Origin of the sequence: Pantoea sp. ACRSC (assembly GCF_022346785.1) — a bacterium.
Classification (GTDB): domain Bacteria; phylum Pseudomonadota; class Gammaproteobacteria; order Enterobacterales; family Enterobacteriaceae; genus Pantoea; species Pantoea alvi.
In genome coordinates this window covers 1-56,880 of record NZ_JAKRNN010000021.1, presented here as the reverse complement: position 1 = coordinate 56,880, position 56,880 = coordinate 1, and the positions used below count along the sequence as shown (strand labels likewise).

Below are 56,880 nucleotides of genomic sequence, written 5' to 3'. Positions count from 1 at the left end.
CAGCGGGAAAGGCTTCGCGGCTATATGGCGAAGTTTATTGGCTCCCGTAATGCCGGGAAGATTATGGTGCTGGAAGGCGGGCTGAAATATCAGAACGTCACCATGAATCCCGAGGCGGCACAGATGCTGGAGTCCCGTGCGTTCAGCATTGAGGAAATCTGTCGCTGGTTTCGCGTGCCGCCGTTTATGGTCGGTCACGCGGACAAGCAAAGCAGCTGGGCATCCAGCGTTGAGGGGATGAACCTGCAGTTTCTGACCAATACGCTGCGGCCTCTGTTAGTGAACATTGAGCAGGAGATTTCCCGCTGCCTGCTGGATGGCGACGAAGACCTGTTTGCTGAGTTCTCTGTTGAAGGTCTGCTCCGTGCTGACAGCGCCGGACGTGCTGCATATTACACAACCGCACTGCAGAACGGATGGATGTCGCGCAACGATGTGCGCCGCCTGGAAAATATGCCCCCGATCGAAGGTGGCGATATTTATACCGTGCAGCTCAACCTGACGCCGCTGGAAGATCTGAAGAAAAACAGCCAGGCAGCGCAGGCCGCTAACCTTCTGAAAATCCATAACTACGTTTTCCCTGATATTCCTTTCGAACAATCCCCGCTGAAAAAGGCGGCTTAGGAGCTATTCCATGACACTGAAAAGCCTTCCGGCTGCACCGGCGGGGCGGCCTTCTGCGCTCTCAAAACGGGACTTGCCATCTGCTGCCATGGAGCGCTGGAACGGAGGCATCAAGGCCGCTAACGCTGATGAAAACAGCATTTCAATATTTGATGTGATCGGTGCGGACTACTGGGGCGACGGCGTAACCGCCAGTCGTATCGCCGGGGCGCTCCGCTCCCTGGATGGTGCTGACGTTACGGTCAACATCAACTCCCCTGGCGGCGACATGTTCGAAGGCCTGGCGATTTATAACCTGCTTCGTGAGTACCGGGGCAAGGTTACGGTGAAGGTGCTTGGCCTTGCGGCTTCAGCGGCCTCCATTATCGCCATGGCCGGGGATGATATTCAGATTGGCCGCGGCGCATTCCTGATGATCCACAACTGCTGGGTTTATGCGATGGGTAATCGTCACGATCTGGCTCAGATAGCGGCCGATATGGAGCCGTTTGATAAAGCCATGGGTGACATTTACTCCGTCCGTACCGGTCTCGGCATGGATGAAGTGGCCGCAATGATGGACGGTGAAACCTACATTGGCGGCAGCGACGCGGTCGAAAAAGGTTTTGCTGACCGGCTTCTGTCCGCTGAGGAAATCGCGAATGACGACGACAGCCCGGCGGCCGCACTGCGCAAGCTCGATGCGTTACTGGCCAAAGCCGACACGCCCCGATCTGAACGTCGAAAACTCCTGAAAGCTTTAACCGGCAGCAAGCCAGGCGCTGCTGCCGATCATGATGGTACGCCGGGCGCTACCGAAGAAATCAATCCTGACGATCTTAAACAACTTGAAGACGCCCTGGCGGCGTTCGGCAAATAAGGAAAAACCATGTCTGAAGTTAACGATTTACTGAAAAAAGTCTCTGCGAAGCTGGAAGAAGTTTCCGGTACCTTCAGCCAGAAGGCCGAAGACGCCCTGAAAGAGGCAAAAAACTCCGGTCAGCTGTCGGCTCAGACCAAAGATGCGGTAGATAAAATTGCTACCAAATTTAATGCTCTGAACGAAGCGAACAAAACGCTGAAAGCCTCTCTGGGTGAGCTGGAGCAGCACGTTGCCAATATGCCGCTGAACAACGCGAAAAAGGTTGTTGAGACGGTGGGTCAGGTGGTCATCAGCAACGAAGCACTTAAAACCTTTGCGGCCAGCGTTGAAGGTGGCAAGCGCGTCAGTGTGCCGGTTAATGCAGCGTTGCTGTCAACGGATGTGGCAGAGGGTGTGGTTGAGCCGCAGCGCCTGCCGGGTATCGATACCGCGCCGAAACAGCGCCTTTTCATTCGTGACCTGATTGCCCCGGGCCGTACCTCTTCCCCGGCCATTTTCTGGGTGCAGCAGACCGGCTTTACCAACGCCGCTGCGGTTGTGCCTGAAGGCACCACGAAACCATACAGCAACATTGAGTTCGCTACCAAAATTACTCCGGTCACCACCATCGCGCATATGTTCAAAGCGTCCAAGCAGATTCTGGATGACTTTGCGCAGCTGCAGTCCACAGTGGACGCTGAGATGCGCTACGGCCTGAAGTATGTCGAAGAGCAGGAGATTCTGTTTGGCGACGGCACCGGCGCACACCTGCACGGCATCGTGCCGCAGGCGACCGCGTTCAACGCCGCATTCACCGTCGAGCAGCAGAACGGTATCGACGATCTGCGTCTGGCCATGCTGCAGGCGCAGCTGGCACGCTTCCCGGCGTCCGGCCACGTTCTGCACTTTATCGACTGGGCGAGGATCGAGCTGACCAAGGACACGCTGGGCCGCTACATTCTGGCGAACCCGTCCGCGCTGACCGGTCCGACCCTGTGGGGCCTGCCGGTTGTGGCTACCGAAGCTGCTGCCTTCCAGGGCAAATTCCTGACCGGCGCATTCAACGCTGCAGCTCAGCTGTTCGATCGTGAAGATGCCAACGTGGTGATTTCCACCGAGAACGCCGACGACTTTGAGAAAAACATGATCTCAATCCGTTGCGAAGAGCGTCTGGCTCTGGCGGTGAAGCGTCCGGAAGCGTTTATTTATGGCTCCTTCACTGCGCCTGTCGCTGGTGGTGCGTAATCAATAACGGCGGCCTGCGGGCCGCTCTTTCTTTTGGGAGAACGGCATGAAACTGCGATCCATCAAACCTACGTACCAGAAAGGCGAAGTGCTGACTGAAGGGGTGGTTTTTGAAACTCTGGAGCAGCATGGCCGGGAACTGATTCAGCGTGGTTATGCTGAAGAAGTTAAGGCCCGAGAAGCTGAGCCCGGCAGTGATAAAGATCCAAAGGGCAAGGGCAAGGCTAAGTAAGGAGTTTCTATGCTGACCGTCGAGCAGGTCAAACTGCACTGCCGCATTGATTCCGATTCGACAGAAGAAGATGAGTGGATAGCTGCCCGCATAAAAGCGGCGGTGCGTTATGTCGAAAATTACACCCGCCGCAAGCTCTTCGAATCTTCTGACGATACAGCTTACCTGGCTGAGCCTTATCGGCTGCTTTACACCGAAGATATCGAAACCGCCATGCTGATGTTGATCGCTCACTGGTATGCGAACCGCGAGGCAGTAGTGACCAACGGCAGCTCAACGACTGTCGATCTGGCTGTGGAGTCATTTCTGCAGCCGTATCGCGTCTATGGGCTGTAAGGAGTCGTTATGGCCTGTGCCGGATGTGAACGCCGCCGCGCGTGGTTCAAAAAATGGATGAAGATTGCCCATGAAAGAGTTACAGGAAAGCCTGCTGGCGACAACGCTGGAGAAGCTGGCGGAAAGCTTCCATCAGGTAGCCGAGGGGATGAAAGCCCAGACGGAGGCGATAAACCGCCTGGCTGAATCCAATGAGACGCTTTCGGCACTGATCTACCAGTCGATGGTGGCTGAAGAGAGTGAGGCTGAAATGCCCCACGGCACCTATCTCAGCGGCAAACCAAAGGGGTAGAAACCATGCAGGCCGGAAAACTACGTCACCGCATAACCCTGCAAAAACCGGTAAAGAAGCAGAGCCCGACTACTGGCGCGATCATAAACACCTGGGAGGATGTGGCAAAGCTCTGGGCCGATGTTGTGGATCTGTCGGTGCGGGAATTTGTGGCGGCCCAGGCGGGGCAGAATGAAGTGACATCACGCATCACCATTCGTTACCGGGATGATGTTACGAACAAACACCGCATCCTTTACCGGGGCCGGATTTACAATATTCACGGCGTACTTGCTGACGATAAAAGCGGTTCGGAATATCTGACGCTGCCTTGCTCACAGGGGGTTAACGATGGCTGATGGCGTTGAAATTAACCTTACCGGCCTGGATTCCCTGCTGGGCAAACTGGATGAAATCAGTGATGACCTGCGCCGTAAAGGTGGGCGATCTGCTTTGCGCCGCGCCGGGAATGTCATCGTCAATAAAGCGAAGGCCAACGCTCAGCGTCTTGATGATCCGGTGACCGGGCGCAGCATTGCCGATAACGTGGCCCAGCGCTGGAACGGCCGTCTTTTCAAACAGACCGGCAATCTGGGGTTTCGCATTGGCGTGCTTCATGGCGCTGTGCTGAAAAAGCACCCGGACAAGGAACAGAATGCGCCAACGCCGCACTGGCGCCTGCTGGAGTTTGGCACTGAGAAAATGCGTGCTCAGCCCTTTATGCGCCCCGCAGCCGAAAACAGTATCAGTGAGGTCGTGACAACGTTTTCTGACGAATATGAGAAAGCGATTGATCGGGCTATCAAACGGGCGCGGAAAAAAGGAGTGCCGCCATGATTGCACCCATATTTGCGGTCTGCGCGGCCAGCCAGGCGGTCAACAGCCTTATCGGGGGGGATACGCTCCGGCTTTATCCGTTTGGCCTGCAGGACGACAACGTTATTTATCCCTATGCCGTCTGGCAGAACATCAGCGGCGAGCCGGAAAACTATCTTGCTCAGCGGCCTGACGCTGACACTTTCACGCTTCAGGTTGATGTTTACGCCGATACGCCTGATGAAGTGATCACTGTGGCCGCTGCACTCCGTGACGCAATCGAACCTCATGCCTATATCACTCGCTGGGGCGGGCAGGAAATTGACAGCGAAACAAAGCGCTACCGCTATTCATTCGACGTGGACTGGATAGTCAGACGCTGACCTTACCTATGACCAACCGGCCCTGAGCCGGTTTTTTTATGACCGGAGATAACCCATGTCTGTACTGACTCAAGGCACGCAGCTTTTCGTGCTCACAAAAGGTGTGGTGAGCGAAGTGGAGTGCATCACTGCATTCTCCCCGGGCAGCAACCCTGCCGACCAGATTGAAGACACCTGTCTTTCCGAGCGCACAGACCGTACGTATAAGCGCGGTCTGCGCACGCCGGGGCAGGCGTCCCTGACGCTTAACGCCGACCCGAAAAACAGCAGCCATATCATGCTGTATAACCTGTCCATTTCCGATGATGAAGAGGATCAGGACCTGACCTTTGCGATTGGCTGGTCAGATGGCACCGCTTCGCCAACTGTTGCGGGCGATGATGACACCGATGCTGTGGATGGACTGGTGTTGCCAGACAGCCGCACCTGGTTCGTTTTCAAAGGCTATGTTTCAGATTTTCCTTTCGATTTTTCTGCGAACACGGTCGTGTCTTCCTCAGCTTCTATTCAACGTTCCGGCGCTGCTGTCTGGGTACCTAAAGCCGCTTCCGCCGCGTAATAAACTCGGGGCTTTTGCCCCGATTATCTGAGAAAAAATAATGAAACTGACGCTTGAATCGTTGAAAGCCTCTGGCGCGTTCACCGGGCGCCCGGTAGAGAAAGAAATTACCTGGAAGCAGGGCGACAAGGAATTTACTGCCACGGTCTATGTCCGCCCGATGGGCTATCACACAGCCACCTCGGATGTACTGGCTATGGGCGGTAAGGTAGATGGCGTTGCCGGGCGCATTGCAGCTTCAATCTGTGATGAACACGGTAAAACTGTATTTACTCCGGCTGATATCACCGGCGAAGCCGATCCGGATCGCGGCGCGCTGGATGGTGCCCTTACTGTTGCGCTGCTGGTTGCCATTCAGGAAGTTAACGACCTGGGAAAGAGTACGAGCTCAGCGCCGAAGACGAGTTCTGGTGCGAGCTCGTCCTCAACGGAATCGGCGGACGCACCATCGCCGAAGCGCGGGAAGCGATCAGCCTCAAAGAATACCAGCTATGGGCAAAATACCGGGCCGAATACGGCAGCCTGAACCCAATGATGCGAACTGAGTGGTGCGCGGGCGTTGTGGCCAGTGTGATTGCAAATGCCAACCGCGATCCAAAAAAGCCACCTTTCAGCCCGACTGACTTCACTCAGCATTTTACTAAAGTCACCGCTAATAATGATCCCATCTCGTTAGAGGAAGCAAAAAGCAGTTGGGTATAAAATAATAGAATAAACTCCATCTCACATTTACAATTTTATGTAAACAGGTTTTCCTACATGAAAGAGGGTGTGAGTTTGAAACATAAATTATTGTTTTTGGGTTTATTAGCGTCATCAGTACAAGCTTTTTCAGCGGAAAGCGTTACTTATTTGTCTTGCCCCGGTTTTGACGAGAGAGCTCCCGACTTACAAGTAATATTAGATAAGTCAAACGGAACAGCCTCATTGCAGTCTCCTTCTATGGGGAGTGGGTTGAACTTTACTGTTCCCGCTTCTTTTGGGCCTGACCGGGTTACATGGAAAAAGGATTCAGGTTCCTTTAAAAATACTTATTCTGTAGATAGAGAATCCCTTGTTTTTGAGAGGAAAACTTACAGTGAGAGAACATCTAATACTGATGTCACAAAAGCAAACTGTAAAATGATCCCAAAGAACAAAAAAAATAAATTTTAAATCAACCCGCTCCGGCGGGTTTTTTTATGACCGGAGCAACTGATGGCTAGTAAATCGCTTGGCACATTGACAATCGATCTTATCGCCAAAGTGGGCGGCTTTACTTCAGGAATGGATAAAGCGCAGCGTGCATCTGATAAGTGGGCAAAGCAGGTTCAGAAAGACGCCGCGGCTACGTCAGCCGCGATAATTTCAGTGGGCGGAGCACTACAGGCTGCGGCACTCACCGCCGGCACCGCTGGTTTTGCTTTGCTTAAGTCAACATCTGAGCAGATAAATGCGACGGACCAGTGGGCTAAGTCATTGAAGATGTCCACGCAGGAGTTGCTGGCATGGCAGTTCGCTGCAGAAAAAGCAGGTCTCTCCGGCGACAACATGGCCGATATCTTCAAAGACCTGAGCGATAAAATCGGTGATGCTGTACTGAATAAATCAGGTGAAGCAGTCGATGCGCTCAACGCACTGGGTCTATCCGCAGAGAAGCTGTCAAAAGTCACCCCGGATAAGCAGATGCTGGCCATTGGCGAGGCGCTGGGGAAAATCAGCACCAACGCCGGTAAGGTTAACATTCTTGAAAGCCTGGGTAATGACCTGACTAAGCTGCTTCCGCTTTTCGATAACAACAACGCAAAGCTGAATCAGTTCATTCAGCTTGCAAAAGACTATGGCGTTGCGCCTGACCCGCAGTCTATCGACGACCTGGTAAAGGTAAACGACCTGTTTCAGGATATGGAGGCGCAGGTAAAAGGCCTGAAGATGGAAATTGCGGCTGGCCTGGCGCATGTGGACCTCAGCCCGCTGAATAATTCTCTGTCTGATATTCATAATGTTTTGACCGATCCCGCCGTGCTTCAGGGATTGGCTGATCTGGTAAGTGAAGTTGCCCAACTGGCTGGATGGCTTATCAAGGCAGCTGCCGGGGCGGGACAACTGGCGACATCTTCCGGAAACCGCATGGCCGCCATGGGCAACCGGATTGATATGAATAACCCGGAACAGATTCAGGCCAGAATAGACTGGTTGAATAAAACACAGGAAGGGCGCTCTGGCGGCATGTACGGTGGCAGCCAAACTTTTCTGGGTTGGCTTTCTGGAAAGGATGACAGCGTTAAAGCCGTGTCGGATGAGATCGCCACCCTTAACGGCCGCCTGACCGAGCTGAAAAAGAAATCAAAGGCACTGGACATTCCGGCAAGCGTTAATGCCGGCACCGCATCATCTCTTCTTGGTTTTGGTCTTGCCCCCGGCGAAACCAACGGTAAGCCCACTAAACCTAAAAAAGACACCGAAGCTGCAAAAATTGAATCGGCCTTCAAAGCAACTGAACGCAGTTACATGCGTCAGATTGAGCTTATCGATACGACCGGTAAAAAAGTCACGGTTGTTACCGAACAACAAAAGCTTCAGTTCGATATTGCGGACGGAAAACTGCAGGGCCTGAATGAAACGCAGAAGAAACGTCTTGAACTTCTGGCTCAGGAGGTTGATCGGCTGAACGCAGTTAAAAAGGCCAATGAGGAAAACGCTAAAGTAGTCGCATTCGTTACTAATCTTCAGGCGCAGAACAGCAATGTGAAAGCGTCTTTGGATATCGACGTTCAGGGCGCCGGTCTTGGTGATAAGCAGCGGCAGCGCATGAAAGAGCGGCTGAACATCGAGCGCGAATATCTCGATCAGCAGCGTGATCTGCAGACGCAGTATCAGTCCGGAGACATCACCAAATCTGTTTACGATCGTGAAACCAGCGCGCTAAGCAGCGCCATGTCTGATCGCCTGAAAATTCAGGAGGATTATTACAAGAGCATGGATGCTATGCAGTCCGACTGGATGGGGGGCGTCAGTGATGGTCTGGCTGACTGGCTGGACACGTCCTCTAACTACTCCGCGTCAGCCGCTAGCGTAGTCAGCAGCTCGATGGACAGCGCGCTTGATAATGTCGCCAGCATGCTGATGGGTAATAAAGCCAGCTGGAAGGACTGGGCAACGTCTGTGCTGAGCATGATCGCCAAGGTGGCTCTTCAGATGACCGCGGTTAATCTTATCGGCGGCCTGGTGAGTTCTGTAGGTGGCGCCATTGGCGGCGCGGCAGCGGGCGGTGCTTCGTCGAGTAATGCATTCAGTTCGGGCTCATACAGCAATCTTGCGCTTAACGCGAAAGGCGGCGTTTATGAGTCACACGATCTCAGCAAGTACAGCGGCTCGATCGTCAGCTCTCCAACCCTGTTCGCCTTCGCTAAAGGTGCCGGGCTGATGGGAGAGGCGGGGCCGGAAGCCATCATGCCGCTCACGCGTGCAGCTGATGGCTCTCTGGGCGTCAGGGCATTAGGCGGAGGCAGTGGCGGCGGCGGTACCACTATTTCCGTAAATGCCCCAGTAACCATTGCTGGCAGTGGAACTGGAGAGACCAGCACGGCGAACACTACCGACGCAGCGCGCCAGCTGCAGGGCATGATGACCAAAACAGTTAACGACTGGGCGAAACAGCAAATTTTGCCTGGTGGTTTGCTGTACCAGGGAGGATAACCGATGGCGACAGATGAATTTGGCTGGTGCGTGAGGACGGGCGCAACGGAAGAGCTCGATGTAACCACCATGCAGGCGCAGTTTGGCGATGGTTATAAACAGGTAGCAGCAGCAGGCATCAACAGCGTTCGTGAATCATGGCCCGTAACCTGTAGCGGCAGCAAAGCTGAAATGGCCGGTGTAAGGGCTTTTTTGAAAGCGCATGTCACCACATCATGCTGGTGGGTTAATCCGTGGGGCGAGCGGAAATTGTACCGGATTAAGGCTGATTCAATCCGCCCGAGCTTTATAAACGGTAACTTTGTGGAGATCTCTTTCACATTTGAACAGGCTTTTGCACCGTGACATGTCACAGCTTAACAGGGGCGCTTATGCGCCCTTTTTTATTGGGTGAAATATGAGCTTTTCTCAGGACGTTCAGGCGCTGGAGCCGGGCGGAGTAGTGCAGCTGATTGAAATTGATGGCACTGCATTCGGCCTTGATACCATCTTGCGCTTTCATGCTTATAACCTGCCGACTGACGGCTGGGCTTCATTCGCTGCGGATAATCTTCCCTCTATCATCTGGCAGGGGAATGAGTACGAGCCGTATCCGTATGAGCTCAGTGGGATGGAGATGTCCAGCTCCGGTTCGCAGCCGACGCCGAAACTGTCAGTGGGCAATGTGGGTAACTACGTCACAGCACTCTGCCTCCAGTTCGACGATCTGGTGAAAGCGAAAGTCAGAATCCGCACCACGATGACGAAGTACCTGGACGCGGCAAACTGGACGGCGGGCAACCCGAACGCCAACCCGCAAGAAGAGCGGGTGCAGCTGTTTTACGTCAATGCAAAGACGGCAGAGAACCGCTCTCAGGTGGATTTTGAACTGTGCTCGCCGTTCGATATTCAGAGCCTACAGCTGCCGTCACGTCAGATTACACCGGTTTGTACCTGGTGTATGCGCGGCTGGTATCGGTCTGGTACAGGGTGCGATTACAACGGCACAAATTACTTCACCAAAGACGGCACGACTACAGCTGACCCGTCGAAAGACGTGTGCGGTGGCCGTATGGCGGACTGCAAAGCGCGGTTCGGCGAAGGCCAGCCCTTGTCATTCGGGGGCTTCCCGGCTGCCAATCTTCAGGGGAAATAGTCATGCGCAAAAAAATCATGGCGGCGATACAAAAGCATGTTGCCGACGAGTATCCAAAAGAGGCTTGCGGCCTGGTAGTACAGATTGGCCGGACGCAGGAATATATTCCATGCAGCAACGTGTCAGAGAACCCCACTGAGCAATTTATTATCGCGCCAGCGGAGAAGCGAGCAGCAGAAGCGCAGGGCACAATTCTGATGCTCGTTCACTCTCACCCTGACGTTCCACAACTAATCCCCTCAGAGCGCGACAGGGTGTTGTGTGACTACTCAGGCATAGAGTGGGGGATTATGTCCTGGCCTGACGGTGACTTTTGTACGATCAGCCCGCGAGGCGACCGTGAACTGGTCGGACGGCAGTGGGTGTTGGGTTATGCCGATTGCTGGACACTTATCATGGATTACTACCGGCAGGAGCACGACATCACCCTCAATAACTGGTCGGTTGATTATGAATGGTGGATAGAAGGTAAAGAAAGCCGCTACGACGACAACTGGCAGGCTGAGGGGTTTGTTGAGGTGTCGGCCTCGGACATGCGAGAGGGTGACATGATCATGATGCAGATTCAGGCGCCAGTCACCAATCACGCGGCCATTTACCTTGGCAACAATCAGATCCTTCACCACAACTCAGGCAATCTTTCTACCCGCGTTCCCTATGGGGATTACTGGCGTAACAGGACCGTGCGCGTTGTGCGCAGAAAGGAGCTAATGGATGCTTAAAACAATGCGGCTCAAGGGGCTTTTGGGTAAAAAGTTCGGACGTGTTCACCAGTATCACGTCGCCGATTTACGCGAACTCATCAGAGCGATGTGCTCGCAGGTGCCTGGCTTTAAGAAATACGTTTCGAATGCCCACCTGAATGGCGTCCGCTTCGCGTTTTTCAGCGGTAAAGAGAATATCGGCCTGCAGGAGTTTGATATGTCATCTGCCGCAACAGAGTTCGAAATGGAGCCGGTTCTGGAAGGTTCGAAGCGCGGCGGCGTCCTGCAGATCGTCATCGGGGCTGTTGCGCTGGTAGCAGCTTACTTCACAGCAGGTGCGTCACTTGCTGCAATCGGGTTAAGTGGCACGGTACCAGCCGCCGTAACGACAGCGCTTACTGGCCTCGGACTGAGCATGACGTTGGGCGGCGTCGTCCAGATGCTGACCCCTCAGCCTAAATATAATGTCGGCGCGTCATCGAGCACGGACAATAAGCCTAACTATGCCTTTGGCGCGCCGGTGAACACGGTAGCTATGGGGTATCCCGTTCCACTTCTCTATGGTACGCGCGAAATCGGCGGCGCCATCATCAGCGCAGGCAGCTTTACCAGCGATCAGCAGTAGTTATCATCAGGCAGACAGGCCACCTCCGGGTGGCTTTTTTTATGGGTAAAATATGCGACTTCTCAGCGGCGAAACTATTTTTCACGGAAACAAAGGCGGTGGCGGCAAGGCTCACACGCCGACAGAGCAGGCGGACGATCTTCTCTCTATTGCTAAACTGAAAATGCTGCTGGCTATCTCAGAAGGTGAGATTCAGGGTGATCTCACTGCACAGCAGATTTACCTGAACGATACCAAGCTTGCCAATGATGACGGCACCTATAACTTTACCGGCGTGATCTGGGACTGGCGCAGGGGCACGCAGGACCAGACCTATATTCAGGGCATGCCGGAGGTTGATAACGAGCTGTCTGTAGGCGTGACGGTTACACAGTCTGTGCCCTGGACACGCCAGTACACCAATCTTTCGCTCGATGCTGTGCGCATTAAACTTAGCCTGCCGGCGCAGTATGCCTATAAGGACAACGGCGACATGGTGGGTACGGTCACACAGTATGCTGTCGACCTTTCCACCGATGGCGGCTCGTGGGTGACAGTTGTTGATGGCAGGTTTGACGGTAAAACTACGTCTGAATACCAGCGCGATCACCGAATCGATCTGCCGGACGCGTCCTCTGGTTGGGCAATTCGGGTGCGCCGCATCACTGCCGACTCTTCTTCAGCCAAGCTGGTTAACGCCTTCAAGGTTTTCTCTTTTGCCGAGGTCATCGACAGTAAGCTGCGCTATCCAAATACTGCGCTGTTGTACGTTGAGGTGGATGCCAGCCAGTTTAACGGCAGCGCCCCAAAAATCACCTGTAAGCCGAAGGGGAAACTGGTACGCGTACCAAATACCTATGACCCGGTAAGCCGAACTTACGGCAGTAACTGGCAAGGGGAATTTAAGTTCGCTTATACCGATAACCCGGCCTGGGTTTTCTATGACCTGGTCCTGGATAAAATTTACGGCATGGGGAACCGCGTCGACGCTTCGATGATCGACAAATGGGAGTTGTACTCTATTGCGCAGTATTGCGACGAGATGGTCTCCAATGGCGCGGGCGGCACAGAACCAAGATTTACCTGCAATGTTTTTATTCAAAGCCAGCAGGATGCTTATAACGTCCTCAAGGATATCGCTGCCATATTTCGAGGCATCACGTTCTGGGGTAACAGCCAGATTTTTGTTAATGCTGATGTTCCCCAGACTGACTCCAGCGGCAAAATGGACGTCGATTTCGTCTACCATTCTGCCAATGTCATTGACGGTCTTTTCACGTATGCCGGCGGCAGCTATAAAAACCGTTATTCTTCCTGTCAGGTATCATGGTCGGACCCGGTAAACCATTATTCCGATACGGTTGAGGGTGTTTACGATTCTGACCTGGTGCAGCGTTACGACGTGCGGGAAATGTCTCTGACGGCGATCGGCTGTACCTCGCAGAGTGAGGCGCATCGACGCGGCCGCTGGGCGCTGCTGTCTAACGCCAAAGACGGCACCATTTCTTTTGGCACAGGGCTGGACGGTTACTTACCCGTTCCCGCAGAAATTATCGGCGTGGCCGACCCCTTCAGGGCAGGCAGGCAGAATGGCGGGCGCATCAGCGCTGTTAATGGACTGACGATCAAGCTGGACCGCGCTATTGATTACAGCGCGGGGGATCGTCTGGTGGTCAACCTGCCAGACGGCACGGCGCAGACTCGAACGATTTCCAGCGTCAGCAGCGATAAGCGGTCGGTAACGGTTAACACGCCATTCAGGCAGGCACCGGTAGCGGGAGCAGTATGGGCCATCGACAGCGACAACCTGGCTATTCAGTATTATCGCGTTACCTCGATTGCCAGCAACGATGACGGCACCTTTACCGTTTCTGGCGTTCAGCACGATCCGAACAAATATCGCTACATTGATGACGGCGTACGCATTGAACCCGCGCCCATTACCGTGACGCCGATAAGCGTACTGAAAGCGCCGACCAACATCAAAATCAGTGAAGTCAGCTTTATCGAACAGGGGCTGTCCGTAGCCACTATGCAGGTGACATGGGACAAAGTAGATGGCGCTATCAGCTACGTAGCTCAGTGGCGCAAAGACAAGGGCGACTGGATTAACGTAAGCCAGACCAGCGCGCAGGGCTTCAGCATCAGCGGCATCTACACCGGCGTTTATGACGTACGCGTGCGCGCCGTAAACGCAGCAGAGGTTTCATCTCCATGGGGATATGCAGAATCAACATCATTGAACGGCAAGGTCGGAAAGCCTGGAACGCCGGTAAACTTTACTGCATCGCAGGATGTGGTCTGGCATATCAATGTGACGTGGGGCTTCCCGGAAGGTTCAGGAGATACAGCGTACACCGAAATTCAGCAGTCAACGACTGCCGATGGTCAGAATCCACAGCTACTGGTCAGCGTTCCTTATCCTGGCGCCAGTTATCAGCACGGGCCAATGCCCGCAGGGGTTCGCCGCTGGTATCGGGCGAGACTGGTTGATCGCATAGGAAATATGGGAGACTGGACGGGGTGGGTTGAAGGGAATACAAGCATCGATGCATCGGAAATCCTCGGCAACATTGTCGAAGATGTGCTGAATACAGATGCAGGTAAACAGCTTGTCTCAAAGGTTGACACCAATATAGACGCAATGCTTCAGAACGCCCTGAACCTTGACCAAACTGTCGACCATCAGATTGCAGAGTCTGGCAAAAACAGGGCTGACATTCTGACTATAAGCCAGACAATTGCCACTAATGACCAGGCTTATGCTCAGCAATTTCAGCAAGTACAGGCAAGCGTCGAAACAAATACCGCAGCCGTTCAACAAACCTCTACAGCCTTGGCAGAAACTAATGGGAAGCTGTCAGCCCAATACTCGGTAAAGGTCGCTGTAGACAGTAATGGACGCCAGTATGCAGCAGGCATGGGCATCGGCGTTGAAAACACTCCGGCGGGGATGCAGTCGCAGGTTCTTTTCCTTGCTGACCGGTTTGCAATCATGTCGGCAGCGGGAAATAACTTCTATTCTCCATTTGCAGTTCAGAACGGCCAGGTATTTATTAATCAGGCGTTTATAGCTGACGGAACTATCTCTAATGCGAAGATTGGAAACTTTATTCAGTCAAATAATTACGTTGCAGGAAGTACTGGCTGGAGCATAAATAAAAACGGAAGTGCTGAACTAAGCAACGCTACCGTAAGGGGCGCTATTTATGCAAACACCGGCACGCTAAATAATGTCACCATAAACCAGGACTGCACTATATTAGGAACGCTAAATGCATCCCGGATAAATGGCCCTTTGATGCAGAGCAAAAGCTTCTCATTTGGGCAGACCACAACTAACGCGTCTAATACGGTTTACTGGGATGGCACTTCTGGTAAAGGTGATGTCCCCATGACGCTGACAGGTACCGTATTCCGCGTACGAAACAACAGTCAGGGCGCATCAAAATTAGTTATAGCGGGAAATGAGATTACAGCAGCGACATCCATAACCTCCAATGGCGTAACGTTATCTATTTACACCTACAGTGTGGATATAGGCACGTCCTCAGCAACTATGGTGTTCGCTGCGGGCGCTTTGAACCAGAGTTCATCAGAATACTGCACATGGAGTGCACAATTATTTGCATCCCCTACAGCCAACCAGTTCCATACCTGATATTCATTAACTAAATATACCCGGCCACCGTGCCGGGTTTTTATTGCCCGGAGAAAACTATGCCCGCAGGCACTATCACACTTACTAACAACTCCACTTCCGTGACAGGGTCTGAAACCAGCTTTACGACAGAGCTTAAAGCGAATGACTTCATTGTAGCGGTAGTGGGTGGCGTCACATATACGCTCGGCGTTCAGTCTGTGAATTCAGCTACCAGCGTAACACTGATTAATGCATACGGCGGGCCTACGACTTCCGGCCTTGCATGGAATGCGGTAGCGAACGCCGCACTTGTTGGCATTACGGCACAATTAGCCGCCGATGTAGCCAAATCAATTCGCGGATTAAATCTGGACAAAGCGAACTGGCAGCAGGTTTATAGCGCGTCAGGAAATATTACAGTCACTTTGCCAGATGGCAGCCAATATAGCGGGCCTTCATGGAATAGCGTTGTAAATTCAGTTTCTGGCAAGGTAGATAAGAGTCAGAATCTTGGCGATCTGGCAGACAAGTCCGCTGCGTGGAAAAACCTAATTGATGGCAGGACTGCTGCAACTGCGCGTACAGATTTGGGATTAAAAAGTCTGGCATTGCAGGACCAAATAGACCGAACGGACTTGAATACAGAGACATTCAGAAACTTATTCGCAGCTGGAGCCATAACTGCTAATCTTCAGGGCGCAGGCATCTGGACCTTCAACAATACTCCATTAGGATACAATGAGCAGTACGGAACCTGTATCCAGGTAAACAATCGTACAGACACGTCTGGTGCTGCGGGCTCTGGAATATGGCAGCATTATTTAGCGCTTGGGACCGGTGGTAACGTAATTTACGCAACTAATATTAACGGAACGTACACGGCTCGTAAGCTTTATTCCACATCCAATACCACTACAAATTCTAGCGGCGCGCTTGTTCCCGCATCGCCCATAGTACGCATCGTTAATAGCCGCGACACGTCCAGTCGAAGCGATCTTCTGGGCGTTAACAATGAAGAATACACCTGGACTACTGTTCGAGGTCTGTGCAATGAAGAATCTAAAGGTTGCACGGTATCCAGAACTGATACGGGCACCTACCTGATTAAGGGCGCTATCGGCCTGGCTAAAGACCTGTGGTCTGTGATGGATTGTGGTAATGGTCAGGGTCGAATAATTGCTTTGGCTGAAGCAGAGGAAACAGAAGAAGGTGTGGTAGTTCGTTGCTACAAGCAAAAATACACGCTTACTGAGGATGGAGATTTGACTGTTGGTAAAGGGGCGCTAATTGATATACCGGACGAAACATGGATTGACGTTCGTCTGGAAATGCCGGCTGATTCCGCTTACAACCAACGACAGCAAGAAGTGGCTTCACAGATGAATGAACAACACAATGAAATTGCCACATCATAAAAAAGCCCCGGCGACGGGGCAGAGGTATACCGCGCCAATCTGAGCAGGCTACGGGGTGGGCAACGACAGCCTAGATGAAGCGTGCATGTTTTTCATTCGAAGTGCTGAGACAGATTTGGGACACGCAAAGGTTTGATACCTTTTCCAAGCCTTTGCATGTTTTAACATCATGGGACGTGTGAGCGCGGTAGAGCAGGGTTAAATTACTGTTTTACAGGTAAATTGCCGCTTCAGACATGCGATGTTCGGGATCGATACGGGTAATGGTCATTGTTTCTCCTTACTTTTCCAGCTGATAGCCTGGCACAGTCCAGGGGGCGCTGTCATCAGTTGTGGAGCGGCCGGCGGAATACTGACATAATTACAGTGTTTTTGCCGAAACGGGTGAGGAAGTGTGGCGGACGATTTTGCAGTAGATGGCGCGCTGGCGCAGGCGATTGCCGGCTTTAAGCCGCGCGAGGCGCAGCGTGAAATGGCGCAGGCAGTAGAAGAGGCCGTTAAGGCTGGCGGCGAACTGGTGGTAGAGGCGGGAACGGGAACGGGCAAGACTTATGCCTATCTCGCGCCTGCACTGCGCGCCGGAAAAAAAGTGATTGTATCAACCGGCTCCAAGGCGCTGCAGGATCAGCTTTACGGTCGCGATCTGCCGACCATTGCCAGGGCGCTGAACTTCACCGGCAAAACCGCCTTGCTAAAGGGGCGCTCCAACTACCTCTGTCTGGAGCGGCTGGAACAGCAGTCAATGGCGGGCGGCGATCTTAACGCCGAGACGCTGGGCGATCTGGTTACGCTGCGCGGCTGGTCGTCGCAAACCGTTGATGGTGATATCAGTAGCTGCGGCGGCGTTACCGAAGACAGCCCCATCTGGCCGCTGGTGACCAGCACCAACGACAACTGCCTCGGCAGCGACTGTCCTCTCTACAAAGATTGCTTCGTGGTCAAAGCGCGCAAGCGCGCCATGGACGCCGACGTGGTGGTGGTTAACCACCATCTGTTTCTCGCCGACCTGGTGGTTAAAGAGAGCGGCTTTGCGGAGCTGATCCCCGAAGCGGACGTGATGATCTTCGATGAGGCGCACCAGCTCCCCGATATCGCCAGCCAGTACTTCGGCCAGCAGCTCTCCAGCCGCCAGCTGCTCGATCTGGCGAAAGATATTAATATTGCCTACCGCACCGAAGTGCGTGACGTGCAGCAGCTGCAGAAATCGGCGGACCGCCTTGCGCAGTGCGCGCAGGATTTTCGCCTGATGCTGGGCGATCCAGGCTACCGTGGCAATCTGCGCGAACTCTTCACTGACAACAACGTGCAGCGCATGTTCACCCTGCTCGACGACGCGCTCGAGCTTTGCTACGACGTAATAAAAATGTCGCTGGGACGCTCGGCGCTGCTGGATGCGGCCTTTGAGCGCGCTGCGCTCTATCGCGGGCGGCTTAAGCGGCTGCGCGCCATTAACGAGCCCGGCTACAGCTACTGGTACGAGTGTACTTCGCGCCACTTTACGCTCGCCCTGACGCCGCTCTCCGTCTCAGAGCGCTTCCGCGAAGTTATGGACGCGCGCAAGGCGGCGTGGATTTTCACCTCTGCGACGCTGGCGGTAAATGAAGAGATGCACCATTTCGCCGATCGCCTGGGGGTCAGCAGCGCGAAAACCCTGATCCTTAACAGCCCGTTCGACTTCAGCCGTCAGGCGCTGCTCTGCGTACCGCGCAATCTGCCGGAGCCGAACCGGCCCGGCGGCGCGCGTCAGCTGGCGCGCATGATGAAGCCGCTGATCGACGCTAATAAAGGACGCTGCTTCTTTCTCTGTACCTCGCATCTGATGATGCGCGAGCTGGCGGCGGAGTTTCGCGCCAGCATGACGCTGCCGGTGCTGGTGCAGGGCGAAACCAGCAAAGGCCAGCTGCTGCGGCAGTTTATCGAGGCGGGCAACGCGCTGCTGGTGGCCACCAGCAGCTTCTGGGAGGGAGTCGACGTGCGCGGCGATGCGCTGTCGCTGGTGATTATCGACAAGCTGCCCTTTACTTCGCCGGAAGATCCGCTGCTGAAGGCGCGTATGGAAGATTGCCGCCTGCGCGGCGGCGATCCCTTCAGCGACGTGCAGCTGCCGGACGCGGTGATTACCCTGAAGCAGGGGGTGGGGCGTTTGATCCGCGATACGGACGATCGCGGCGTGCTGGTGATTTGCGACCAGCGGCTGGTGTCGCGTCCCTACGGCGCGCTGTTTCTCAACAGCCTGCCGCCGACGCCGCGCACCCGCGATCTGGCGCGCGCCATCGCCTTCACGCAGCAAGCGAAACAGTAATTTTCCTTTGGCTGTGCTAACATGCGCGCCGTTTTGAATGACCCGAGGTTGTTATGTCTTCCCGAATCCTGGCGCTGGACACTGCGACAGAAGCCTGTTCAGCCGCGCTGCTTAATCAGCAGCAGATCGATGCCCGTTTTGAAATCGCGCCGCGCGACCATACGCAGCGTATTCTGCCGCTAATCGAGGCGCTGCTGCAGGCGCAGCAGCTGGAGCTGACGGCGCTCGACGCGCTGGCGTTCGGCCGCGGCCCCGGCAGCTTTACCGGCGTGCGTATCGGCATCGGTATCGCGCAGGGGCTGGCGCTCGGCGCCATGCTGCCGATGATCGGCGTTTCGACGCTGGCGACGCTGGCGCAGGGCGCCTGGCGCCAGCAGGGCGCGACGCGCGTGCTGGCGGCGATTGACGCGCGCATGGGCGAAGTTTACTGGGCTGAGTATCAGCGCGATGAGCAGGGCGTCTGGCAGGGCGAAGCGAGCGAAAGCGTGCTGTCGCCGGAGGCGGCGCTGGCGCGCATGCAGGCGCTGGAGGGCGAGTGGTTTACCGCCGGCACCGGCTGGCAGGCGTGGCCGCAGCTGCAGCAGGGGCACGCCTTAACCCTCAAAGCGAGCGGCGTTGAACTGCCCGCCGCCGAAGATATGCTGCCGCTGGCCCAACAGGCGTGGCAGCGCGGCGAAACCGTCCAGCCCGAGCACGCCGAACCCACCTATTTACGCAACGAAGTGGCGTGGAAAAAATTGCCGGGCCGTTGAGTCTCTGGAGCGCAACTTATTGCAGGCGCGCCAGTCTAACAAACATCTTTTAGGAGAATGCCTATGTCAGTACGTCATAAAGGAATGTCCGGTGTTTTGTTAGCAGGTGCGCTGCTGCTTAGCGGATGCGTGACGGTGCCGGATACCATTAAAGGAAGTTCCGAGCTTCCGCAGCAGGATCTGGTGCGGGTAATGAACGATCCGTCGCTCTACGTCGGTCAGGAGTCCCGCTTCGGCGGCAAAGTCGTTAAGGTCACCAATCTTAACGGCAAAACGCGGCTGGAGATCGCCACGCAGCCGCTGGACGATAGCGCACGCCCGCGTTTAGGCGCCGCGTCGGTCGGGCGGATTTATGCCGATATTAATAACTTTGTCGATCCCACCGATGTGAATAACCAGTACGTGACGGTGCTGGGCAATATCAAGGGCACGGAGAAGGGCACCATTGGTGACGCCAGCTATAACTTTGTCGTGGTAGATGTGCGCGGCTATCAGCGCTGGCATCTGACGCAGCAGATTAATACCCCGCCGCAGCCTGTCGATCCCTGGATCTGGTACGGCCCGTCGCGTCATCATCCAGGCTACTGGGGGCCTAACCCCTACTGGGGCATGAACAGCGGCCCGGCGCAGGTGGAAACCATCCTGACAGAATAAAGAATTTGCTTAACTTTTCAGGCCTGGCCGCGCCTGCCGCGACCGGGCTTTTTATTGCCGCTGGAATGCGGGACGAAAATTAGTGATGCGCTTCGCAACCTCAGCAGGCCGAATCGGGCAAACTGGTACAATGAGTTAAAATATTGTTAATTAGCTGGGTGTTGAGGGCGCAATGGAAAAACAACATATAAATCGAGGTGAACCCTTGAATAAGGTCTGGCTGAAACGCTATCCGGCAGATGTGCCCGCCGAAATTAACGCGGATCGTTATACCTCTTTGGTTGATTTAGTTGAGCAGGCTACACAGCGCTACGCCGATCAAACCGCCTTTATCAATATGGGGCAGCCGCTGAGCTACCGCCAGCTTGAGCAAAAGAGCCGCGCGTTCGCCGCCTATCTGCAGTCTGAGCTGGGCCTGAAAAAAGGCGACCGCGTGGCGCTGATGATGCCGAATTTGCTGCAGTATCCGGTGGCGCTGTTCGGCGTGCTGCGCGCCGGTATGGTGGTGGTGAACGTTAACCCGCTCTATACGCCGCGCGAACTCAAGCATCAGCTCAACGACAGCGGCGCCAGCGCCATCGTTATCGTTTCGAACTTCGCCCATACGCTGGAGAAAGTGGTGGCGGAGACCAGCGTGCAGCACGTGATCCTGACGCGTCTCGGCGACCAGCTCAGGCCGGTAAAAGGCACCCTGGTGAACTTCTTGGTGAAATATATCAAGAAGATGGTGCCGAAATATCATCTTCCCGGCGCGGTAAGCTTCCGCCATGCGCTGCAGCGGGGCGAGACGCTGAGCTATCAGCGACCCAGCGTCACCAATGACGACCTGGCGTTTTTGCAGTATACCGGCGGCACCACCGGCATCGCCAAAGGGGCGATGCTGACCCACCGCAATATGCAGGCCAATCTCGAACAGACCAGGGCGACCTACGGCAAACTGCTGCGCGACGGCAAAGAGAATGTGGTAACCGCGCTGCCGCTCTATCATATCTTCGCGCTGACGGTGAACTGCCTGCTGTTCCTTGAGCTGGGCGGCCAGAACCTGCTAATCACCAACCCGCGCGATATTCCCGGCTTCGTGAAGTCGCTGTCGAAGTTTCCCTTTACGGCGATTACCGGCGTCAACACGCTGTTTAACGCGCTGCTGAACAACGGCCAGTTCAATAAGCTCGACTTTTCCACGCTGCGGCTCTCGGCGGGCGGTGGCATGGCGGTACAGAAGGCGGTGGCGGAGCGCTGGGAAAAGCTCACCGGCCACTATCTGCTGGAAGGGTACGGCCTGACGGAGTGCTCGCCGCTGGTGTCGGTTAATCCCTATGATATTACCGAGCATACCGGCAGCATCGGCCTGCCGGTACCCTCTACTGACGTGCGCGTGGTGGACGATGAGGGCAACGACGTCGAACCCGGCGCGCCGGGCGAGCTCTGGATCCGCGGGCCGCAGGTGATGGCGGGCTACTGGCAGCGGCCGGATGCCACTGACGAGGTGCTGAAAAATGGCTGGCTCCTCAGCGGCGATATTGTTACCGTTGACCCGCAAGGCTTTATCCGCATTGTGGACCGTAAAAAAGATATGATCCTCGTCTCAGGCTTTAACGTCTATCCCAATGAGATTGAAGATGTCCTGATGCAGCATCCCAAAGTGCGGGAGGCGGCGGCGATCGGCGTACCGAGCGATCTGTCGGGCGAAGCGGTTAAGGTCTGCGTGGTAAAGAAAGAGGCATCGCTGACCAAAGAAGAGCTGCTCGACCACTGTCGGCGTCAGCTGACGGGCTATAAGGTCCCGAAAATTATTGAGTTCCGCGACGAGTTGCCCAAAAGCAACGTAGGGAAAATCCTGCGGCGCGAACTGCGTGATGAGGCCCGACCCAGCGCAAGCTGACGTCAGGCAAGATTTCTGGTTGAACGCCGGCAAAGCCCGGCGTTTTTATTGATGATGAGATGGAGCGCCGCGCGCAGTCTGTCGCGGTGGAAACGAGATTTGAATTATTCCCTGATCGACCAAAATGAGCAGCTGGCCGCCGTGTGCCAGAAAGCCCGCCAGCATGCGGCCGTGGCGCTCGACACCGAGTTCGTCCGCACCCGCACCTACTATCCGCAGCTGGGGCTGATTCAGCTGTTTGACGGCGAACAGCTGGTGCTGATCGATCCGCTGAAGATCGACGACTGGACGCCGTTCATCGCGCTGCTGACCGATACCCAGGTGAAAAAGTTTCTGCACGCGGGCGGGGAAGATCTCGAGGTCTTTCTGCACCGTTTCGGCGTGCTGCCGCAGCCGATGATCGATACGCAGATTCTGGCGGCGTTCAGCGGCCAGCCGCTCTCATGGGGCTTTGCCGCTATGGTGGCGCATTTCACCCAGGTAACCCTGGATAAGAGCGAGTCGCGCACCGACTGGCTGGCGCGCCCGCTGACGCAGCGTCAGTGCGACTATGCCGCAGCGGACGTTCACTATCTGCTGCCCATCGCCCAGCAGCTGATGACCCTGACCGAGGCGGCGGGCAATATGGCCGCGGCGCTCAGCGAGTGCGACCAGCTCTGCCAGCGACGTCTCGACGTTATGCCGCCGCAGGAAGCCTGGCGCGATATCACCAACGCCTGGCAGCTGCGTCCGCGCCAGCTGGCGGCGCTGCGGCTGCTGGCCGCGTGGCGTCTGAACCTGGCGCGCGAAAAAGATATGGCGGTTAATTTCGTGGTGCGCGAAGAGAATCTGTGGAAAGTGGCGCGCTTTATGCCGGGCTCAATGGGCGAGCTGGATCACCTTGGCCTGTCAGGCCATGAAATCCGCTTCCACGGCAAAACCCTGGTGGCGCTGGTTGCTGAAGCGCAGGCGCTGCCGGAAGAGGCGCTGCCGCCGCCGCTGGGCAATCTGGTGGATCATCCGCACTACAAGAATGTGTTTAAGGCGATCAAGGCGCTGGTACAGGAAGTGAGCGAAGAGACCGGCTTTAGCCAGGAACTGCTGGCGTCGCGCCGTCAGATCAATCAGGTATTGAGTCAGTACTGGGGGCTGAAGCCGCAAACGCGCGTGCCGGAGCTGCTGGCAGGCTGGCGCGGCGATCTGTTTAAGACCCGCATTGACGCGATTCTGGCGCAGTTTTGATGCAAACATTCCCCTGCTCAGCAGCGGGGGAACATCAGGAAACCAACACCGTCATTTGGCCGCTTCTTCCGTTTCAGGCAGCGTCACGTTCAGCTCCAGAATCGAGATATCATCTCCTTTCTGATCGAGCTGAACGGTGACCATATCGGGATCGATCTTCACATATTTGCAAATCACTTCCAGAATGTCGCGCTTAAGCTGCGGAAGATAGTGGGGCTCACTGTCGCCCCTTCTGCGTTCTGCCACGATAATCTGCAGCCTTTCCTTGGCTATGTTGGCAGTGTTCTTCTTCCGGGATAAAAAGAAATCGAGTAATGCCATGGTTTATCCCCCGAACAGGCGTTTCAGGAAACCCTTCTTCTCTTCTTCAATAAAGCGGAAGGGACGTTCTTCGCCGAGTAACCGATCTACGGTATCAGCATAGGCTTTGCCGGCGTCGGAATTCGTGTCGAGGATCACTGGTTCGCCCTGGTTAGAGGCGCGCAGCACCGACTGGTCTTCCGGGATGACGCCCACCAGCGGAATGCGCAGGATCTCGAGCACGTCTTCCATGCTCAGCATATCGCCACGATTTACGCGGCCAGGGTTGTAACGGGTCAGCAGCAGGTGCTCTTTAACCGGCTCCTGGCTGTTTTCTGCACGGCGGGACTTAGAGGCGATGATACCGAGAATGCGGTCGGAGTCGCGCACCGACGAGACTTCCGGGTTGGTGGTGATAATCGCTTCATCAGCAAAGTAGAGCGCCATCAGCGCGCCGGTCTCAATGCCTGCCGGAGAGTCGCAGACGATAAAGTCAAAATCCATCGCCGCCAGGTCGTTCAGCACTTTTTCCACGCCTTCGCGGGTCAGCGCGTCTTTATCGCGCGTCTGAGAGGCGGGCAGGATATGCAGCATCTCGGTGCGTTTATCTTTGATCAGCGCCTGGTTCAGCGTGGCGTCGCCCTGAATAACGTTAACGAAGTCGTAAACCACGCGGCGTTCGCAGCCCATGATCAGGTCCAGGTTACGCAGACCAATATCGAAATCGATGACGACCGTTTTTTTGCCTTTTTGCGCTAAACCGGTGGCGATGGCCGCGCTTGACGTGGTCTTGCCAACGCCCCCTTTACCGGATGTAACTACAATAATGCGTGCCATAAATATTGATTTCCTTAACAGAAGAAAAGGGGCCTAATTAAGTGTCTGGATGGTCAGCGCGCCCTCTTCGAGACTCAGGCGCGCGGCTTTACCAAAAAATTCCGCCGGGATTTGATCCATGATCCAATACTCACCGGCGATGGAGACCAACTCTGCTGCCAGGTTGGTGCAGAAAATCTGGCTGTTGCGATCGCCACCGGCGCCCGCCAGCGCGCGTCCTCGCATCATGCCGTAAATATGAATGTTGCCGTCGGCAACCAGTTCGGCACCGGCGCTGACGCTGTTTGTCACGATAAGATCGGCGTTGCGCGCGTAAATCTGCTGCCCGGAGCGCACCGGCGTCGTGATAATGCGCGTTTTGCTCGCCAGCGGCTCGGCGGGCGCGGCGGGCGCGGCGGGCGCAGGTGGCGCCGCAGGCGCTGACGCTTCGCTGCGCCGCACGCTCTCTTTGCCTTCCGCCAGAACCGGCAGGCCAGCGCGGGCGATCATGCGTTTCAGCGCTTCGTCTTTACAGCCGCTGACGCCGACGATGCGCAATCCAGTGGCGGCGATCGCCTGCTGCAGCTGTTTCCAGTTGACGTTGCCGTTCAGCGCCGCCACGTTAAGTACCACCGGCGCGTTTTTTAAGAAATCCGGCGCCTGATCGATTTTGTCCTGAAGCGCCTTGCGAATCACTTCAGGTTCGGGATGGTGCAGATGAACAACAGACAGGGTAAAACTGCTACCTTTGAATTCGATTGGCGTTTGTGACATCTGTCCCACTCAGTCCTGTTTTCTCGCCCGGCGAACAAACGTCGATAAAATCATCATTTCAGTCCATCCGGTGAATATTCGAAGTTCTGCAAGCATGTTATAGTTACTGTTATTTCCAGGCAAGCCACCATCCAGGTTTATTCGAGTAAAAAATATGTTTTGTGTGATCTACAGAAGCCCGACCCGCGACCAGACTTATCTTTATGTTGAAAAAAAGGACGATTTCTCCCGCGTGCCTGACGAGCTGCTGCGCGGCTTCGGCAAGCCGCAGCTGGCAATGGTGCTGAAGCTGGACGGACGCGATCGTCTGGCCAACGCTGACATCAATAAAGTTAAACAGGCGCTTATCGATCAAGGCTATTATTTACAGATCCCGCCGCCGGTCGAAAGTTTGCTGAAAGTTCATCTTGAGTCGACAAAAAAAGATTAATTCAGATTCATCTGTAAATATAATCAGTGCTTCCTGCTTCTTCAGCATAATTATATATAACGATTTGCAGCAAAATAATGGCGCGATTACCGCGCCATTTACTGTTCATTATTCTTTATTGCCCGCGCGCTGGCGATAAAATCACCGCCCCGGCAGCATATATTCACGCATTTTTGACAATTTACGCACACTAATCTTTGCTAAAGCATCTTATTATGGCCGTCACGGCGGGCGCAGGATCCGCTGAACCGCAAACATCAACGTGCCGGCGTCGCTGGCAACACATAAACAGAGCAGGGGATTAGCATGTATCAGCATCGTAACTGGCAGGGCGCCTTGTTGGATTTTCCGGTGAACAAGGTGGTCTGCGTCGGCAGCAACTATGCGAAACACATTAAGGAAATGGGCAGCGCCACGCCAGCTGAGCCGGTCGTGTTTATCAAGCCGGAAACCGCGATTTGCGATCTGCGCCAGCCGCTCTCTCTTCCCTCCGCCTTTGGTGAAGTGCATCACGAGGTCGAACTGGCGGTGCTGATCGGCGCCACCCTTAAGCAGGCCGGCGAAGAGCACGTGGCGCAAGCGATCGCCGGTTACGGCGTGGCGCTGGATTTAACGCTGCGCGATCTGCAGGCGGGGTTTAAAAAGGCGGGGCAGCCGTGGGAAAAATCAAAGGGCTTCGATAATGCCTGCCCGCTCTCCGGCTTTATCCCCTCAGCGGAGTTCCCGGGCGATCCTCAGGATACCGAGCTCAAGCTGGTGGTGAACGGCGAGGTGCGTCAGCTCGGCAGAACCTCCGATATGATCCATAAAATTCTGCCGCTTATCGCCCATATGAGCCACTATTTCACCCTGCGCGCGGGCGATGTGGTGCTGACCGGCACGCCGGAAGGGGTCGGTCCGCTGCGCTCAGGCGATAAGCTGGAAGTGTCGCTGGCCGGTCACGGCATCAGCACGCGCGTGCTGTAAAACTTGCAACGCCGCGCCTGACCCGATATAAGGTGCGGTTTTGTGATTAACCCGGACGCAGCCATCATGAGTGAACTTCCTTTCTGGCAGACTAAACGCCTCGATCAAATGAACGACGACGAGTGGGAATCCTTGTGCGATGGGTGCGGCCAGTGCTGCCTGAATAAGCTGCAGGATGCCGACACCGATGAGATTTACTTTACCAACGTCGCCTGCAACCAGCTCAATATCAAAACCTGCCAGTGCCGCAACTATGAGCGCCGCTTCGAATATGAAGAGGACTGCATCAAGCTGACGCGTGAGAACCTGACGCAGTTTAACTGGCTGCCGCGCACCTGCGCCTATCGCCTGCTGGGCGAGGGGAAAGGATTGCCGGCGTGGCATCCGCTGCTGAGCGGATCAAAGTCGGCAATGCATGCGCAGCGTATTTCGGTGCGCTATATCGCGGTGCGGGAAAGCGAAGTGCGCGACTGGGAAGATCATATTATCGATCGTCCCGACCGCAACGGCTAAGCGTTAAACAGACTGCCGGTGAGGGTGTGATGCGGGCGATAAGGCCCGGAGGCAAAGAGGCGTATCACGTCATCCCTGACGCTCGTTCCACACCGTCATCTTATCCCTGAGGTGCGCCGGGTAACGCGCTGCATGATGCAACATGCTCCCGGCATTGTGTTCTGGGGCGGGATGCCAGGCTCCTGGCGCTGCGTCACCCGCCTTCCAGCCTGTTAGCGAGACCTGTTAGCGAGAAAAGATATCGCGGCGTTTGGGTTTAAACGGCTGCGCAATCAGCACCGCAATCGCCACGATCAGGTAGGCGGCGAACACCACAATCATCCACTGCGGCATGCTCAGCGTCAGAAAGGTCCAGCTGCGCTCGGCGCAGTCGCCGCTGGCTAAAAACACCGACGGCAGCCACTTATCCAGCGGCAGCCACGCAGGAAAACGCGCGGCGAAATCGCAGGTGGTAAAGGGATTGGGATGAAGCTGGATCATTGTATGTTCATACGACAGGCGCAATCCTTCCCAGGCGCTGTAGATCCAGAGAGCCAGCCCGGCCCAGCGCAGCGGCGATTGCGGCGCGATAGCGCCAACGAGGCCCGCGCCCATCACGCCAAACAGCGCGCAGCGCTCATAGATGCACATCACGCAAGGTTTCAGGCCCATCACATGCTGGAACCATAATGCCGCCAGCTCCAGCACCAGCGCCGTTAACGCCAGCAGCAGCCAGGCGGCGCGACCGCGTGAAGATTGATTGAGATATCGCAACATCTTGCTTTCCCTGTAAACGGTAGTGCCACGAGTGTAAACCAAAAGCGCGGCGGTGCCAGCCAGGCATCAAGGTAAAATCGTGCTGAAATCGGACTTACCCTGATCCAGGCCAGCAATTTACAGGGCTGGCGCGGTGAGCCAGCCCCACTGAAGCAGCATTTCGGTGCAGGGCACCAGCAACCAGCGGATGCAAAAAAAGCCCACCAGCGACATCACCAGCGTAAAGGGCAGCGCCATCCAGACCATGCGCCCATAAGAGAGGCGGATCAGCGGCGCCAGCGCCGAGGTAAGCAGGAAGAGAAACGCCGCCTGGCCGTTAGGGGTCGCAACCGAGGGCAAATTGGTGCCGGTGTTAGTGGCGACCGCCAGCAGCTCAAACTGTGGCAGGTCGATCGCTCCCTGCAGAAAGGCCTGTTTCGCCTCGTTGATAAACACCGAGCCAACAAAGACGTTGTCCGATATCGAGGAGAGCAGGCCGTTAAAGATGTAATACCAGCTGAGCTGCGCGTGCGGTTCCGCCTGCAGCACAAAGGCGATCAGCGGGCTGAAAAGCTGCTGCTCGACGATCACCGCGACGATGGCGAAAAACACCGTCAGCAGGGCGGTAAAGGGCAGCGCCTCGGTAAAGGCCTGGCCGATAGTATGCTCATCGGTAACGCCGCACAGCGAGGTGGCAAGTACAATCACCGAAAGGCCAATCAACCCGACCTCCGCCAGATGCAGCGCCAGCGCGACAATAAGCCACAGGCCGATAGCCGCCTGAATCCACAGCGCTAACCGCGCCTGGCGCGTGCGCTGCGCCGATGCCTCGCGGTCGCTCTGCAGCAGAATGGCGCGCACCGCATCCGGCAGCGTTGCACCGTAGCCGAACAGGCGAAAGCGCTCCACCAGCAGGCTGGTGAGAATACCGCACAGCAGCACCGGCACCGTGACCGGCGCCATACGCAGGAAAAAGCCAGCGAAATCCCAGCCCGCCGCATGGGCGATAATCAGGTTCTGCGGCTCACCCACCATGGTCATCACGCCACCCAGCGCGGTGCCTACGCCCGCCTGCATCATCAGGCTGCGCAGAAAGGCGCGGAACTGATCGAGAGTGGCGCGCTGACCGGGATCCGCTGCGGCGTAGTCGGGATCAGAGGAGACGCGATGGTAGATCTGATAGAAGCCGACGGCGACGCTGATCACCACGGCGACCACGGTCAGGGCGTCCAGGAAAGCGGAGAGAAACGCGGCGGCGAGGCAGAAGGTGAGGCTGAGCAGCACCTTTGAGCGCAGCGACAGCAGCAGCCGGGTAAACATAAACAGCAGCAGCTGTTTCATAAAGAAGATGCCGGCGACCATAAAGATCAGCAGCAGCAGCACCTCCAGATTGCCCGCCAGCTGTTGCTTAACCTGGTCGGCGCTGGCCATACCGATGGCGATCGCTTCCAGCGTCAGCAGCCCGCCGGGCAGCAGCGGATGACACTTCAGCGCCATACCGAGCGTAAAGATAAATTCGGCAATCAGTAGCCAGCCGGCAAGAAATGGACTGACGAAGAAAAAGAGCAGCGGATTAACGACCAGAAACGCCAGCAGCAGCATTTTATACCAGTTGGGCGACTGCCCAAGAAAGTTGCGATGCAGCGCCTGGCCCCAGGTGATTTCCATGGCAAACGTCCTGTGTGCAAAAAAGAGAGTGGGCAAAGGGTAATCAGCGAATTCGTGCGGCGCAATCTTCCCCTGAGAATTGCGCGCGAGGCTGCTGATTTTTGCGCCAGCGCGCGCTTTTAATCCCCGCTCAGTCTATACACGACCAGGGTGTCTGGTATGATGAGTCCCATTTCGACAAAGAAAGCAACGAGAACATATCGCTATGGTCATTAAGGCGCAGAGCCCTGCGGGATTTGCTGAAGAGTATATTATTGAAAGCATCTGGAACAGCCGCTTTCCTCCTGGGTCAATCCTTCCTGCTGAACGTGAGCTTTCTGAACTTATCGGCGTAACCCGCACCACGCTGCGCGAAGTATTGCAGCGCCTGGCGCGAGACGGGTGGCTAACGATTCAGCACGGCAAGCCGACCCGCGTAAATGACTTCTGGGAAACCTCCGGGCTGAATATTCTTGAGACGCTGGCGCGTCTGGATCACGACAGCGTGCCGGTGCTGATCGATAACCTGCTGTCGGTGCGCACCAATATCGCCTCGATCTTTATCAGCCGCGCGCTGCGCCATCATCCCGACAAGGCGCGCGCGGTGCTGGAGAGCGTCGCCGGTATCGACGATCAGGCCGATGCCTATACCGAGCTTGACTATCGCGTGTTCCGCGGTCTGGCATTCGCCTCAGGCAATCCTATTTACGGTTTGATCCTGAATGGCCTGAAAGGACTCTATACCCGTGTGGGCCGCTACTATTTCTCTAATCCTGAGGCTCGCGAGCTGGCGCGCAACTTCTACGCGCGGCTCGAAGGGCTGTGCGTTAAAGAGCCGTCGCAGGATCAGATTGTCGATGCGGTGCGCGAGTATGGCCGTCGCAGCGGCGAGATCTGGCACAGCATGCAGAAAAGCATGCCGGAGGATCTCGGTAGCAAACGCTAAAAGCGGAAAACCGGACATTGTCCGGTTTTTTTATGCCTGTGAGCCAGGCGCGTTCGCAGGTAGCATAAACAGATCGCAAAGTCGCTTAAGGCATCCCTGCGCGCTCGGCCCACGGCATCCCTGCCGCGGGACGCTTTGCTCTTCTGTTTATGCTACCCGCTCCCTGAATAGACGTGCGGCCTGAAAAAAACCGGACAGAGTCCGGTTTTTTTATGGCTATTCCTTACAGCGCGTTGCCGCGCGTCGGACAGCGATCCAGCAGCTCGACGCTGCCATCTTCGTTCTGCTGTTCCAGGATCACATCGAACCCCCACAGCCGGTGGACATGCTTCATCACCTCGCGACGGCTCTTGTCGAGCGGCGTGCGGCTTTGCGGCACGTAGCGCAGCGTCAGCGAACGATCGCCGCGCAGGTCGACATTATAAACCTGAATATTTGGCTCCAGATTGCTCAGGTTGTACTGCGCTGAAAGCTGCTGGCGAATGGCGCGATAGCCCGCTTCATCATGAATGGCGGCGATCTCAAGATAATTATTGCGGTCGTCATCCAGCACGGTAAACAGGCGGAAATCGCGCATCACCTTCGGCGACAGGAACTGGCTGATAAAGCTCTCGTCCTTGAACTCGCGCATGGCAAAGTGCAGGGTCTCCAGCCAGTCGGAGCCGGCGATATCCGGGAACCAGTAGCGATCCTCCTCGGTCGGCGACTGACAGATGCGCTTGATATCCTGGAACATGGCGAAGCCCAGCGCATAGGGGTTAATACCGTTATACCAGGGACTGTTATAAGGCGGCTGGAACACCACGTTGGTATGGCTGTGCAGAAACTCGATCATAAAGCGCTCTGAGACTTTACCCTCATCATAGAGATGATTGAGGATGGTGTAGTGCCAGAAGGTCGCCCAGCCTTCGTTCATCACCTGCGTCTGCTTCTGCGGATAGAAATACTGGCTCACCTTACGCACGATGCGCAGGATCTCGCGCTGCCACGGCTCCAGCAGTGGCGCATTCTTCTCCATAAAGTAGAGCAGGTTCTCCTGCGGCTCCGACGGATAGCGCGCCGCCTCGACCTGCACCGCCTCTTTCTCGCGGCGCGGCAGGGTGCGCCACAGGGTATTCACCTGGCTTTGCAGATACTCTTCGCGGCTCTTCTGCCGCGCTTTCTCTTCCTGCAGGGAGATCTTCTGCGGACGCTTATAGCGATCGACGCCGTAGTTCATCAGCGCATGGCAGGAGTCAAGCAGCCGCTCTACCTCTTCAACGCCAAAACGCTCTTCGCAGTCAGAGATATATTTCTTCGCAAACAGCAGATAGTCGACAATCGAGCTGGCGTCGGTCCAGCTGCGGAACAGATAGTTATTTTTGAAAAAGGAGTTATGGCCGTAGCAGGCGTGCGCCATGACCAGCGCCTGCATGGTCATGGTGTTCTCTTCCATCAGATAGGCGATACAGGGATTGGAGTTGATCACAATCTCATACGCCAGCCCTTGCTGTCCGTGCTTATAACGCTGCTCGGTTTCAATGAACTTTTTGCCAAACGACCAGTGCGCGTAGTTAATGGGCATGCCGACGCTGGAGTAGGCGTCCATCATCTGCTCGGAGGTAATCACTTCGATCTGATGGGGATAGGTGTCGAGTCGGTAGAGTTTGGCTACGCGGTCAATTTCCGCAAGATAGACATCGAGCAGCTCGAATGTCCAGTCCGGTCCATCACTGAGTCGTTTGCTGTCCTTAATCGGATCGTCAAAGATTGTCGTCATAGCGCACCTCTGTTTTGCAAACAGGCCTGCCCGCTGCGAGCAGCCGGTTTCGGTAATTTCAAGGCTCATCCCTAAGAAAGAGAACCCCAAAAACGGAGCGAACACTTCAATGATAGTCCACTGTCACCTATCTGATCGCGGAACTCAACTGAATTATTCGGCACAAAATCATCTGAAAAAAGACGCGGAAGCATTTGATGAACAGATGTCGGCCCGAAGGGCGAAAAGTCGGGATAAAATGCTGTTTATAAGTGGATTGTATGGCGTCCGCTTATTCTCCTGAAATAAGTGGATATTGCCGCATACGCTATTATTAACTGCTGAGAAGCGGTTAAAAGACGCATAACTCACTGATTTTCACTCTGACCAACGATTTTAGTGTTCGAAAAAATAAAAAACATGTGAAATAAGTTAATAAGGAACGGGCTGTTACCGGCAGGTGGGAATGCGCTGGTATTACCCTGTACTCTAGTGAATTATGCTTTTGAATTTGCCGGTGGGGGCGATATGCACGTAGTGATTCTCGGTAGTGGTGTGGTTGGCGTAGCGAGCGCCTGGTATCTGGCGCGCGCGGGTCATCAGGTAACGGTGCTGGATCGCCAGCCCGACGCAGCGCTGGAGACCAGCGCAGGCAATGCGGGCCAGATATCGCCCGGCTACGCGGCGCCCTGGGCTGCGCCGGGGGTACCGCTGAAGGCGGTGAAGTGGATGTTCCAGCGCCACGCGCCGCTGGCTATCCGCCTGGACGGCAGCAGCTTTCAGCTGGAGTGGATGTGGAACATGCTGCGTAACTGCGATATGCAGCACTATCAGCAGAATAAAAGCCGTATGGTGCGCATCGCCGAGTACAGCCGCGACTGCCTGAAGGCGCTGCGCGAAGAGACCGGCATCGCCTATGAAGGTCGACAGGGCGGCACGCTGCAACTGTTCCGCACCCAGCAGCAGTTCGACAGCGCCAGCAAAGATATCGAGGTGCTGCGCGAGGCGGGCGTACCTTACGAACTGCTGCACGCCCATGAGCTGGCGCGCGTCGAACCGGCGCTGGCGGCCACGCAGCACAAGCTGACCGGCGGACTGCGCCTGCCCAACGATGAAACCGGCGACTGTCAGCTCTTTACGCAAAAGCTGGCGAAAATGGCGCAGGAGGCGGGGGTGGTATTCCGCTTCAATACCCCGGTCGATCAGCTGCTGCGTGAAGGCAACCGCATTTACGGTGTGAAGTGTGGCGACGAGGTGATTAAAGGCGACAGCTATGTCGTGGCCTTCGGCTCATACTCCACCGGGCTGCTGAAGCATATCCTCGATATTCCGGTCTATCCGCTGAAGGGCTACTCCCTGACTATCCCGGTAAAAAACCCGGATGCCGCGCCGGTTTCCACTATCCTCGACGAAAGCTATAAAGTGGCGGTTACCCGCTTCGACAACCGTATCCGCGTCGGCGGCATGGCGGAAATCGTTGGTTTTAACAACAAACTCTTGCCTGCGCGGCGGGAAACGCTGGAGATGGTGGTGCGGGATCTCTATCCTGAAGGCGGTCATATCGAACAGGCCAGCTTCTGGAGCGGCCTGCGTCCTATGACGCCAGACGGAACGCCGATTGTCGGACCGACGCCGCTCAGCAATCTCTATCTGAATACCGGACACGGCACGCTCGGCTGGACGATGGCCTGCGGCTCCGGTCAGCTGCTGGCCGACCTTATCAGCGGCAAAACCCCGGCGATCGCCGCCGACGATCTGTCCGTGTTCCGCTATCTGCCGGGTTTTGCCCCGTCATCGACACCATTACGCAACGCGAACGCCGTGCGTTAACATTCAGGGAGAGTGAGTATGTCACGTCCAGTTTTTGCCACTATCGATCGGCAGGCGCTGCGGCATAATCTGACGATAGCGCGCCAGGCGGCGCCCGATGCGCGCGTCTGGTCGGTGGTAAAAGCCAATGCTTACGGCCACGGTCTGGCCCGCGTCTGGGAAAGCCTGGCGCAGACTGACGGCTTTGCCCTGTTAAATATGGAAGAGGCGATACTGCTGCGCGACGGCGGCTGGCGCAAACCGATTCTGCTGCTGGAGGGTTTTTTCCATGCCGAGGATCTGCAGCTAATCGATCGCTACCGCCTGACCACCAGCGTACACAGCAACTGGCAGATCAAAGCGCTGGCGGAGACCCGGCTCTCCGCGCCGGTGGATATCTATCTCAAGGTCAACAGCGGCATGAACCGCCTCGGCTTCCGCCCTGAGCAGGTGCACGGCGCCTTTCAAAAGCTGCGCGCGCTGGAAAACGTCGGCGACATTACGCTGATGGCGCACTTTGCCGATGCGGAAAACCCGGAAGGGCTGATCGCGCCGATGCAGCGCATTGAACGCGCCGCCGAAGGGCTCGCCATTCCCCGTTCGCTCTCCAATTCCGCCTGTACGCTCTGGCATCCAGAAGCGCACTACGACTGGGTGCGCCCCGGTATTATTCTCTACGGCGCCTCGCCGAGCGGCGACTGGCAGGATATCGCCAGCACCGGCCTGAAGCCGGCGATGACGCTCAGCAGCGAAATCATCGGCATCCAGCAGCTGAGCCGCGGCGACGGCGTCGGCTACGGCTATCGCTACCATGCGCAGCAGGAGCAGCGTATCGGCGTGGTGGCATGCGGCTATGCCGACGGCTATCCGCGCCATGCGCCCAGCGGCACGCCGGTGTGCGTTGACGGCGTGATGACCCAGGTGGTCGGCGCGGTATCAATGGATATGATCACCGTCGACCTGACGCCCTGTCCGCAGGCGGGCATCGGTTCAAGGGTCGAGCTGTGGGGCGAGCAGGTGAAAATCGATCAGGTGGCGAAAGCGGCCGGCACGGTCGGCTATGAGCTGATGTGCGCGCTGGCGCCGCGCGTGCCGGTTAAGGTTATTTAAGCGCGGTCAGCGAGCCGTGCATCTTCTTACTGCAGCGCCAGGCGATCAGCGCCAGCGCTGCACCCGCCAGCATCATTAGCGCCAGCGCGCTCTTTTCCGCCACGGGCAGCATGACAATCAGCAGGCTGCCCGCCGCACCGCCCGCCATCTGAATTAATCCCTGCAGCGCCGCTGCTACGCCAGCCTGCTGCTGATAAGGCTCCAGCGCATAGCTGGTGGCGGGGCCAACGGTAAAGGCCAGGCCCGCTACCGCAACGGCCACCGGCAGCATATAGAGCGCCCAGTGGGTCTGCGCGCCCTGCGGCAGCAGATGCATGCCGGCGACCAGCAGCAGCGCGCCCGCCAGCATCGTCACAAAGCCCATCGCCAGACAGAACGGCCGTCCCGCCTTGCGGATCGCTTTATTAACAAAAGCGCTTACCAGCATGATCCAGAAGCCGTTGGCGCCGAAGGCGAACGAAAACTGAATCGGCGTCAGGCCGCCTTCCGTCATCAGCACGTGCGGCGCCAGTGATACATAGGTCAGCACCATGCCGAGCGCGCCCGCGTTGGCAAAGGCGAAGGCGAGAAAGCGCGGCTGACGCAGGATGGCGCCATACTGCGCCAGCGGCAGTCCCTTTACCCGCAGCGTATCGGCGGGGCGCGTCTCCGGCAGCCAGATCAGCACGATAACCGCAATAAGCAGGCCGTAGGCGCACAGAAACCAGAAGGGCGCGCGCCAGTCGAAGACGCTGGCAAGCAGGCCACCCAGCAAGGGCGCCAGCGCCGGCACGATATTCAGCGCGCCGTTCAGAAAGCCGTAGGCGCGCGCCGCTTCGTCGCCGCTCAGGCGATCGCGCACGCCGCTAAAGGCGACAACAGCGCTACAGCAGACCGCGCAGCCCTGGATGAGACGCGCCGACAGAAACATCGGCCAGCTGGTGGCGGTTGCCGCCACCACGCTGCCCGCCACATAGAGCGCCAGGCCCAGCAGTGCGATCGGCTTGCGGCCGTAGTTGTCCACCAGCGGACCGGTCACCAGCTGTCCCAGGCCCATTACCAGCAGAAAGATGGGAATAGTGGTCTGGATCAGGCTGACCGGCGTATTCAGGCCAAGGGCGATTTCAGGCAGAGTAGGCAGATAGAGATCGATGCCCAGCGGCGCCAGCAGCACCAGGCTCAACAGCATCAGGGTAAATTTTTGCATAAAAACCAGAGGGTGAACGTCCTGTTAAAACGAGCGGGAAGGGTAATGAGTTGAGGGCGAAAAGAAAAGCGGAAAATGCGATGCCCGCCGTCAGGCGGGCATCCTGAGCGAGCTTAGTAGGCGCCGTCACGGCGCAGCACTACGCCGGCGGTTTTGAACAGAATAGCGATATCGGTCCACAGCGCCCAGTTCTTCACGTACCAGGAGTCGAAGTAGACGCGCGTATCGTAGTCGATATCGTTGCGCCCGCTGACCTGCCACAGGCCGGTCATGCCCGGTTTCGCCATCAGGTAGTAGTCGACGTCGCCCGCATAGCGCTCCAGTTCAGCCTCGATAACCGGACGTGGACCCACCAGGCTCATCTCGCCGCGGATAACGTTCCACAGCTGCGGCAGCTCATCCAGGCTGGTTTTGCGCAGGAAGCCGCCAATACGGGTAATGCGCGGGTCCTTTTTCAGCTTAAAGTCTTTATCCCATTCGGCGCGCGCCTCGGCGCTGGTGGCCAGCAGCTGCTCCAGCACCTCTTTCGAGTTGGTCACCATTGAACGGAACTTCAGGCATTTAAACTTCTCGCCGTTCTGGCCGATACGCTCGTGACCGTAGATGGCGTTGCCGCCGTCGCGTTTCACCATATAGCAGAGCAGACCGAACACGGGCGCAAGGAACAGCAGCAGCAGCGAGGCGACAACAATGTCGAAGCAGCGTTTCAGGAAGCGCGAAGAGCGCTTGGCGAGGCTGTTGCTGACGCGCAGGATCATCACTTCATGGCTGAAGATAAATGACATGTCGGTGCCGTAAAGCGGCACGCCGCGCAGGGTAGGGATCACGGAGATCGATCGGCAGTTCATTTTCGACAGGAATTTCAGCCAGGTGTCGCGCACGGACTGCTGCTCAAACTCGGTGGCGACGATAAACTGCACGTTGTCGCGGTCAATGGTCTGCCAGTTAATGTCCTGCTGTTTAATAACGGGCACGCCGTTAACGGACGGCGGATTATTTTCGTCGTCGGTGCTGATAAACGCCTGCACGTTATAGCCGAGGATCTCCTCGCTCTGCAGCGCCGCGTAAGCCTCCATGGCATTTTTGCCCGACCCGATGATAATGGTCTCTTTTTGCCACTGTCCGGCGCGGTTAATGGCGCGTTTCACGGCAGCGCGCATCAGCGGCAGCAGCAGCAGCGCATAGCTCCAGCTAAACAGCCATACCATGCGCGAAAAGTCCCACTTGGAAAAGGCGATCAGCGCTAAATCCAGCAGCGAAAAAACAAACAGGGTTTTCACTACTTCTTTTAGTTCAAACCAAAAGGGTTTGCGGTAGGTGTAGTGACGCATGCGCATCCAGAAATAAGCGGTGCACAAAACAGAAAGCGCAAACTGCGCAATAAAACGGTATTCAATTTGATGAGGCGGAATAAACCCATCGAGGTCGCCCCAGATCCCCTGAATAGTGGCGGCGGATAAAAACAGCGCCAGATTGAGGGCGATCAGATCGGAAAAGCTTAACGCAAGCTTTGCGATGATATTTTTGCGCGTTCCGCTCCATGAGCGGCTCGCATCATTCATTACCAGTGTACTTGCCATAACACCTGCTCTCTTTTTTCTTAAGTAAAAGATGGCCTGACCAGAATCAAGTACGCGCTCAGGAGTGGACAACTGAAAAAGCAGAACACTTGTTTTCAGTTCATTACAGTCGTTAGAGCCATACAGGCTGCAGTGAAGAGATAAAACAATTACGTGATTCTTATCACGAAAATCTGCAGCAGCGATTAAGAGTATGCAGGAGATATTTGACAGAGTTAATACGGAACAAATCCTAAAAGCTTTTTTTTGCCTAAAGTTTTCTATAGATAACTCTTTGAATCAAAAGCTTAAAATGGCGTGAGGGTGGGAAATAACCAAATATTTCAGACAACTTTTTCGGAATTACCGCCAGGACAAGCCGCTGGCGGCGAAAAGGGGGATCAGGCAGGTTTTTTTAATACCCACTGGTCTTGCTGTTTATCGTAATGCCCAATTTGTAAATCTACCGGTTCACCATCAATCCAGGCGGGCACGCTGGTATCCTGATCCCAGCCGTCAAGCTGATAGCTCAGGCCGGGATTGGTTTGACAGGGAATGCTGACGGTCTGCAGATTATCGCTATCCAGTTCGGCATCAACAATTTCATAGCGACCAATTTTAACGACGTGTCCCATAACTCTCTCCCGTTTGCTGGACCAAATACTGAGCATAGCCGTTTCCGCTGGAATATCGAGCCGCAGCCCCTCAGATTATTCTCTCTCTTCAGCGACGCGCACCCCAATTTTAACAATACGGTTATCTTCTTTTTCCGCTACGGTCCAGGTCAGATGATTCCACTCAATGTGGTCACCGACTACCGGCGTGCCGCCGAGCATGCTCATTACCAGCTGGCCGAGAGACTGCTGATCGTTGGCCTCTTCGTCCAGCTCCAGTCCGTAAATCTGCGCCACATCGCGCAGGCGCGCGTCGGCGTCGAGAATAAAGTCGCCGAAAAAGCGCTGATCCAGCGAGACGGGCGGCGACTGGCTGAACATTTTACCCAGCGCCGGCAGATCGCGTTCGCGGCCGATGACGCAGATAACGTCACCCTCCTTTAGCCGGGTGTTACTGTTGGGATGCATAAGCGCGTTATCGCGGAACAGCGCGGCGATACGGGTTTCGCGCGGCATCTGCAGGTCGCGCAGCGCCGCCCCGACGCACCATTTGTCGGCGCTGAGCTGATAGACGAACTGCTCCCAGGGATTTTCCGGGTGGATATCCAGGCCAACGCGGCTGACAGGCGACGCCGTCGGCGGCACCACGACCCGCGCTTTTTTCGCCGCAAAGCCGAGCGAGGTGCCCTGCAGCATCAGCGATACCAGCACCACAAAGAAGGCGATATTAAAGTAGAGCGATGCGTTTTCCAGTCCCGCCATCATCGGAAAGACCGCAAGAATAATTGGCACCGCGCCGCGCAGGCCGACCCAGCTGATAAAGATGCGCTCGCGGCCGGTAAAGCCGCGGAACGGCAGCAGCCCGACCAGAATCGACAGCGGACGCGCCACCAGAATCAGCCACAGCGACAGGAGCATCGCCGGCACCGCGATATGCCACAGATCGGATGGCGTCACCAGCAGGCCAAGCACGATAAACATGCCGATCTGGCTCAGCCAGGCCATGCCGTCAAAGGTCTGCAAAATGCCGTGGCGGTTGCGGATCGGCCGGTTGCCGAGCAGAAAGCCGCAGAGATAGACCGCCAGAATGCCGCTGCCCTCCAGCATGGTGGTCAGGGCGAACACCAGAATGCCGCCGCTCAGCGCCAGCAGCGGATAGAGTCCAGGAGCCAGGCTGATGCGATTGATCAGCTGCTGCAGCGCCCAGCCGCCGCCCAGCCCCAGCACGATGCCCAGGCCAAACTGCTGCACCAGATGCACCAGGAACATCCAGTCGAGGCCGGTTTCGCCTTTCTGGATCATCTCAATCAGGGTGATAGTTAAAAACACCGCCATCGGGTCATTGCTGCCCGACTCAATCTCCAGCGTAGAGCTGACGCGCTCGTTCAGGCCTTTGTCACCCAGCAGCGAAAAGACCGCCGCGGCGTCGGTAGAGCCGATAATGGCGCCGATAAGGAAGCCCTGCATTAAATCGAGGCGGAACAGCCAGGCGGCAGCCAGGCCGGTCAGTCCGGCGGTGATCATCACGCCGACCGTTGCCAGCGAGAGCGCCGGCCCCAGCGCGACCTTAAAAGAGCTGGCTTTGGTGCGCATGCCGCCGTCGAGCAGGATCACCGCCAGCGCCAGGTTGGAAATCAGGTAGGCGGCGGGGTAGTTATCAAAGGCGATACCGCCAATGCCGTCGACGCCGGTGAGCATGCCCAATGCCAGAAAGATCACCAGGATAGGGATGCCGAGCCGCGAAGAGAAAGAACTGAGTAAGATGCTTGACGCAACCAGCACAGAACCGATGATAAAAAGGCTATAGACGATGTTGTGGTTCAATGTGTTCTCCTGCGGTTACGACAATCATAAGAAGGCTGGCGCGGGGAATAGCCGTGCATCTGAAAAAGAACATGCGTAATCAGTAAGTTGTCATAGCCTAAACTCTAATTATAAGATTTGATTTGTCTGTTTAAGCTAAGGCTTAATGTGCAAAAAAAAGCCCTTGTTCGTCAAGAGGATTAATGGCGGGTATTTTAGCAGGTATTTGCGGGATTAAATAAAAAAGCCGGTCAGCGACCGGCTCAGAGCATCAGGCTTCCGCTGCCTGTTTGTGAAACAGCTCGCGAAACACCGGATAGATATCTTCCGGCTCGCGGATATGCTGGATGGCGAAATTATCAAAAACCGCCTGCAGATGTTCATATTCACGCCACAGCGTCTGGTGCGCGCGTCGGGTAATTTCGATATAGCTGTAGTAGCGCACCACCGGTAAAATATTCTTCGCCAGTATCTCGTGGCACAGCGGCGAATCGTCCGCCCAGTTATCGCCGTCCGACGCCTGCGCCGCATAGATATTCCACTGCGCCGGGTCGTAACGCTCTTTCACCACCTCATCCATCAGCTTCAGGGCGCTGGAGACGATAGTGCCGCCGGTTTCCTGCGAATAGAAGAACTCCTGCTCATCCACTTCTTTCGCCTGGGTATGGTGGCGAATATAGACCACGTCCACGTTTTTATAGGTCCGGCTCAGGAACAGGTAGAGCAGAATATAGAAACGCTTCGCCATATCCTTCGTCGCCTGATCCATTGAGCCTGAGACGTCCATCAGGCAGAACATTACCGCCTGACTGGAGGGTTCAGGCCGTTTTTCAAAGTTTTTGTAGCGCAGGTCGAAGGTGTCGATAAAGGGCACTCGCTCGATACGCGCGCGCAGTTCGGCGATCTCTTTGCGCAGGCGCTCCTCTTCCAGCAGCTGCGCCGGCTCCGCTTTCTCAATCGCCGTCAGCGCCTCTTCCAGCTCATGCATCATACGGCGCTTGCCTGCGGTCATCGCGGTGCGTCTCGCCAGCGAGTTTTGCAGCGACCGTACCACGCTGATATTGGCGGGTACGCCGTTGGAGGTAAAACCGGCGCGATGGGTTTTATATTCGTTAAGCTGGCGATGCTGGTTTTTACGCAGATTCGGCAGCGCCAGATCTTCAAACAGCAGATCAAGATACTCATCTTTGGAAATCTGGAAAACGAACTCATCCTGGCCCTCGCCATCCTGGCTGGCGTTGCCCTGACCGCTGCCGCCACCGCCACCGCCGCCCTGAGGCCGCTCGATACGGTCGTTCTGCACGAAGTGATCGTTGCCGGGATGGACGCGATGACGACTGCCGCCGCGGCCCTGATGGAAAATCGGTTCGTTAATATCGTCCACTGGAATCGAAACGGATTCGCCACTTTCAACGTCGGTTACCGAACGCTTATTGATGGCCTCCGAGATGGACTGTTTGATTTGCGACTTATAACGGCGCAAAAAGCGCTGTCTGTTGACTGCGCTTTTATTTTTGCCGTTGAGTCGCCGATCGATGAAGTAGGCCATAAAACTCCCCCAAACGTTGTAAGCAGGTCGGGCAGCAGCCCGACCTTATGGGTATTAATGCCAGCGCATCAACGTGCTTACGCGTTGTGATTAGGACGATTTACGCACGCGCAGATACCATTCGCACAGCAGACGCACCTGCTTGCGGGTATAGCCTTTCTCCATCATGCGCTCGACGAAATCGTCATGTTTTTTCTGTTCATCCGTGGAGGTTTTGGTATTGAACGAGATAACCGGCAGCAGCTCCTCAGTATTTGAGAACATTTTCTTCTCAATCACGGTGCGCAGCTTCTCGTAACTGGTCCAGTTAGGATTGCGGCCGTTGTTCTGCGCGCGGGCGCGCAGCACGAAGTTCACAATCTCATTGCGGAAATCTTTCGGGTTGCTGATCCCGGCCGGCTTCTCGATTTTTTCCAGTTCCGCATTCAGCGACTCGCGGTCGAACAGCTGTCCGGTATCGGGATCGCGGTACTCCTGATCCTGAATCCAGAAATCGGCGTAGGTCACATAGCGGTCAAAAATGTTTTGGCCATATTCAGAGTAGGACTCCAGATAGGCGGTCTGGATCTCCTTGCCGATAAACTCAGCGTATTTGGGGATCAGATAGCCTTTCAGGTGCTCCAGATACTTCTCTGCCTGCTCCTGCGGGAACTGCTCGCGCTCAATCTGCTGCTCCAGCACATAGAAGAGATGCACCGGGTTCGCCGCCACTTCGTTGTGGTCGAAGTTAAACACGCGCGACAGGATCTTAAACGCAAAGCGGGTGGAGAGGCCGTTCATGCCCTCATCCACGCCGGAGTAGTCGTGATACTCCTGCCAGGATTTCGCTTTCGGATCGGTGTCCTTCAGGCTTTCCCCGTCATAGACGCGCATCTTCGAGTAGATGCTGGAGTTTTCCGGCTCTTTCAGGCGCGACAGAATCGAGAAGCGGGCCAGCGTTTCCAGCGTACCGGGCGCGCAGGGCGCGGTGGCCAGTTCACTGTGGTTAAGCAGTTTCTCGTAGATTTTGATCTCTTCGGAAACGCGCAGGCAGTAAGGCACCTTGACGATATAGACACGGTCAAGAAACGCCTCATTGTTTTTGTTGTTGCGGAAGGTTACCCATTCCGATTCGTTGGAGTGCGCCAGGATGATGCCGTTAAACGGCAGCGCCGAAATCCCCTCTGTACCATTGTAGTTGCCTTCCTGCGTCGCGGTCAGCAGCGGGTGCAGCACCTTGATTGGCGCTTTGAACATCTCAACGAATTCCATAATCCCCTGGTTAGCGCGGCAGAGCGCACCAGAGTAGCCGTAGGCGTCGGGATCGTTCTGCGCGTGGTTCTCCAGCTTGCGGATATCCACTTTACCCACCAGCGCGGAGATATCCTGGTTGTTCTCGTCGCCAGGCTCGGTTTTGGCGATGGCCAGCTGTTCAAGAATCGATGGCCAGACCTTCACCACCTTGAAGCGGGTGATATCGCCGCCGAACTCATGCAGCCGTTTCGCCGCCCAGGGCGACATAATGGTGCCGAGATAGCGACGCGGCACGTTGTACTCTTTTTCAAGAATGTTGGCGTCTTCCTGCGGGTTAAACAGGCAGAGCGGATGATCGTTGACCGGGCTGCGTTCGCCGTCGGCGCTCAGCACATAGATAGGCACGCGCTGCATCAGCGCTTTCAGACGCTCCGCCAGCGAGGACTTACCGCCGCCGACCGGCCCCAGCAGGTAAAGGATCTGTTTTCTCTCCTCCAGACCCTGAGCGGCATGTTTCAGATAGGAAACGATCTGCTCTATAGCCTCTTCCATGCCATAGAACTCTTCAAAGGCCGGATAGCGGCCAATCACACGGTTGGAGAATATTCTGGAAAGGCGTGGCTCCTGGGCAGTATCGACCATTACTGGCTCACCTATAGCCATTAAGAGTCGCTCTGCGGCGTTGGCGTATGCACTGCGATCCTGCTTACAGATTGCAAGAAATTCCTGCAGTGTGAACTCTTCGTCCTTGGCAGCTTCATAACGCTGACGATAGTGATCGAATATATTCATAGCGATGCCCGTCCTTTCGTTTTTAGCACAGGTAAAGGAGCGTAATTAAAGGCTCATGCAGCTCCCGGAAGATATTCTCATTTGAGTACAGCAACCCTTATGCCAACCTGATGTATTGTTATCGGGGTACACACTTCTTATGGTTACTCTGCTCGTACTAAGACTCACGGCTTACTTTTAACTGTAGAAGGCATTTAGGAAATTTCCTCCGCATAATTTTACTATCTGGCGATATATCAATAACAAAGTCAGATTGTTGCAAAGCGAGCTTTGCGTCAACCTACGGGAAAAGAGAGTAGAATCCGGCAGATGTGCCGCTTTTAGTCGCTCTGTCAGAGCGCACCTCAGATAATGGTTAAACCGGCGAGCAAAAATCGTTAAACTTCGTACTGATTTTTATATTTATGGAAGAAATAAATTGTGAACCAATTCAAACTTAACGCGCCTGCCGCGATTATTTGTGCTCTTTTTTTTGCTCACACCGCCGCTGCGGAATCCTTGTCGCTGGGTGCATCAGTGCTCTACGCGCAGTCTCCCTATCGTGGCGGACAGGACCGCTATATCCCGGTTCCGGTTATTAATTACGAGGGCGATAACTTCTGGTTTCATTCTCTGCAGGGGGGCTACTACCTGTGGAAAGATCCGCAAAATCAGCTCTCTCTGACGCTGCTCGGTTCACCGCAGCAGTACGATCCGGGCGATAACGACCTCGGCGATATGAAGGGTCTTGATAAGCGTCGCATGACGCTGATGGGCGGTGCCACCTACACCCATATGGCGGAGTGGGGCATCCTGCGCACGGCGCTGCTGGGTGATGTGCTGAACAACAGCAACGGCATTATCTGGGATATAACCTACCTTTATCGCTTTAACTTTGGCGATTTCAGCCTGACGCCGGGCATCGGGGCGATGTGGAACAGCGCCAATCAGAACCGCTACTACTATGGCGTCTCCAGCCATGAGTCCGCGCGTACCGGCATCAACCGTTATCAGCCAGACGACAGCTGGTCTCCTTACGTCGAACTGAGCGCCAGCTATCAGATCTCGCCGCAGTGGAACGCCAGCCTGGTGGGACGCTACACCCGTTTTGACAGCGAGATCAAAGACAGCCCGACGATCGACAAGAGCGGGCAGACCACCCTCTGGACCGGTATCAGCTATACCTTCTGATCGGCACCGTTACGAGGCAATTCCTTAACCAGGCTCCAAAAGGGTGCCCTGATGTGATGCAGGAGCATGGGATGGACAAAGCAATCGCTTTTGATGACCACATACGACTACCCGCGATAGGTCAGGGCACCTGGTATATGGGCGAGGAGGCCGCGCGCCGCCGTGAAGAGGTCGCTGCGCTGCAGGCGGGCCTTGATGCGGGGCTAACGCTGATTGATACCGCCGAGATGTATGCGGACGGCGGTGCGGAAGAGGTGGTGGGCGAGGCGCTGCGCGGACGACGCGACGAGGCGTTTCTCGTCTCTAAGGTTTACCCCTGGAACGCCGGCGAAACAGACGCCGTTGACGCCTGCGAGCGCAGCCTGCGGCGGCTCGGCACCGATCGGCTGGATCTCTATTTGCTGCACTGGCGCGGCAACGTGCCGCTTGAAGAGACGATTCGAGCGATGGAGAGGCTGCAGCAGCAGGGCAAAATTCTGCGCTGGGGTGTCTCTAATTTTGACGTCGACGACCTGCAGGAGCTGCTGGAGGAGCCGGGCGGCCCACGCTGCGCCACCAATCAGGTGCTGTATCATCTCGCATCGCGCGGCATTGAGTTCGATCTGCTTCCTGCGTGCCAGCAGCATCAGATGCCGGTAATGGCCTATTGTCCGCTGGCGCAGGCGGGAAGGCTGCGTCAGGCGCTCTTTTCGGACGGGACGCTGGTGGATATTGCACAACAGAAGGGCATTAGCGTAGCGCAGCTGCTGCTGGCGTGGGTGATCCGCAAAGAGGGCGTTATGGCGATCCCGAAGGCGAGTTCGCAGGCGCATGTGAAAGAGAATGCCGCTGCGCTGCACGTCAGGCTAAGCGACGAGGAGCTGGCGCGGATTAATAAAGCGTTTCCGCCGCCGCAGCACAAGATGCCGCTGGATGTCGTCTGACGCTGAAGCAACAGGCGCCTTACTCAGGTAAGGCGCCGTGCTGAGTGACGCCGACCCCTGGCGCATTCAGGCGCGGAAGGCGTCGCAATCTGCATCACCCACTTTTCATTCAGGCCATCGCCTGAGCTGTTTTAAACTTTCTGCCGCAGACGGAAGGTGGTTGCCAGCCGTGCCGGTTTTTCGCCCGCGCTGCGCATCGGTTTCGAAATGCGGGCCGTCTCTACGCAAACCATGGTCTTATAACCGTCATTGGGCATGTCCGCCATGCTGCAGGAGAGCTCGACGCCAGGGTTCCAGGTCACCACGTCGCTGTGATGATGGTGATAGACCTCAATCACGCGCTGCCCCTGCTTGTCCTGAATCAGCGAGCAATCTTCCGGCTGGGTGAAGATACGGTCGATGCGGCCCGGATAGGTCTGCTTACCGCTGGAGGTCTGTTCGCTGTTGTTATCTACTTTATCGATAAAGTTTGACCCCAGCCCGCTTACCTCTACGCCCGCGATATCGGCCACCTGGAAATAGCTGTGCAGCGCGCCGGTGGCGTTGAAATCGCCGTGGGCTTCAAGCTCGATTTCGCAGTGCCTGCCAAGACGGAAACGGGCAAAGAGGGTGAAGTCATGCGGCCATAGCTTTTTCGTCTGCGCCGTGCTTTCCAGCACGAAGGTCAGCATAACGTTTTCTTCGTTCTCATCATGCGCCGACAGCGTCCAGGGCTGATTACGGGCGAAACCGTGCGCTGGCTCGCCTTCCGGCCCAAACCACGGCCAGCAGATCGGCACGCCGCCGCGGATGGCTTTACCGGGAGCGAAGAGAGACTTTTCGCTCAGCCAGATAACCGGCTTTTCGCCGCTCGGCTGCCAGGCGATAAGGTGCGCGCCCTGAAGCGTCACCGCAGCACGCACCTGAGGGTGGCTTACGACAATCACCGGCAGATCGCCCAGCTGACGCTGCGAGAGGTAGGGGGAGATTTGCTTCACCACGGGCAGCGAGAAAATTTTATCCTGCATAACCGAATCCTTCCTGTTGCTACGAAAAAAAAGGGCGACCGAAGTCGCCCTTGTTATCTGTCATGGCCGGGCTGCTTATTTTGCAACCAGCGCGATCAGGTCGAGAACTTTGTTTGAGTAGCCGGTTTCGTTGTCATACCAGGAAACCAGTTTCACGAAGTTGTCGTTCAGCGCGATGCCCGCTTTGGCGTCGAACACAGAAGTCAGTACTTCGCCGTTGAAGTCGGTAGAAACAACGTCGTCTTCAACGTAGCCCAGCACGTCTTTCATTTCGCCTTCCGCAGCTGCTTTAATCGCTGCACAAATTTCTTTGTAGGAAGCCGCTTTTTCCAGACGAACAGTCAGGTCTACAACAGAGACGTTCGGAGTCGGTACGCGGAACGCCATACCAGTCAGTTTACCGTTCAGCTCCGGCAGGACTTTGCCCACGGCTTTCGCTGCGCCAGTAGAAGACGGGATGATGTTCTGAGATGCGCCGCGGCCGCCGCGCCAGTCTTTGTGAGACGGGCCGTCAACGGTTTTCTGCGTAGCGGTGGTAGCGTGAACGGTGGTCATCAGACCTTCGACGATGCCGAATTTGTCGTTAATGACTTTCGCCAGCGGTGCCAGGCAATTAGTGGTGCAGGAAGCGTTAGAAACGATGTCCTGTCCGGCATATTTGTCGAAGTTAGCACCGCGAACGAACATCGGGGTGTCATCTTTAGACGGACCGGTCAGCACGACTTTTTTCGCGCCGGCAGTGATGTGTTTACGTGCGGTTTCGTCAGTCAGGAAGATGCCGGTCGCTTCAGCAACAACGTCAACGCCTACTTCGTCCCACTTCAGGTTAGCCGGGTCTTTCTCAGAGGTAACGCGGATTTTTTTGCCGTTAACGATCAGCGCGCCGTCCTGTACTTCAACGGTGCCGTTGAAGCGGCCGTGCGTTGAGTCGTACTTCAGCATGTATGCCATGTAGTCCGCGTCTAACAGGTCGTTGATCGCAACGATTTCGATGTCAGAACGCTGCTGAGCAGCACGGAAAACGATACGGCCGATACGACCAAAACCGTTGATACCTACTTTGATAGTCATATATTCCACCAGCTATTTGTTAGTGAATAAAAGGTTGGCTGTAAAATTACAAAAACCTTACCAGGCGTCAAGCGGAATCGTGTCAATAGTTGCGACAGGTCAATCCGTTCGACAGGAATAATTTGTTGCGCAACCGCTTGCGCAACAAGCGTGTTGAGATGATGTCAAAACCCAATCGCTGAATATAAAGGGATAGCGCCAGTAAAAGGTGATCGATATCACAAATCTGCGCTGCGAAAGGAAAGTATGGCCGCTAAGCACGAAAAAGGCCCCGGCAATGTTATTCATTTGTTAGAATAGTAGACGATTTTTTCAGAATGACACTCTCCGGAACCACTCAAATGGCTAAAGAAACCGCATCCGAAGCAAAAATTGCGCAATTGTCTGAAATGCAGCGCTATGTTACCCAGCAGCGCGGTACGGAACCGCCTTTTAGCGGCGCGCTTCTGCACAACAAGCAGGAAGGCATCTATCACTGTCTGGTCTGCAACGCGCCGCTGTTTCTCTCGGAAACTAAGTATGACTCCGGCTGCGGCTGGCCGAGCTTCTACCAGCCGGTGAGCGACGATGCGATTCGCTATCTGGAAGATGACTCTCACGGCATGCACCGCATCGAGATCCGCTGCAATAACTGCGACGCACACCTGGGACACGTCTTCCCGGACGGCCCGCAGCCAACCGGCGAGCGCTACTGCGTGAACTCGGCATCGCTGAGCTTTACCGACGAGCAGGGCGACCAGAAGCAGGGGTGAAGAATGAAACAACAGCTTGACGCTATGGTCGACGCCATGACGCCTGAGGTTTATGAACGGCTGGCAACGGCGGTAGAAACCGGGAAATGGCCGGACGGCGTGGCGCTGTCGCAGGAGCAGCGCGATAACTGCCTGCAGCTGGTGATGCTCTATCAGGCGCGCCACAATGCGTCGCCGCAGCATATGAGTATCGGTAAGGGCGGTGAGATGGTGACAAAATCGAAGCGAGAGCTGAAGGAAGAGTTCGGTATCGACGCAGAGATTACGCGCATCAATCTGCACTGAGCAGAAGGCCGACGTGACGTCGGCCTTATTCAGGCTGGTCCGCTAGATCAGCACCGCGCCCTGCGCCTTCATCTGGGCGAACGCGATATCGCTGTCTTCCGGGCTGAGATTGACCCCGCGACAGCCTTCCTTCACCACCGTCACCTGATAACCCAGCTCCAGCGCGTCCAGCACGCTGTATTTCACGCAGTAGTCCGTTGCGATGCCGAGCATAACCAGATGGGTGATGCCGCGCGCCTGCAGCCAGCTATCCAGCTCGGTTTTACGCCGATGGCCGTTGTCGAAAAAGGCGCTGTAGCTGTCGACGTCAACATCCTGTCCCTTGTGAAACACCGCATCGATCAGATTGCGGTCAAGGCCGGGATGCAGCTCGGCGCCAGCGGAACCCTGAATGCCGTGATCAGGCCACCAGATCTGCGCCAGCCCGTTGAGTTCGCCCAGCGTATAGACCGGCTCGCCCGACACCGAGGCGAAGCTGCCGTGGTTGGCCGGGTGCCAGTCCTGCAGCGCCAGCACGCACTCGCCGCGCGCGCGGAACTCACGCGCATAGCGGTTGGCGACCGGCACGGTCATATCGCCTTCATGCACGGCCATGGGGCCGCCGGGACAAAAATCGTTTTGAATATCGATGATAATGAGGGCCTGCTTCATAACAGGTGGCTCCGTAATTAGTCTTCGGTCAGTTCACCGCGCAAATTTTGCTGCATCCTGGCGCGGATCTCATCGCAGGAGAGCGACTGACTCAGTAAAAAGTGGAGCTTGGTTAGCGCGGCTTCCACCGTTAAATCAAATCCGCTTATCACGCCCGCATGCTCAAGGGCATTGCCGGTGGCATAGCCCCCCATGTTCACCTTGCCGGAGATACACTGGGTCAGGTTAACCACTACAATGCCGCGCTCGCTCGCCTGCTGCAGCTCGGCGAGAAACTCGGCGTTCTGCGGCGCATTGCCGACGCCATAGGAGCGCAGAATCAGCGCTTTTACCGGCTGGCGTAAAAAGTTGCGCACCACATCTGCCGAGATGCCCGGATAGATGGTGACGACGCCGATAGGCTGTGGCGTAATCGTATGCACCTTCAGCGGCCCCTGGCCCTGCGGCGCAGGCGGCGTATTCAGCCGGCGAATATGGATGCCCGCCTCCAGCAGAGCGGAGAGGTTCGGCGACGCAAAGGCGTTAAAACCATCCGCATGCGCTTTCGTGGTGCGGTTGCCGCGATAAAGCTGGTTGTTGAAAAACAGCGATACTTCATTCACGGGGTAGTTCGCCGCCACGTAGAGCGCGTTCAGAAGGTTCTGCTGACCGTCAGAGCGCAGTTCCGCCAGCGGAATTTGCGAGCCGGTAACGATAACGGGCTTCGCAAGGTTCTCCAGCATAAACGACAGCGCCGAGGCGGTGAACGCCATGGTATCGGTTCCATGCAGGATAACAAATCCATCGTAACGATCATAATTTTGTCGAATATCTTCCGCGATGCACTGCCAGTCTTCGGGCGTCATATCGGAGGAGTCGATCAGGGGATCGTATTCATGGATAGTGAAATCAGGCATTTCAGGACGGTGAAACTCCGGCATATTCGCCAGCTGTTGCTGCAGATGACCTGAAACCGGGATATAGCCTTGCGCAGAGCGCTGCATGCCGATGGTGCCGCCCGTATAGGCGACATAGATATTTTTCTTTTGCATCAGAAACTCAGACTTGCCGTAAAACGCGCAGTATAAGGGGAAAGTGGGGGAAAAGCAGCCCGGTCGACGACCGGGCTGCGAGCTTCATCGCACTTCGCCGCAGTTCAGACAGAACGCATAGCGATTTTGCGGATCGTTAAGGTTATTCAGCAGGCCAGGCTGCTGCTTCATGGTGCTCATTACGTCCAGCATCGGCGCGGGCAGCCAGGCCTTCAGCGTGTCCGGCAGCACCGCCTGCGCCGAGGCGTTAACCTGGCTGAGCAGCATATCGAACATGCCGGGCTGATCCTGATACCAGGAGAGCTGAGGCTTCGCTACCTTCGCCAGTTCGCCCGCTTTTTTCACGGCGTCGTCAAAGTCGCCCAGCGCATCCACCAGACCGTTGGCTTTCGCATCGCTGCCGGTCCAGACGTGCCCCTGCGCGATGGCGTCGATTTGCTCTGGCGTTTTGTGACGCGAGGCGGCGACCAGACCCACAAAGTTGCGGTAGCCGTTTTCAATCGTCAGCTGCATCAGCTGCTGCACTTCGGTTGGCAGCGCTTTGGTGGAGGCCACGTCCGCCAGCGGCGAGGTGGCGACGCCGTCCGTATGCACGCCGATGCTATCCAGGCTGTTCTCCAGCGTATTGATTACGCCGAATATGCCGATCGAGCCGGTCAGGGTGCTCGGGTTCGCGACGATATAGTCCGCCGGCGTCGAAATCCAGTAACCGCCTGAGGCCGCCATGCCGCCCATGGAGACGACAACAGGCTTGCCTGCCGCGTGCGCCGCCGCCAGCTCTTCGCGGATCGCTTCAGAGGCGGTAACGCTGCCGCCCGGGCTGTTCACGCGCAGGATGATCGCCTTGATTTTAGGATCGAGGCGCGCATCGCGGATCTGCGCGGCGGTAGTGTCGCCGCCGACGTTACCGGGCGTCTCTTCGCCGTCCATAATCGCGCCGCTCGCCATCACGACCGCGATATTGCCATCCTGCTGAGTCGGCTGTTTCACGTTGTAGTCATAGATGCTGACGCTGTGATAGTCGTTGCTGGCTTTATCCCAGCCGAAGGTTTTCACCAGCTCCTGATCGGCCGCCGCGCGGCTGTCCAGCACATCTACCAGCTTGTTGTTCAGCGCATATTTGGCGGTATCGCCGTTTACCGCCTCAAGACCAGCGATAACCGCCGCCGCGCCGGGGAAGAGCTGATCCGGGGTGATCTGACGGTTGCCCGCCACGGTATTCAGGTAGTTCTGCCAGAGTTGACCAACCCAGCGGCTGTCGGCGTCGCGCGCCGCCTGAGACATATCGTCGCGCAGGAAAGGTTCGACCGCCGATTTATAGGTGCCGACGCGGAAGACGTGGGAGTTGACCTTCAGCTTGTCCAGCAGCGTCTTATAGTAGAGGCCGTTGGTGGCGAAGCCGTGCAGATCGACCGTGCCCTGCGGCGAGAGATAGATTTTGCTGGCGTAGCTGGCGAGATAGTACTGCGCCTGGCTATAGCTGTCGCCCAGCGCGAAAATGGGCTTGCCGCTGTCGCGGAATTCGCGCAGCGCCTTGCCGACATATTGCAGAGAGGGCTGGTCTCCACCGGCGAAGTCGCGCAGATCCAGCACCATGCCGGTGATATTTTTATCGTTCTTCGCCTGGCGGATAGCGTCCACCACGTCGAACAGCGAGTTCTCCTGCAGGCGATCGCTGCTGGCGCCCAGCAGCTGACGCCCCAGTTTGCTCAGCTTATTGCTGACCGAAGGCTTATCCACCAGCACGCCGGTGAGATCAACTTTTAGCGCGCCTTGCTGTACCGGCGTCGAGCTGTTGCCAGAGCCGCTGACCTGCAGCCAGATGCCGACGCCCACCAGGATTAAAAAGATCAGGAACAGATTGAGAATAAACTCCCTGATAAAATTCAGCACTCGCCATGTCCATCGGAACAGACCGGCAATAATTCGCCACAATGTGCGCATCAGACTCTCCATTTTCGCTAGCGGAAAGCGGTCGCCGCACGGCTCCGCCTTCCATGACGTCCTCATCCTAAAGAGCGCCGTGGAAAATGTCAGCAGGAAATCGTGGCGGACTGTTACAAAAGATCAGGCTGTGCCAGGATTAGCCAACGCGTTATGACATCAGGAGAAAATCATGGATGCACTTGAATTACTGATTAATCGTCGCTCAGCCTCCCGCCTGACCGAACCGGCGCCCGCCGGCGAAAGTCTGCAGAACATTATTCGCGCCGGAATGCGCGCGCCCGACCATAAGTCGCTGCAGCCGTGGCGTTTTGTTATCGTCGAGAATGAAGGGCGCGATCGGCTGAGCGCGCTGCTGGAAGAGGCGGCGCGCGAGGCGCAGCTGGAGGAGAAGGCGATCGATAAAGCGGCGCGCTCGCCGTTTCGCGCGCCGATGATTATTACCGTTATCGCCCACTGCGAAGATCACCCTAAAGTGCCGCGCTGGGAGCAGGTGGTGTCGGCGGGCTGCGCGGTGATGGCGATGCAGATGGCGGCGGCGGCGCAGGGCTTTAACGGCATCTGGCGCAGCGGCCCCTGGACCGACAATGCGCGTGTGCGCAGCGCTTTCAACTGCCGCGAGCAGGATGCTATCGTCGGTTTCCTCTATCTCGGCACGCCGCAGTTAAAATCGAGCACCACCGTGGTTCATCCCGATACCGCACCCTTTGTCAGCTATTTCTAACCGACGAGGTCGCTCTTTCCGTGCAGCGAAGCGGGTTGCGCGGATCCTGCGCGACCGATCCAGATGTGACCCGCCAGAGCTTACCTCCGTATCAGGAAACGTCTAAGATAGCGCTGCGCCTCTGTCGCGTTAGCCGAATGGCCCTCATACCCTGAAGTAAAGGATCTTTCTGACTTATGCGTTTGTTTATTGCGGAAAAACCGAGCCTGGGCCGCGCCATTGCCGATGTGTTGCCTCAGCCCCATCGTCGCGGAGAGGGCTTTATCGCCTGCGGCGACGATCAGATCGTCACCTGGTGCGTCGGGCACCTGCTGGAGCAGGCGCAGCCGGATAGCTATGACAGCCGCTACGCGCGCTGGTCGCTGGCCGATCTGCCGATTATCCCGCAAAAATGGCAGCTGCAGCCGCGTCCCTCGGTGGCGAAGCAGCTTAAGGTGATAGAGAAGCTGCTGAAGCAGGCCAGCGAAGTGGTGCATGCGGGCGACCCCGACCGCGAAGGTCAGCTGCTGGTGGATGAAGTGCTCGACTATCTGCAGATGCCGGCGGAAAAGCGCAACCGCGTGCAGCGCTGCCTGATCAACGACCTGAATCCACAGGCGGTGCAGCGGGCGGTCAGCCGCCTGCGCGAAAACCGCGAATTTATTCCGCTCTGCGTCTCGGCGCTGGCACGCGCCCGTGCCGACTGGCTTTACGGCATCAATATGACGCGCGCCTGGACGCTGCTGGGCCGCAATGCGGGCTATGACGGCGTGCTGTCGGTGGGCCGCGTGCAGACGCCGGTGCTGGGCCTGGTGGTGCGCCGCGACGAAGAGATCGAAAACTTCGTCCCCAAAGATTATTTCGAAGTTAAAGCCCATATCGTCACGCCGGACCAGCAGCGCTTCGTCGCCAGCTGGGTGCCCAGCGACGCCTGTGAACCCTGGCAGGATGAAGAGGGGCGGCTGCTGCATCGCGCGCTGGCGGATCACGTGGTCGCCCGCATCGCCGGACAGCCCGCGCGGGTCACCAGCTACAACGACAAGCGTGAAGGCGAGGGCGCGCCGCTGCCGTTCTCGCTCTCCAGCCTGCAGATCGAAGCGGCAAAGCGCTATGGACTGAGCGCGCAAACGGTGCTGGACACCTGCCAGAAGCTGTATGAAACCCATAAGCTGATCACCTATCCGCGTTCCGACTGCCGCTATCTGCCAGAAGAGCACTTCGCCGGCCGCCATGCGGTGCTGAAGGCAATCCAGGCGCACGCGGGCGCCATGACGCCGCCGGACGACTTTAGCGCCGATCGCCGTAACCGCTGCTGGGATGACAAAAAGGTAGATGCGCACCACGCCATTATCCCTACCGCGCGCGCCAGCGCGGTGCGGCTGACGGAGAACGAGCAGAACGTTTATGCGCTGATTGCCCGTCAGTATCTGATGCAGTTCTGTCCCGACGCCATCTTCCGCAAATGCGTTATTGAGCTGGATATTGCGGGCGGGAAGTTTATCGCCAAAGCGCGTTTTCTTGCCGAAGCGGGCTGGCGCGCGCTGCTGGGCAGCAAAGAGCGCGACGAAGAGAACGACGGCACGCCGCTGCCGGTGGTGGCGAAGGATGATGAGCTGCTGTGCGAGCGGGGGGAGGTGCTGGCGAAGCAGACGCAGCCGCCGCGCCCGTTCACCGATGCGACGCTGCTCTCCGCGATGACCGGCATCGCCCGTTTTGTGCAGGATAAAGAATTAAAGAAAGTGCTGCGCGCGACCGATGGTTTAGGCACGGAGGCCACGCGCGCCGGGATTATCGAGCTGCTGTTCCGCCGCTCGTTCCTGGTGAAAAACGGGCGCTATATTAACGCGACGCCCGCGGGGAGGGCACTGATTCACTCGCTGCCGGAGCTGGCGGCGCGTCCCGATATGACGGCGCAGTGGGAATCGACCCTGACGCGTATCAGCGAAAAGGCGTGCCGCTATGAGGAGTTTATGCAGCCGCTGGTGGGCACCCTGACCGAGCTGATCCATCAGGCGCGCCAGCAGCCCAGCGCGATGGCCTTTCGCGGGCTGCCCGCTTCAGGGCAGAAGAAACGTCCCAAACGGACGGCGAAACGAAAAGTGAAGGAGAGCGAGTAATGCGTTATTTCGCAGGCTTATGTTTTATCGCGGCGCTGGTAAGCGGGCCGGTTGTCGCCAGCCCTTCGCACGGCCATCAGCAGGCGTACGGCGCAGGCGGCAGTGCGGATGTGGTGGTGGATATGCCGCCTGAAGTCTGGACGCAAAATCAGACCAGCGCGCCCAGCTGTCAGCAGTGCTGTATTTTCGACAACCGCAACTACAGCGAAGGGGCGGTAGTGAAATCAGAGGGAGTGCTGCTGCAGTGCGCCCGTGACGAAAAGGTACTCGGCACCAATCCGCTGATCTGGAAGATTGTGAAGTAAGCGGCGTGGCGCAATGCCACGCCGTCGCATCAGAAATGGAAAGTTGACCAGACCGGAGCGTGGTCGGACGGTTTTTCCATGCTGCGGATAGCGTAGTCGATTCCGGTCTCCACGCAGCGCGCGGCCAGCGGCTGACTGGCCAGCAGCAGATCGATGCGCAGTCCGCGGTTGTCGTCAAAACCCTTTGAGCGATAGTCAAACCAGGAAAAACGATCGCTGACCTCGGGGTTTTTGTCGCGGAAGGTATCTACCAGTCCCCACTTCAGCAGGCGATCCATCCATTCGCGCTCTTCCGGCAGGAAGGAGCATTTGCCGGTGCGCAGCCAGCGTTTGCGGCTCTCCTCACCGATACCGATATCAAGATCGGTGCTGCTGATATTCATATCGCCCATGATCAGCACCGGCTTGTCTGCCAGCAGGCTCTGCTCGAGATAGGCCTGAAGATCGCGATAGAACTTCTCTTTCGCCGGAAATTTAGTCGGATGGTCGCGGCTCTCGCCCTGCGGGAAGTAGCCGTTAATCACCGTGATATCGCCTATCGGGCTCGGAATTTCCGCCATAATCAGGCGGCGCTGCGCCTCTTCATCGTCGCCGGGAAAGCCGCGACGCACTGACACGGGCTGCGCTTTGGTCATCAGCGCCACGCCGTAGTGGCCTTTCTGGCCGTGATAAAAGACGTTATAGCCGAGCTTCGCTACCTCTTCGAGAGGAAACATATCGTCATGGACTTTGGTTTCCTGCAGGCCGATGACGTCAGGCTGATGCTGTTCGACCAGCGCCTCGAGCTGATGGGGACGGGCGCGCAACCCGTTGATGTTGAATGAAACAAATTTCATGGCTGCACCAGTGTGCTGAGAATGTTGCGCCGGATGGTAGCGATTTTTCAGTAAAAAGTCATGGGGATGCGTGCGGTGCGCGTTGTCTCGCTCTGCTCGACCCGAACCTTCGGTCGAAGCTTCTCATCCTTCTCCCCGAGCCTGTCGGGTAAATCAGGAGAGGACATTGAATTTGGGAGGTAATGCAAGGATGGTGGTGGGAGAAGGATTATTCGGCGCGTTGCGCCTCACCCTTCGGGCCGCGCGTTGCGCGTTGTCTCGCTGTGCT

General features: G+C 56.4%; 55 protein-coding genes and 1 other RNA gene (1 of these 56 only partly in view). 37 read left to right on the top strand and 19 right to left on the bottom strand.

What is annotated here, in order from left to right:
* The 24 genes from MHZ97_RS17895 to rnd form a co-directional block, all read left to right on the top strand.
* Positions 1-624 carry the final stretch of a phage portal protein gene (locus tag MHZ97_RS17895; protein WP_239315281.1) on the top strand. It extends 681 nt beyond the left edge of the window, so only the last 624 of its 1,305 coding nucleotides appear in the window; its start codon lies beyond the left edge, outside the window; the stop codon is at positions 622-624.
* Between the two features lie 10 nt (positions 625-634).
* Positions 635-1,483 carry a head maturation protease, ClpP-related gene (locus tag MHZ97_RS17890; protein WP_239315280.1) on the top strand — a complete coding sequence of 283 codons (849 nt, stop codon included), beginning with the start codon at positions 635-637 and terminating at the stop codon, positions 1,481-1,483.
* Between the two features lie 9 nt (positions 1,484-1,492).
* A complete protein-coding gene (locus MHZ97_RS17885; RefSeq protein ID WP_239315279.1) occupies positions 1,493-2,710 on the top strand; it encodes a phage major capsid protein in 1,218 nt (405 codons plus the stop codon).
* A 46-nt stretch (positions 2,711-2,756) separates the two neighbouring features.
* On the top strand, positions 2,757-2,942 hold the full coding sequence (locus tag MHZ97_RS17880; protein WP_130834334.1) for a hypothetical protein: 186 nt from the start codon (positions 2,757-2,759) through the stop codon (positions 2,940-2,942).
* A 9-nt stretch (positions 2,943-2,951) separates the two neighbouring features.
* Positions 2,952-3,278, top strand: coding sequence for a head-tail connector protein (locus MHZ97_RS17875; RefSeq protein WP_233988630.1), 327 nt, complete (start codon positions 2,952-2,954; stop codon positions 3,276-3,278).
* Positions 3,279-3,348: 70 nt separating this feature from the next.
* Positions 3,349-3,570: a hypothetical protein gene (locus MHZ97_RS17870; RefSeq protein WP_239315278.1), complete on the top strand. Its 222-nt coding sequence runs from the start codon at positions 3,349-3,351 to the stop codon at positions 3,568-3,570.
* A 5-nt stretch (positions 3,571-3,575) separates the two neighbouring features.
* Complete coding sequence (locus MHZ97_RS17865; protein ID WP_233988632.1) at positions 3,576-3,908, top strand: phage head closure protein; 333 nt, start codon at positions 3,576-3,578, stop codon at positions 3,906-3,908.
* Entirely contained in the window at positions 3,901-4,386 is a 486-nt protein-coding gene (locus tag MHZ97_RS17860) for an HK97-gp10 family putative phage morphogenesis protein (protein WP_239315277.1), read from the top strand. The genes MHZ97_RS17865 and MHZ97_RS17860 overlap by 8 nt, the downstream gene beginning before the upstream one ends.
* The gene (locus MHZ97_RS17855; protein WP_239315276.1) at positions 4,383-4,748 is read left to right on the top strand and encodes a DUF3168 domain-containing protein; all 366 of its coding nucleotides are present in this window, start codon (positions 4,383-4,385) and stop codon (positions 4,746-4,748) included. The genes MHZ97_RS17860 and MHZ97_RS17855 overlap by 4 nt, the downstream gene beginning before the upstream one ends.
* 55 nt (positions 4,749-4,803) lie before the next feature.
* A complete protein-coding gene (locus MHZ97_RS17850; protein ID WP_239315275.1) occupies positions 4,804-5,307 on the top strand; it encodes a phage tail tube protein in 504 nt (167 codons plus the stop codon).
* Between the two features lie 40 nt (positions 5,308-5,347).
* Positions 5,348-5,833 (top strand): phage tail assembly chaperone family protein, TAC, encoded by a 486-nt coding sequence (locus MHZ97_RS17845; RefSeq protein WP_239315274.1) that lies wholly within the window; start codon positions 5,348-5,350, stop codon positions 5,831-5,833.
* A 233-nt stretch (positions 5,834-6,066) separates the two neighbouring features.
* A complete protein-coding gene (locus MHZ97_RS17840) occupies positions 6,067-6,462 on the top strand; it encodes a hypothetical protein (RefSeq protein WP_239315273.1) in 396 nt (131 codons plus the stop codon).
* Positions 6,463-6,504: 42 nt separating this feature from the next.
* The gene (locus tag MHZ97_RS17835; protein WP_239315272.1) at positions 6,505-8,985 is read left to right on the top strand and encodes a phage tail tape measure protein; all 2,481 of its coding nucleotides are present in this window, start codon (positions 6,505-6,507) and stop codon (positions 8,983-8,985) included.
* A gap of 3 nt (positions 8,986-8,988) precedes the next feature.
* Positions 8,989-9,330: a phage tail protein gene (locus MHZ97_RS17830; protein ID WP_239315271.1), complete on the top strand. Its 342-nt coding sequence runs from the start codon at positions 8,989-8,991 to the stop codon at positions 9,328-9,330.
* Positions 9,331-9,382: 52 nt separating this feature from the next.
* Positions 9,383-10,120 carry a phage minor tail protein L gene (locus MHZ97_RS17825; RefSeq protein ID WP_239315270.1) on the top strand — a complete coding sequence of 246 codons (738 nt, stop codon included), beginning with the start codon at positions 9,383-9,385 and terminating at the stop codon, positions 10,118-10,120.
* A 2-nt stretch (positions 10,121-10,122) separates the two neighbouring features.
* Positions 10,123-10,842 carry a C40 family peptidase gene (locus MHZ97_RS17820; RefSeq protein ID WP_239315269.1) on the top strand — a complete coding sequence of 240 codons (720 nt, stop codon included), beginning with the start codon at positions 10,123-10,125 and terminating at the stop codon, positions 10,840-10,842.
* Complete coding sequence (locus tag MHZ97_RS17815) at positions 10,835-11,449, top strand: tail assembly protein (RefSeq protein WP_239315268.1); 615 nt, start codon at positions 10,835-10,837, stop codon at positions 11,447-11,449. Before MHZ97_RS17820 ends, MHZ97_RS17815 begins: the two co-directional genes overlap by 8 nt.
* A gap of 52 nt (positions 11,450-11,501) precedes the next feature.
* Positions 11,502-15,089: a DUF1983 domain-containing protein gene (locus tag MHZ97_RS17810; RefSeq protein ID WP_239315267.1), complete on the top strand. Its 3,588-nt coding sequence runs from the start codon at positions 11,502-11,504 to the stop codon at positions 15,087-15,089.
* Between the two features lie 59 nt (positions 15,090-15,148).
* A complete protein-coding gene (locus tag MHZ97_RS17805) occupies positions 15,149-16,486 on the top strand; it encodes a hypothetical protein (RefSeq protein ID WP_239315266.1) in 1,338 nt (445 codons plus the stop codon).
* Positions 16,487-16,880: 394 nt separating this feature from the next.
* A complete protein-coding gene (locus tag MHZ97_RS17800; RefSeq protein ID WP_103796033.1) occupies positions 16,881-18,788 on the top strand; it encodes an ATP-dependent DNA helicase in 1,908 nt (635 codons plus the stop codon).
* A gap of 53 nt (positions 18,789-18,841) precedes the next feature.
* Entirely contained in the window at positions 18,842-19,540 is a 699-nt protein-coding gene (gene tsaB / locus MHZ97_RS17795) for a tRNA (adenosine(37)-N6)-threonylcarbamoyltransferase complex dimerization subunit type 1 TsaB (RefSeq protein ID WP_103796032.1), read from the top strand.
* 63 nt (positions 19,541-19,603) lie between these two features.
* On the top strand, positions 19,604-20,194 hold the full coding sequence (locus MHZ97_RS17790; RefSeq protein WP_103796187.1) for a Slp family lipoprotein: 591 nt from the start codon (positions 19,604-19,606) through the stop codon (positions 20,192-20,194).
* A gap of 205 nt (positions 20,195-20,399) precedes the next feature.
* Entirely contained in the window at positions 20,400-22,076 is a 1,677-nt protein-coding gene (fadD, locus tag MHZ97_RS17785; RefSeq protein WP_239315265.1) for a long-chain-fatty-acid--CoA ligase FadD, read from the top strand.
* A 99-nt stretch (positions 22,077-22,175) separates the two neighbouring features.
* On the top strand, positions 22,176-23,297 hold the full coding sequence (gene rnd / locus MHZ97_RS17780) for a ribonuclease D (protein WP_103796030.1): 1,122 nt from the start codon (positions 22,176-22,178) through the stop codon (positions 23,295-23,297).
* Positions 23,298-23,348: 51 nt separating this feature from the next.
* Here rnd and minE read toward each other — a convergent pair whose 3' ends face one another.
* Genes minE through minC form a run of 3 tightly spaced genes read right to left on the bottom strand, consistent with a single transcriptional unit; the run spans position 23,349 to position 25,187 of the window.
* Positions 23,349-23,618 (bottom strand): cell division topological specificity factor MinE, encoded by a 270-nt coding sequence (gene minE, locus MHZ97_RS17775; RefSeq protein WP_033746630.1) that lies wholly within the window; start codon positions 23,616-23,618, stop codon positions 23,349-23,351.
* Between the two features lie 3 nt (positions 23,619-23,621).
* Complete coding sequence (minD, locus tag MHZ97_RS17770) at positions 23,622-24,434, bottom strand: septum site-determining protein MinD (protein ID WP_033746633.1); 813 nt, start codon at positions 24,432-24,434, stop codon at positions 23,622-23,624.
* Positions 24,435-24,467: 33 nt separating this feature from the next.
* On the bottom strand, positions 24,468-25,187 hold the full coding sequence (gene minC, locus MHZ97_RS17765; protein ID WP_239315264.1) for a septum site-determining protein MinC: 720 nt from the start codon (positions 25,185-25,187) through the stop codon (positions 24,468-24,470).
* Between the two features lie 154 nt (positions 25,188-25,341).
* Between minC and MHZ97_RS17760 the strand changes: the two genes are divergently transcribed.
* From MHZ97_RS17760 to MHZ97_RS17750, 3 genes are all read left to right on the top strand, one after another.
* Positions 25,342-25,617, top strand: a complete 276-nt coding sequence (locus MHZ97_RS17760; RefSeq protein WP_103796028.1) for a YcgL domain-containing protein — start codon at positions 25,342-25,344, stop codon at positions 25,615-25,617.
* A 306-nt stretch (positions 25,618-25,923) separates the two neighbouring features.
* Positions 25,924-26,583 carry a fumarylacetoacetate hydrolase family protein gene (locus tag MHZ97_RS17755; RefSeq protein ID WP_239315263.1) on the top strand — a complete coding sequence of 220 codons (660 nt, stop codon included), beginning with the start codon at positions 25,924-25,926 and terminating at the stop codon, positions 26,581-26,583.
* Positions 26,584-26,649: 66 nt separating this feature from the next.
* Positions 26,650-27,096, top strand: a complete 447-nt coding sequence (locus MHZ97_RS17750) for a YcgN family cysteine cluster protein (protein ID WP_081142602.1) — start codon at positions 26,650-26,652, stop codon at positions 27,094-27,096.
* A gap of 225 nt (positions 27,097-27,321) precedes the next feature.
* On the opposite strand, the gene dsbB is transcribed toward MHZ97_RS17750, so the two are convergent.
* Complete coding sequence (gene dsbB, locus MHZ97_RS17745; protein ID WP_103796026.1) at positions 27,322-27,852, bottom strand: disulfide bond formation protein DsbB; 531 nt, start codon at positions 27,850-27,852, stop codon at positions 27,322-27,324.
* A gap of 117 nt (positions 27,853-27,969) precedes the next feature.
* The gene (gene nhaB / locus MHZ97_RS17740; RefSeq protein WP_103796025.1) at positions 27,970-29,499 is read right to left on the bottom strand and encodes a sodium/proton antiporter NhaB; all 1,530 of its coding nucleotides are present in this window, start codon (positions 29,497-29,499) and stop codon (positions 27,970-27,972) included.
* 205 nt (positions 29,500-29,704) lie between these two features.
* Between nhaB and fadR the strand changes: the two genes are divergently transcribed.
* On the top strand, positions 29,705-30,424 hold the full coding sequence (gene fadR, locus MHZ97_RS17735; protein ID WP_103796024.1) for a fatty acid metabolism transcriptional regulator FadR: 720 nt from the start codon (positions 29,705-29,707) through the stop codon (positions 30,422-30,424).
* A 223-nt stretch (positions 30,425-30,647) separates the two neighbouring features.
* On the opposite strand, the gene MHZ97_RS17730 is transcribed toward fadR, so the two are convergent.
* Entirely contained in the window at positions 30,648-32,183 is a 1,536-nt protein-coding gene (locus MHZ97_RS17730; RefSeq protein WP_103796023.1) for a SpoVR family protein, read from the bottom strand.
* 507 nt (positions 32,184-32,690) lie between these two features.
* Between MHZ97_RS17730 and MHZ97_RS17725 the strand changes: the two genes are divergently transcribed.
* Both MHZ97_RS17725 and dadX read left to right on the top strand, forming a co-directional pair.
* Positions 32,691-33,992, top strand: coding sequence for a D-amino acid dehydrogenase (locus MHZ97_RS17725; protein WP_103796186.1), 1,302 nt, complete (start codon positions 32,691-32,693; stop codon positions 33,990-33,992).
* A gap of 18 nt (positions 33,993-34,010) precedes the next feature.
* Positions 34,011-35,081, top strand: coding sequence for a catabolic alanine racemase DadX (gene dadX, locus MHZ97_RS17720; RefSeq protein WP_239315262.1), 1,071 nt, complete (start codon positions 34,011-34,013; stop codon positions 35,079-35,081).
* Here the strand turns inward: dadX and MHZ97_RS17715 are convergent.
* The 6 genes from MHZ97_RS17715 to yeaG form a co-directional block, all read right to left on the bottom strand.
* Positions 35,074-36,267 carry a multidrug effflux MFS transporter gene (locus MHZ97_RS17715; protein ID WP_239315261.1) on the bottom strand — a complete coding sequence of 398 codons (1,194 nt, stop codon included), beginning with the start codon at positions 36,265-36,267 and terminating at the stop codon, positions 35,074-35,076. The genes dadX and MHZ97_RS17715 overlap by 8 nt on opposite strands.
* A gap of 113 nt (positions 36,268-36,380) precedes the next feature.
* Entirely contained in the window at positions 36,381-37,847 is a 1,467-nt protein-coding gene (gene wbaP / locus MHZ97_RS17710) for an undecaprenyl-phosphate galactose phosphotransferase WbaP (protein ID WP_103796020.1), read from the bottom strand.
* 380 nt (positions 37,848-38,227) lie between these two features.
* Complete coding sequence (locus tag MHZ97_RS17705; RefSeq protein ID WP_103796019.1) at positions 38,228-38,461, bottom strand: DUF1480 family protein; 234 nt, start codon at positions 38,459-38,461, stop codon at positions 38,228-38,230.
* Positions 38,462-38,536: 75 nt separating this feature from the next.
* Positions 38,537-40,264, bottom strand: coding sequence for a potassium/proton antiporter (locus tag MHZ97_RS17700; protein WP_103796018.1), 1,728 nt, complete (start codon positions 40,262-40,264; stop codon positions 38,537-38,539).
* Between the two features lie 250 nt (positions 40,265-40,514).
* Positions 40,515-41,792 (bottom strand): YeaH/YhbH family protein, encoded by a 1,278-nt coding sequence (locus tag MHZ97_RS17695; protein ID WP_103796017.1) that lies wholly within the window; start codon positions 41,790-41,792, stop codon positions 40,515-40,517.
* A gap of 90 nt (positions 41,793-41,882) precedes the next feature.
* The gene (gene yeaG, locus MHZ97_RS17690; RefSeq protein ID WP_224481732.1) at positions 41,883-43,817 is read right to left on the bottom strand and encodes a protein kinase YeaG; all 1,935 of its coding nucleotides are present in this window, start codon (positions 43,815-43,817) and stop codon (positions 41,883-41,885) included.
* A 420-nt stretch (positions 43,818-44,237) separates the two neighbouring features.
* Between yeaG and MHZ97_RS17685 the strand changes: the two genes are divergently transcribed.
* A complete protein-coding gene (locus MHZ97_RS17685) occupies positions 44,238-44,987 on the top strand; it encodes a MipA/OmpV family protein (RefSeq protein WP_374044264.1) in 750 nt (249 codons plus the stop codon).
* 71 nt (positions 44,988-45,058) lie between these two features.
* Positions 45,059-45,910, top strand: coding sequence for an aldo/keto reductase (locus MHZ97_RS17680; RefSeq protein WP_103796014.1), 852 nt, complete (start codon positions 45,059-45,061; stop codon positions 45,908-45,910).
* Positions 45,911-46,041: 131 nt separating this feature from the next.
* On the opposite strand, the gene MHZ97_RS17675 is transcribed toward MHZ97_RS17680, so the two are convergent.
* Both MHZ97_RS17675 and gapA read right to left on the bottom strand, forming a co-directional pair.
* Complete coding sequence (locus tag MHZ97_RS17675; protein ID WP_239315260.1) at positions 46,042-46,917, bottom strand: D-hexose-6-phosphate mutarotase; 876 nt, start codon at positions 46,915-46,917, stop codon at positions 46,042-46,044.
* 75 nt (positions 46,918-46,992) lie between these two features.
* Complete coding sequence (gene gapA, locus MHZ97_RS17670; protein ID WP_103796012.1) at positions 46,993-47,988, bottom strand: glyceraldehyde-3-phosphate dehydrogenase; 996 nt, start codon at positions 47,986-47,988, stop codon at positions 46,993-46,995.
* A gap of 341 nt (positions 47,989-48,329) precedes the next feature.
* Between gapA and msrB the strand changes: the two genes are divergently transcribed.
* Both msrB and MHZ97_RS17660 read left to right on the top strand, forming a co-directional pair.
* Positions 48,330-48,740, top strand: a complete 411-nt coding sequence (gene msrB / locus MHZ97_RS17665; protein WP_103796011.1) for a peptide-methionine (R)-S-oxide reductase MsrB — start codon at positions 48,330-48,332, stop codon at positions 48,738-48,740.
* 3 nt (positions 48,741-48,743) lie between these two features.
* Complete coding sequence (locus MHZ97_RS17660; protein WP_103796010.1) at positions 48,744-49,025, top strand: YeaC family protein; 282 nt, start codon at positions 48,744-48,746, stop codon at positions 49,023-49,025.
* 42 nt (positions 49,026-49,067) lie between these two features.
* Here the strand turns inward: MHZ97_RS17660 and pncA are convergent, their stop codons facing one another.
* The 3 genes from pncA to sppA form a co-directional block, all read right to left on the bottom strand.
* Positions 49,068-49,676 (bottom strand): bifunctional nicotinamidase/pyrazinamidase, encoded by a 609-nt coding sequence (pncA, locus tag MHZ97_RS17655; RefSeq protein ID WP_033791187.1) that lies wholly within the window; start codon positions 49,674-49,676, stop codon positions 49,068-49,070.
* A gap of 17 nt (positions 49,677-49,693) precedes the next feature.
* A complete protein-coding gene (gene ansA, locus MHZ97_RS17650; RefSeq protein ID WP_103796009.1) occupies positions 49,694-50,707 on the bottom strand; it encodes an asparaginase in 1,014 nt (337 codons plus the stop codon).
* Positions 50,708-50,791: 84 nt separating this feature from the next.
* Positions 50,792-52,651, bottom strand: coding sequence for a signal peptide peptidase SppA (gene sppA / locus MHZ97_RS17645; protein ID WP_239315259.1), 1,860 nt, complete (start codon positions 52,649-52,651; stop codon positions 50,792-50,794).
* Positions 52,652-52,823: 172 nt separating this feature from the next.
* On the opposite strand from sppA, the gene MHZ97_RS17640 reads away from it, so the two are divergent.
* The 3 genes from MHZ97_RS17640 (at position 52,824) to MHZ97_RS17630 (ending at position 55,776) form a co-directional block, all read left to right on the top strand.
* On the top strand, positions 52,824-53,375 hold the full coding sequence (locus tag MHZ97_RS17640; RefSeq protein WP_033791182.1) for an NAD(P)H nitroreductase: 552 nt from the start codon (positions 52,824-52,826) through the stop codon (positions 53,373-53,375).
* Positions 53,376-53,551: 176 nt separating this feature from the next.
* Complete coding sequence (locus MHZ97_RS17635) at positions 53,552-55,471, top strand: DNA topoisomerase III (protein WP_103796008.1); 1,920 nt, start codon at positions 53,552-53,554, stop codon at positions 55,469-55,471.
* Positions 55,471-55,776 carry a YnjH family protein gene (locus MHZ97_RS17630; RefSeq protein WP_239315258.1) on the top strand — a complete coding sequence of 102 codons (306 nt, stop codon included), beginning with the start codon at positions 55,471-55,473 and terminating at the stop codon, positions 55,774-55,776. Before MHZ97_RS17635 ends, MHZ97_RS17630 begins: the two co-directional genes overlap by 1 nt.
* Positions 55,777-55,805: 29 nt before the next feature.
* Here MHZ97_RS17630 and xthA read toward each other — a convergent pair whose 3' ends face one another.
* Together xthA and MHZ97_RS17620 are read right to left on the bottom strand one after the other, a co-directional pair.
* Positions 55,806-56,612, bottom strand: a complete 807-nt coding sequence (xthA, locus tag MHZ97_RS17625) for an exodeoxyribonuclease III (protein ID WP_239315257.1) — start codon at positions 56,610-56,612, stop codon at positions 55,806-55,808.
* Positions 56,613-56,803: 191 nt separating this feature from the next.
* A non-coding RNA gene (locus MHZ97_RS17620) (RtT sRNA) lies at positions 56,804-56,880 on the bottom strand; the annotation flags it as partial.

Coding starts and splice junctions, on each gene's coding strand:
- MHZ97_RS17890 (WP_239315280.1), top strand. CDS start 635: ATGACACTGAAAAGCCTTCCGGCTGCACCGGCGGGGCGGCCTTCTGCG.
- MHZ97_RS17885 (WP_239315279.1), top strand. CDS start 1,493: ATGTCTGAAGTTAACGATTTACTGAAAAAAGTCTCTGCGAAGCTGGAA.
- MHZ97_RS17880 (WP_130834334.1), top strand. CDS start 2,757: ATGAAACTGCGATCCATCAAACCTACGTACCAGAAAGGCGAAGTGCTG.
- MHZ97_RS17875 (WP_233988630.1), top strand. CDS start 2,952: ATGCTGACCGTCGAGCAGGTCAAACTGCACTGCCGCATTGATTCCGAT.
- MHZ97_RS17870 (WP_239315278.1), top strand. CDS start 3,349: ATGAAAGAGTTACAGGAAAGCCTGCTGGCGACAACGCTGGAGAAGCTG.
- MHZ97_RS17865 (WP_233988632.1), top strand. CDS start 3,576: ATGCAGGCCGGAAAACTACGTCACCGCATAACCCTGCAAAAACCGGTA.
- MHZ97_RS17860 (WP_239315277.1), top strand. CDS start 3,901: ATGGCTGATGGCGTTGAAATTAACCTTACCGGCCTGGATTCCCTGCTG.
- MHZ97_RS17855 (WP_239315276.1), top strand. CDS start 4,383: ATGATTGCACCCATATTTGCGGTCTGCGCGGCCAGCCAGGCGGTCAAC.
- MHZ97_RS17850 (WP_239315275.1), top strand. CDS start 4,804: ATGTCTGTACTGACTCAAGGCACGCAGCTTTTCGTGCTCACAAAAGGT.
- MHZ97_RS17845 (WP_239315274.1), top strand. CDS start 5,348: ATGAAACTGACGCTTGAATCGTTGAAAGCCTCTGGCGCGTTCACCGGG.
- MHZ97_RS17840 (WP_239315273.1), top strand. CDS start 6,067: ATGAAAGAGGGTGTGAGTTTGAAACATAAATTATTGTTTTTGGGTTTA.
- MHZ97_RS17835 (WP_239315272.1), top strand. CDS start 6,505: ATGGCTAGTAAATCGCTTGGCACATTGACAATCGATCTTATCGCCAAA.
- MHZ97_RS17830 (WP_239315271.1), top strand. CDS start 8,989: ATGGCGACAGATGAATTTGGCTGGTGCGTGAGGACGGGCGCAACGGAA.
- MHZ97_RS17825 (WP_239315270.1), top strand. CDS start 9,383: ATGAGCTTTTCTCAGGACGTTCAGGCGCTGGAGCCGGGCGGAGTAGTG.
- MHZ97_RS17820 (WP_239315269.1), top strand. CDS start 10,123: ATGCGCAAAAAAATCATGGCGGCGATACAAAAGCATGTTGCCGACGAG.
- MHZ97_RS17815 (WP_239315268.1), top strand. CDS start 10,835: ATGCTTAAAACAATGCGGCTCAAGGGGCTTTTGGGTAAAAAGTTCGGA.
- MHZ97_RS17810 (WP_239315267.1), top strand. CDS start 11,502: ATGCGACTTCTCAGCGGCGAAACTATTTTTCACGGAAACAAAGGCGGT.
- MHZ97_RS17805 (WP_239315266.1), top strand. CDS start 15,149: ATGCCCGCAGGCACTATCACACTTACTAACAACTCCACTTCCGTGACA.
- tsaB (WP_103796032.1), top strand. CDS start 18,842: ATGTCTTCCCGAATCCTGGCGCTGGACACTGCGACAGAAGCCTGTTCA.
- MHZ97_RS17790 (WP_103796187.1), top strand. CDS start 19,604: ATGTCAGTACGTCATAAAGGAATGTCCGGTGTTTTGTTAGCAGGTGCG.
- minE (WP_033746630.1), bottom strand. CDS start 23,618: ATGGCATTACTCGATTTCTTTTTATCCCGGAAGAAGAACACTGCCAAC.
- minD (WP_033746633.1), bottom strand. CDS start 24,434: ATGGCACGCATTATTGTAGTTACATCCGGTAAAGGGGGCGTTGGCAAG.
- minC (WP_239315264.1), bottom strand. CDS start 25,187: ATGTCACAAACGCCAATCGAATTCAAAGGTAGCAGTTTTACCCTGTCT.
- MHZ97_RS17760 (WP_103796028.1), top strand. CDS start 25,342: ATGTTTTGTGTGATCTACAGAAGCCCGACCCGCGACCAGACTTATCTT.
- MHZ97_RS17755 (WP_239315263.1), top strand. CDS start 25,924: ATGTATCAGCATCGTAACTGGCAGGGCGCCTTGTTGGATTTTCCGGTG.
- MHZ97_RS17750 (WP_081142602.1), top strand. CDS start 26,650: ATGAGTGAACTTCCTTTCTGGCAGACTAAACGCCTCGATCAAATGAAC.
- dsbB (WP_103796026.1), bottom strand. CDS start 27,852: ATGTTGCGATATCTCAATCAATCTTCACGCGGTCGCGCCGCCTGGCTG.
- nhaB (WP_103796025.1), bottom strand. CDS start 29,499: ATGGAAATCACCTGGGGCCAGGCGCTGCATCGCAACTTTCTTGGGCAG.
- fadR (WP_103796024.1), top strand. CDS start 29,705: ATGGTCATTAAGGCGCAGAGCCCTGCGGGATTTGCTGAAGAGTATATT.
- MHZ97_RS17730 (WP_103796023.1), bottom strand. CDS start 32,183: ATGACGACAATCTTTGACGATCCGATTAAGGACAGCAAACGACTCAGT.
- MHZ97_RS17725 (WP_103796186.1), top strand. CDS start 32,691: ATGCACGTAGTGATTCTCGGTAGTGGTGTGGTTGGCGTAGCGAGCGCC.
- dadX (WP_239315262.1), top strand. CDS start 34,011: ATGTCACGTCCAGTTTTTGCCACTATCGATCGGCAGGCGCTGCGGCAT.
- MHZ97_RS17715 (WP_239315261.1), bottom strand. CDS start 36,267: ATGCAAAAATTTACCCTGATGCTGTTGAGCCTGGTGCTGCTGGCGCCG.
- wbaP (WP_103796020.1), bottom strand. CDS start 37,847: ATGGCAAGTACACTGGTAATGAATGATGCGAGCCGCTCATGGAGCGGA.
- MHZ97_RS17705 (WP_103796019.1), bottom strand. CDS start 38,461: ATGGGACACGTCGTTAAAATTGGTCGCTATGAAATTGTTGATGCCGAA.
- MHZ97_RS17695 (WP_103796017.1), bottom strand. CDS start 41,792: ATGGCCTACTTCATCGATCGGCGACTCAACGGCAAAAATAAAAGCGCA.
- yeaG (WP_224481732.1), bottom strand. CDS start 43,817: ATGAATATATTCGATCACTATCGTCAGCGTTATGAAGCTGCCAAGGAC.
- MHZ97_RS17680 (WP_103796014.1), top strand. CDS start 45,059: ATGGACAAAGCAATCGCTTTTGATGACCACATACGACTACCCGCGATA.
- MHZ97_RS17675 (WP_239315260.1), bottom strand. CDS start 46,917: ATGCAGGATAAAATTTTCTCGCTGCCCGTGGTGAAGCAAATCTCCCCC.
- gapA (WP_103796012.1), bottom strand. CDS start 47,988: ATGACTATCAAAGTAGGTATCAACGGTTTTGGTCGTATCGGCCGTATC.
- msrB (WP_103796011.1), top strand. CDS start 48,330: ATGGCTAAAGAAACCGCATCCGAAGCAAAAATTGCGCAATTGTCTGAA.
- MHZ97_RS17660 (WP_103796010.1), top strand. CDS start 48,744: ATGAAACAACAGCTTGACGCTATGGTCGACGCCATGACGCCTGAGGTT.
- pncA (WP_033791187.1), bottom strand. CDS start 49,676: ATGAAGCAGGCCCTCATTATCATCGATATTCAAAACGATTTTTGTCCC.
- ansA (WP_103796009.1), bottom strand. CDS start 50,707: ATGCAAAAGAAAAATATCTATGTCGCCTATACGGGCGGCACCATCGGC.
- sppA (WP_239315259.1), bottom strand. CDS start 52,651: ATGCGCACATTGTGGCGAATTATTGCCGGTCTGTTCCGATGGACATGG.
- MHZ97_RS17640 (WP_033791182.1), top strand. CDS start 52,824: ATGGATGCACTTGAATTACTGATTAATCGTCGCTCAGCCTCCCGCCTG.
- MHZ97_RS17635 (WP_103796008.1), top strand. CDS start 53,552: ATGCGTTTGTTTATTGCGGAAAAACCGAGCCTGGGCCGCGCCATTGCC.
- MHZ97_RS17630 (WP_239315258.1), top strand. CDS start 55,471: ATGCGTTATTTCGCAGGCTTATGTTTTATCGCGGCGCTGGTAAGCGGG.
- xthA (WP_239315257.1), bottom strand. CDS start 56,612: ATGAAATTTGTTTCATTCAACATCAACGGGTTGCGCGCCCGTCCCCAT.